Below are 55,489 nucleotides of genomic sequence, written 5' to 3'. Positions count from 1 at the left end.
CGGCTGGGGCCGAGCGGTCATTGATCCTGGTCAAATCGGAAGGTTTTGACGCGAGACGGACCGAACAAGTTTCGTTATGGCTGCGTCATGAGCCGAAGATCGAGGAAGAGCCGCAGCGATGAGGTGTGGCTGGCGGAGGCGCGCCGGGCGAGCCGAGGGCGGTTGCAAAGGAAGAAAGCGAAGGCGCCGTCCCTGGCTCCGCTGGTCATCGGCGGGGTGCTGATCGGCGCCGGCCTGGGCTGGTTCGGACCCGAGATGATGCAGCGCTTTCAGAACAGCCGGTGGGAGCAGGTCACGTCGCCGGCGGTGGGCGACAGCCTGTCGGCGCGGTTCGGATTTTGCCACACGGGCGGCGGAACCAATTGCGTCGTCGACGGCGACACGTTCTGGTTCCACGGGGAGAAGGTGCGGGTGATGGATATCGACGCGCCCGAAACCCATGATCCACGCTGTGCCGGGGAAGCGGCCTTGGGCGCGCGGGCGACGCAGCGGTTGCAGCAATTGATGAATGCCGGCCCCTTCTCGCTGGAGAGCGGGGATCGGGAGACGGACCGCTATGGGCGGGCGTTGCGGGTGGTGACGCGGGGCGGGGAGTCGCTTGGCGAGACGCTGGTGGCCGAAGGACTGGCGCGGGAATGGGATGGCGCGCGGCATCCCTGGTGCTGAAGGCCGGGGGGAGGACAAGCCTCCCCCATCGGATTCTCAGCGGCAGTTCAGGCTGCCCCGGTCGATTTCGCGACCGAGCAGCGCGCCTGCGCCTGCGCCGATGATGACGCCAGCGGTGTTCGAGCGTCCACGGTCGAGCTGACCGCCGAGCAGGCCGCCCAGCGCCGCGCCGACGATCAGGCCAGTGGTGCCGTCCGAGCGGCGGCAATAATAGCGATCGTCATAGCCGCGATAGATGCGGGTGCTGCGGGTCACGCGGATCGGCTCGTAGCCATCGCGATAATAGCGGTCCGGGCGATAATAGCGGCCATAGCGCGGGTCCGGACGGTTCCAGTCATAGCTGTAGACGACCCCGCTCGGGCGGCGCCAGCCTTCGTGACGGCCATTGTCATGCCGTCCGCCATGCTTCCAGTCATCGCGGCCATGGCCCTTGCCATGCCCGGCCCAGGGCGGCGGGTCGGCGGCGGCAGGGGCTGCGCTCAGCGTCACGGCGCCGAGCGACAAGGCGGCAAAAGCGGCTTTCAGGGTGAACTTCATCTCTGGCTCCCTTGGCTGATTAGTCGATGGGAGCACAACATCCGAAAGCGGATAAACGTTGCATGAACGGAACAAAACATTGTGTTCATGTGGCCGTCAGTTTTCGGGCCGGCAATCAGAAAGGCTGTCGATTGCGCCCTTCTGCCGATCGGTGACGGTGCCGGCGGTCGCGCTGCTATCGTCCTTGTCGGAAGTGCCCACGAACTGGATCGCCGTCAGGATTACAAGCACCGCCCAAAGCACCGCCATCCAGCGGCTGGTGAAGAGGGAGGAGAGACGGACGCCGAACATGAGCGGGAGGTTAGGCAATTGCGAATAATATTGCGAATAATAAAGAGTTACCTGGCTCGATCACATTTGAGCCGAATGCATCCCATCCTCCGGGACGCATCATCGCCTGACAGCGCACCTTTGTTACCGCAATCCGGGTAATCGCAAGCGATGTAACGGTCCCGATCCATTACATCGCTACGATGGCGCTCCTAGAGCAGAATCCGACCCGATTGCATCGGATCGGCTGCTCTAGACCTTTGTTTTGCCGCGTTTTCCGAGTCAGCAGATGATTGGCTTCGCCGAACTGCCGTTTCTATCTGCTTAGAAAACGCTCTAGCCTTGAATGCCTTACTCCGCCGCGATCCCCGCTGCCTTGAACATATCCGGGTCGCCAGCTTCATCGGCGTTGGCGGCGGTGCCGCTCTTGAGTTTGCTGCGGCGGTCGAACGCATCCCACACATCGTTCCACTGGCCGCGCGTGGCGCCCTTCGAATATTCCGTCGCGCGGGTTTCGAAGAAATTGGCATGCTCGACGCCGTTCAGCAGCGGGGTCAGCCAGGGGAGCGGATGCTCGTCGATCATGTAGATTGGCTTCAGACCCAATTGCCCCAGGCGCCAGTCAGCGATGTAGCGGACATATTTCTTGATGTCCTTGGGCGTCATGCCGGGGACCGGGCCCATTTCGAAGACGAGATCGACGAACGCATCCTCGATCCGCACCGTCTTCTGGCACATGTCCATGATGTCGTCCTTGACCGACGCGGTCAGGCAATCGCGTTCCTTCACGAAGGCGTGGAACAGACGGATGATGCCTTCGCAGTGCAGCGTCTCGTCGCGGACCGACCAGGTGACGATCTGGCCCATGCCCTTCATCTTGTTGAAGCGCGGGAAGTTCATCAGCATCGCGAAGCTGGCGAAGAGCTGCAAGCCCTCCGTAAAGCCGCCGAACATGGCGAGCGTCTTGGCGATGTCCTCGTCCGTGTCGACGCCGAACTGCTGGAGATAGTCGTGTTTGTCCTTCATCTCCTTATACTGCATGAAGGCGCTATATTCGCTCTCGGGCATGCCGATGGTGTCGAGCAGGTGCGAGTAAGCGGCGATATGGACCGTCTCCATGTTGCTGAAAGCAGTCAGCATCATCTTGATTTCGGTCGGCTTGAACACGCGGCCATATTTTTCGTGGTAGCAGTCCTGCACTTCCACGTCGGCCTGGGTGAAGAAGCGGAAGATCTGGGTCAGCAGATTGCGCTCATGGTCGCTCAATTTCTGCGCCCAGTCGCGGCAATCCTCGCCCAGCGGCACTTCCTCCGGCAGCCAGTGGAGCTGCTGCTGGCGCTTCCAGAATTCATAGGCCCAGGGATATTCGAAGGGCTTGTAGACCTTGCTGGCTTGAAGAAGTGGCATGGGTAATTCCTGATCTAACGCAGTGCCTCTACCTGTTGAAGAGGGCTATTTCTTTTTTGGTTTATCAGGTGCTTGCGTGAGCGCAGCACCTGCAATCGATTTAATTTCTTTGGGCGACAAACTCTTCGGGTCTTTCAAGCCCTTCGCGGCAATCGACGCCACTTTCGAAGAAGTCTTTTCATCTTTCGCCATGCAAAATACTCCACAAACTCGGCCGAAGTCTACCTTGAGCGAAATCACTGGCAGGCGAGGCACTCGTCATAGTCGGTGGTCTCGCCAATTTCGAATTTCGGGGCGTCGATGGTGTTGTCCGCTTCGACCCCTCCTGCAAAGCCGGCGCGCTGCACCGACTTGGAGCGCAGATAATAGAGCGACTTGATGCCCAGTTCCCATGCCCGGTAGTGGAGCATGAGCAGATCCCATTTTTCCACATCCGCCGGGATGAACAGGTTCAGCGACTGCGCCTGATCGATGAAGGGCGTGCGGTCGGCGGCCAGTTCGAGCAGCCAGCGCTGATCGATCTCGAAACTGGTCTTGAACGTGTCCTTCTCTTCCTGGCTGAGGAAGTCGAGATGCTGGACGCTGCCGCCCTTTTCGAGGATCGAGTTCCAGACGGCCGTGCTGTCCTTCGCCTTTTCGACCAGCAGCTTTTCGAGATAGGGGTTCTTGATCGCGAAGCTGCCCGACAGCGTCTTGTGGGTGTAGATGTTCGCCGGGATCGGCTCGATACAGGCGCTGGTGCCGCCGCAGATGATGGAGATCGACGCGGTGGGCGCGATCGCCATCTTGCAGGAGAAGCGCTCCATCACACCCATGTCGGCGGCGTCCGGGCACGGACCGCGCTCGACCGCGAGCTGCATCGAGGCTTCGGCGGCCTTTTCGCTGATATGCTTGAAGATGCGCAGGTTCCAGCTCTTGGCCATCGCGCCTTCAAACGGAAGTCCCCGGGCCTGGAGGAATGAGTGGAACCCCATCACCCCCAGGCCCACTGACCGTTCACGGCTCGCACTATATTTCGCCCGCGCCATTTCCGGCGGCGCGCGGTCGATATAGTCCTGCAGCACATTGTCGAGGAAGCGCATGACATCCTCGACAAACTGCTTGTCGTCCTTCCACTCATCCCAGGTTTCGAGATTGAGCGAAGAAAGGCAGCAGACTGCCGTGCGGTCATTGCCGATATGGTCGCGACCCGTCGGCAAAGTGATTTCGGAGCAAAGGTTCGACGTCGACACCTTGAGGCCCAGATCGCGGTGATGCTTGGGCATCATGCGGTTCACGGTGTCGTTGAAGACGATATAGGGCTCGCCGGTGGCGAGGCGGACCTCGACCAGCTTCTGGAACAGGGCGCGGGCGTTGACGCTGCCGCGTACCGACTGGTCCTTGGGACTGCGCAGATTGAATTCGGTGCCGTCGCGGACCGCTTCCATGAACTCGTCGGTCAGCAGCACGCCATGGTGCAGGTTCAACGCCTTGCGGTTGAAGTCGCCGGACGTCTTGCGGATTTCGAGGAACTCCTCGATCTCCGGGTGGGAGACGTCGAGATAGCAGGCGGCCGAACCGCGGCGCAGGCTGCCCTGGCTGATCGCGAGGGTGAGGCTGTCCATCACGCGGACGAAGGGGATGATGCCGCTGGTCTTGCCGTTGAGGCCGACCGGCTCGCCAATGCCGCGCACATTGCCCCAATAGGTGCCGATGCCGCCGCCGCGCGAGGCGAGCCAGACATTCTCGTTCCAGGTGTTGACGATGCCTTCCAGGCTGTCGTCCACCGAGTTCAGATAGCAGCTGATCGGCAGACCCCGACCCGTGCCGCCGTTCGACAGGACGGGCGTGGCGGGCATGAACCAGAGGCGCGAAATATAGTCATAGACGCGCTGGGCATGGTCTGCATCATCCGCATAGGCGGCGGCGACCCGGGCGAAGAGATCCTGATAGCTTTCGCCGGGCAGCAGATAGCGGTCCTGGAGCGTGTCCTTGCCGAAGTCGGTCAGCAGCGCGTCGCGGCTGGCGTCGGTCGTGACATGGAAACGGCGCTCCAGCACGCTGGACGAAGACATGGGGGACGAGCTGGAAACGGCATCGGCCTTGGGGGTCGGCGCTACCTTCTTCTTTTCCGCCACGGTTTCGACCACTTCGTCAATCACGGTTGCCACGTCGCTTGCACTCACCTGTTCGCTGTCTCGAAAATCCATACCAGCCCCCGAATGTTCCTGTTTCGTTCGATTCGGTCAAGCCGCTGTCGGCCGGGCCGAAGCAACTTAGCATTTTCGACCCGGTCAGGCACGGAAATGGGGCCAGCAAGCGCAATCGCAAGGGCAAAAATACCCTCCCTCCGGGAACCAGCCCGGCAGGCACGATCACAATCTGTTGGGTAACCCCCGTTAACCTGATACAAGGGATAGTGCCACAGCTTCATTTCCTTTCAAGGGGGTAAATGACAATTCGGGGACTCGGTTCGTCGCCGCCCCGACTCATTTCATCGACGGTTCGGCACGTCGCAACGCAGCGACGCATGGACTTTCCTTGGCTTGCCAAAAGGCAAGAGGGACAATTTCGATTGTAAAATAAATTTGGCTTGCCACGGAAATGCGCGAAAGCGGTGCTACGACCCATGGCGTTTCGTGACCGTGGCATGACAAGATATAGTGTGAAGGCGCTGCGAAAAGCCGATCCAGATCAATGAAGGGGGTGTTTTCCGCCCCAGGAGAGGAGCCGACATGATTCTCTATTACCACCCCCTCTCCTCCTATTGCTGGAAGGTGCTGATCGCCCTTTACGAGAGTGGCGCGGCGTTCGAACCGCGCATGCTGGAAGACCCGGCTGTCGCGGAAGCCTGGCTGGCGCTGTGGCCGCTGGGGAAATTCCCCGTGCTGCGCGATGAGTCGCGGGACCGGACGATCGCGGAGACCAGCATCATCGTCGAATATCTGGGGCAGCATCGTCCGGGGCCGTTCCGCCCGATTCCCGACGATGCCGACGCCGCGCTGGAGGTGCGGCTGATGGACCGGCTGTTCGACAATTATGTGATGACGCCGGTGCAGGCGATCGTCGGGGACAAGATTCGGCCCGAAGGGGTGGCGCGCGATGCCTATGCCGTGGGAGAGGCGCGGCGGATGCTGGGCAAGGCCTATGCGCTGTTGGAAGCGCGGATGGCGGGGCGGCGATGGGCGGCGGGGGACGACTTCACGCTGGCCGATTGCGCGGCGGCGCCGGCGCTATTCTATGCGGACAAGATCGAGCCGATGCGGGGCGGCTTTCCGGGGCTGGGCGCCTATCTGGAGCGGCTGGAGGCGCGGGAGAGCTTTGCGCGGGTGCTGCGGGAGAAGGAGCCGTGGTGGCATATGTTCCCGTTCGCGGATGAGGGGGCTTAGACCCGCCAGGCGCGCGGGGCATGGCGGGAAACGCCCTCCCCGGCGCTCGGCTTTGTGCCGCCACTGGACTCGCGCGCGATTCCCTACTAGCCGCTGCCCTGCATGGACCCGCCGTGCAGAGGCGGGCCTTAGAGTAGGGACCAGGGTAGATGACCGTCATCAAGACCGCCGATCTGATCGAGAGCGTTGCCGATGCGCTCCAGTTCATCAGCTATTATCATCCGATGGATTATATTCGCGCGCTGGGCAAAGCCTATGACGCCGAAGCCAATCCGGCGGCCAAGGACGCCATCGCCCAGATCCTGACCAACAGCCGCATGTGCGCCGAAGGGCACCGCCCGATCTGCCAGGACACCGGCATCGTCAACGTCTTCATCAAATGGGGCATGGACTGCCGCCTGGACGACAACAGCCGCTCGATGCAGGACGTGGTCGATGAAGGCGTGCGCAAGGCCTATCTCAACCCGGAAAACCGCCTGCGCGCCTCGATCCTGAAGGATCCCGCGTTCAGCCGCGTCAATACGAAGGACAACACGCCCTGCGTGCTGAATGTCGAACTGGTGCCGGGCAACAAGGTGATCGTGGACGTCGCGGCCAAGGGCGGCGGCTCCGAGAACAAGACCAAGTTCAAGATGATGAACCCGAGCGACTCCATCGTCGACTGGGTGCTGGAAATGATCCCGCAAATGGGCGCGGGCTGGTGCCCGCCCGGCATGCTGGGCATCGGCATTGGCGGCACCGCGGAAAAGGCCGTGGCGCTGGCCAAGGAATCGCTGATGGAGCCCATCGACATGGGTGAACTGAAAGCACGCGGGCCGCAGAACGAGATTGAGAAGCTGCGGATCGAGATTTTCGACAAGGTCAATGCGCTGGGCATCGGCGCGCAGGGTCTGGGCGGGCTTTCGACCATCCTGGATGTCAAAATCTATGACTATCCCTGCCATGCGGCGGGCAAGCCGGTGGCGATGATCCCGAACTGCGCCGCGACGCGTCACGCGCATTTCACGCTGGACGGTTCGGGTCCAGCCTATCTGGAGGCGCCGAAGATCAGCGAATGGCCGCAGGTCGATTGGAAGCCCAGCAAGGAAGCGATCCGCGTCGATCTCGACACGCTGACGCCCGAAGTGGTGCAGAGCTGGAAACATGGCGACCGACTGTTGCTGAACGGCAAGATGCTGACCGGGCGCGACGCGGCGCACAAGCGTATCCAGGACATGCTGGCCCGCGGCGAGGAGCTTCCGGTCGATTTCAAGGGCCGCGTGATCTACTATGTCGGCCCGGTCGATCCGGTGCGCGACGAAGTGGTTGGTCCGGCCGGTCCGACGACCGCGACCCGAATGGACAAGTTCATGGACATGATGCTGGAACAGGGCTTGGCCGCCTGCGTCGGCAAGGCCGAGCGCGGTCCGGCGGCGACGGATTCGATCGCCAAGCATAAGAGCGCCTACCTCATGGCGGTCGGCGGCGCGGCCTATCTGGTGGCCCGCGCCATCAAGGCGGCCAAGGTGGTCGGCTTCGAGGATCTGGGCATGGAAGCGATCTACGAGTTCGATGTGCAGGACATGCCCGTCACCGTCGCGGTCGATAGCGAAGGCCAGAATGTCCACCGCCTCGCCCCGCTGGTGTGGCAGGAAAAAATCCGGAAGGAACATCTGCTCGAAGGCGCGTAAGCGTCTCTTTCCTTCATTTGGACAAGGACGCGCCACCCAATCTTCGAGCGGCGCGTTTTTTTTGAGCCATGAGTATCGATCATGTCCTTTCCGATCTGGTTGCCCGCGACATTGCTGGCAGGCGGAGTGCAGGCCTGGCGGACCGCGGTGCAACGGCGAGTCAGCAAGGAACTGTCCGTCAATGCCGCCGGACTGGTGCGCTATCTCTATGGCCTACCCTTCGCGCTGATGCTGCTGGGCGGATACCGGCTGCTCTTTCCCGGCCCCCTGCCCTCGCCTGATCCGCTGTTCCTGCTGTTCTGCCTGGGTGGCGGGCTGGCGCAGATCATCGCCACCAACCTGCTCATCATGGCCTTTGCCCATCGCAATTTCGTCGTCGGCACCGCCTATTCCAAGACAGAGGCGGTGCAGGGCGCCATCCTGTCCTTCCTGCTGATGGGGGAGCGGCTGCATCCGCTCGCCTGGGCGGGGATCGGCTGCGGGGTGATGGGGGTCATGCTGTTGTCGACCGGCGGCAAGCGGACGGGCTTCCTCCGCGCCCTTTGGCAACCGGCGGCGCTTTGCGGGATAGCATCGGGCTTTTTCTTCGCGCTGGCCGCGATCGGCGTGCGCCGGGCGACGCAGCAGGTGGGCAGCAGCGATCCGATCCTCGCCGCGCTGATCGTGCTGGTGGTGACGGTCGTGCTGCAGACGGGGATGCAGGGCGGCTATCTGCTGCTGCGCGAGCCGGAACAGATGCGCAAGGTGCTGCATAGCTGGCGGGTTTCGGGACAGGTCGGGCTGCTGTCCGCGCTCGGTTCGGCCTGCTGGTTCACCGGCTTTGCGACGGCGCCAGTCGCGCTGGTGCGGATCGTGGGACAGGTCGAGGTCGCCTTCACTTTGGGCTTCGGCCATTTCTATCTGGGCGAGCGGATGGCGCGCAGCGAAGTCATGGGGCTGATGCTGGTGGCAGGCGGAGTCGTGCTGGCGCTGATGGGCTCGCTATAGCGCTTCATCGCATCGATAACGCTTCTTTTACTATCGTCCGATAGCTCCCTTTACCGTGAGAAATCAGGCAAGAACCGAGACTGTCGCGCAAGCCGTGATGAAGGTAGCCAAGCTGTCGGGCGACCTTGGCATCCGCACGCTCGACCTGCAGGCGGACATCAGCGAGCTGGCGGATCGCGTCACCCATCAGGCCCGCACGATCGAGGCGATCAGCGGCGCGGCGGCGCAGCTTTCGGGCGACGGGGAAAGCGTGGCGCTGGCCGGACAGGATGCGCGGGAAAAGGCGGTCGCGGCGCGGAGCATCATCGATGATTCCGGGCGGCAATTGTCCGCCGCCAACAGCAATTTCGTCGACCTGATCGAGCGGGTCAGCAGCGTGCATGAGCGGCTGGACGGCTTTCGTGAAGCACTGAAAACCGTGGCCCATGTCACCAGCGTGATCAGCGGCATCGCCAGCCAGACCAATTTGCTGGCGCTTAACGCCACCATAGAGGCGGCCCGCGCGGGCGATGCCGGGCGCGGCTTTGCCGTGGTCGCCGCCGAGGTCAAGAAGCTGGCGCAGGAAACCGCCGCCGCCACCCAGACCATCGACCAGTCGATCGGCGCGCTGACCGGCGAGGCGGGCAAGATGCTGGAGGGCATCGTCCATGGCGCGGAAACCGCCCGCACGGCGCTGAACGACACCAAGAATATCGAACTGCTGGTCGAACGGCTGAGCGCGTTGATGGAGGATCTGTCCAGCAACAGCGAGACCGTGGCGGAACGCATCGCCTCCATCGTCGGATCGGCGGGCGAGATACGCGGCGGGCTGGCGGCGCTGGCGAGCACCTCCACCGACAATGCCGGGGGCTTGCAAAGGCTGTCGGGCCGCATTTCCACCGCCAGCGACGACACGAACCAACTGCTGCAACTGGTGGCGGAAAGCGGCGTCGAGATACCCGATTCGCCCTATATCGATTTCTGCCTGGACGCTGCGCAAACGGTGAGCGATGCGCTGGAACATGCCATTGTCGAAGGCCGCCTGACGGAACGCGACCTGTTCAGCGAAATCTATGCGCCGATCCCCGGCACGCAACCGGCGCAATATAGCCATCCGGTGCAGCCTGCGCTGATTCCCCCGGCGCGGGTGCAGCAGGAACGGGCGCGTGGCTTTCCGGGGCTGTTCGGCATGACCTTCACCGACCGCAACAGCTTCGGCGCGGTCGCCATGCCGGAACGGTCGCATCCGCAGCGGCCGGGCGATGATAATTGGAACTTCGAATATTCGCGCCAGGGGCTGATCTTCGATTATCCCGACACGCGTGAGCAATGCAAGATTACCCAGCCCTTCTGCATCAAGGCCTATCGGCGGCTGAATGCCGCAGGCGAGGTCATCCTGCTGAAGCAGGTGATCGCCTCCATCCACGTGCGCGGACGGCATTGGGGGATTTTACAGATGGCCTATCAGGATCAGGGATAAGCGAGATTGCTGCTTGGCCTGATCGGGCTGGAAGTGGTCAATTGCAGATATTACAGGTTGTCATCCCAGCGAAAGCTGGGACCGCGTGAGGCTAGGCCGTACCCTATCGCCTGAGATCCCAGCTTTCGCTGGGATGACGGAAATGATGTCGGCTTCCCACCCAAATCCGACATCCATCGCATTTACGATAGAGAGCAATCCGCTCTCAACTCTTGCCGACGCTCCGAACCGCGCTATGTCCCTCCCCGTCATCATAGCGGGAGACGGCATGGGCCGCATCGTCGGGAAAATCGTGAAGGGCTTGGGCGCTGCGTTGCTGTTTCTGGCGGTCGCCCTGTGCCTGGCAGTGACCATCGTTCCGCCCTTTCTCGACCGCATCTATTATGAAGGGCCGGTCAGTCGCCATTATGACGGCGCGCATTTCTTCAATCCCGATGGGGAAATCCGGTTTCCCGCGCCGCCGGGCAGCAACCGACAAGGCTTCATCGCACGCTGGCTGATGGGGCGGGACGACCGCCCCTCATGGCCCGACATGGTGGCGGTCAAGCCCTCGCGCCCACCCGCCTTCGCCGCGCCCAAGGGGATGATGGCGACCTGGGTGGGGCATGCCACCGTGCTGGTGCAGGCGGCGGGCCTCAATATCCTGACCGATCCGATCTGGTCGGACCATGCCAGCCCCTTTCCCCCGCTGGGGCCGAAGCGGGTGGCGCGGCCGGGGGTGCGCTTCGACGATCTGCCGAAGATCGACCTCATCCTCGTCAGCCACAATCATTATGACCATATGGACATCCCCACGCTGAAAAGGCTGTGGGAGCGGGACCGGCCCAAGATCATCACGAGCCTGGGCAACGACGCGATCCTGAAGGCCAACGGCATCCCGTCGATGGCGCTCGACTGGGGGCAGTCGGTGAGCGGCGCGGCGCTGAACGGCCTGGGCAGCGACACGGTGATCCAGTGCGAGAATTACGAGCATTGCCCGGATTATCGCGTCCATGTGCTGCGCAACCATCATTGGAGCAGCCGCTGGAACACGGACCGCAGCCGGGCGCTCTGGTCGAGTTTCTTCATCAGCACGCGGGCGGGGAACATCTTCTTCGCAGGCGACACCGGCGCGGGAGACATGGCCTGGCCGGAAGAAGCGGCGCGGCTGGGGCCGATAAGGCTGGCGATGATCCCGATCGGGGCGTTCCGTTTCTATCCGGGGCAGATGCAGTCGGATTCGCATATCGGACCGGAACAGGCGGTGCGGGTGTTCGAAAAGCTCAAGGCCTCGACCGCGATTCCCATCCATTGGGGGACGTTCCGCCTGTCCTATGAGAAACGGGATACCCCGCCGAAGATGCTGGAACTCTATCTGCGTTGCGCCGGGATCGAACGGAAACGCTTCGCGCCGCTCAGGATCGGACAGTCGATCCTGGTGCCGGGCTATGCGCCGGTGCCGCGTGGGGCGAAAAGCTGTGACCGGCGGGCTATCGCAGCGCTGGAATGATGAAGACGCCGGGCGGTTTCGGCCAATTGCGGACGTTGCGCAGGCCCACTTCCCAATAGCTGTCAGGCTGGCCCCTTGGCCTTCATCATGGCACGGAAATTATCCATCCTCGTCGCGGCAAGATATTCGGCCTGCATCTCCTGCGTCAGCAGTTCGACCATCTGGCGGCCCTCGATCCACAATTCGATGACGCCGAAGCCGCCGCCCCGCTTGCGATATTTGGCGGGCCAGCCTTCGCGGGATGCGATCGCCATCACCTCCGCCTCGCTGAGCGGCGTGGCAATGGCGGCATGGGTGGCGGTGTAGCCGGTCTGCTCCGTCCGCTCGCCAAAGCTGTCGGCATCACCCTCCGCCTCGCGCAGCACCGTGCCCAGCGGATAGATTTCTATCGCCGTGCCGCGATCGTCTCCGGCCACGGCGATCCAGCTTCCCGGTGTGACCGGCGGAAAGGGAAAGGCCTCCCCGCGCCAGAATTCAGCGATGATCTGCGCCACATGGCGCGGGTCATGAGCGGCGATCGACAGATGGAACAGCATGATGCGACTCCTCTCCCCCACAGGATGGATACAGGGACGACCATGGCATAAAGAGGCCGCGCCGGATTGGAGATTTCGGACCGGGCCTGCCGCGAGGGCGGACCCGGCCGGAACCATCAGGCCTTGGTGCATTCCCCGGCGCGCTTGCCGGTGACGTCATGGGTGGTGCGCAGGACGGGGCTCCCGCCCTCCGTCTTGGTCATGGTGCTGCCCAGGGTCAGCGTGTCGGCGGTGAAATTGCCCTCCAGCACGATTTCGGAAGTGCCCTTGCCCGAGGTGCAGGCGAGCGTCGCGATCAACCGGCCCTTGCGGACCAGCTTGTCCTTGTAGGTGCAGTTCTTGCCTTCCGCCCCCGCGAGCGCATTGGCGTCGGGCACGCCCGCCGCATCGACGGCGATGCAGGCCTTGTCCTCGCTGACTTGCTTCAGTGCGGCCTGATATTCGGCCGGGGTGACGGTGGGGGTGTTGTAGCCGGTGGTCTTGCGGGTCAGCGTCCATTCGCCCGCCTTCATGACGATCGGCGCTTCGGCGGCTTCGGGCGCGGGTTCCGGCTTGCTGCCACAAGCGGCCAAGCCAAGAGCGAGCGGCAACGCCGCCAACGCAACTTTCTGCATATCCTCTCCCCTGTTCTCGCTGGTTCACGCATTTTGCGAGCCGTCGGCCATTCCTGCCGACTTCAAAATGCTTTGGCGGAACGGCGTGAGGCTCGCGCCAAGTCGCGCAAAGCGCAAGAGGAATTTGCTGGAGCCTGTTTCCCGCATTTTGCGAGCCGTCGGCCATGCTGGCCGACTTCAAAATGCTCTATCGCTTCTTATAAGTGGGGGCGTGGAAGTCGGGCGGCTTGGTGGCGACCCAGGCAAGAAAGCGGGCCAGTTCGGGATGGGCGCGCAAGGCGGCGGCATCGCCATAGGCGCGCGCGAGCTCCGCATTGCCGAGGTGCGCATGGATGGCGCGATGGCAAATCGGGTGGACGGGCACCATGTCCCGCCCGCCTTTGCTTTTGGGCACCGGATGATGCCATTCGACGCGGTGGCCCAGCGCGCGGCCGCAAAGCCAGCACGCCGGGCTTTCGCTCATTTCGCCGCGCAGGTCGTGCCGATCCACTTGCCGCTGGTCTTGGCCTTCATGCTCATGTTCATGCCGTTGGGCGCGCCGGTCATCTTCATGTCCATGTGCATTTCATAGCTTTCGGGCGCGTAATCGCCGGACATGACGGCGTTCATCGTGCCGCCCTGCGACTTGCAGCTTATCTCGCCCTTCACCGATCCGCCGCTGGCGTCGAAACCCTTGTACGTACAGTCCTTATTCTCCTGGCCGGAGAACATCTTGCCGCTGGGATTGGCCGCTTCTTCGGGCGAGACGCAATATTTGATTGAGGTGCGGCTCATCATCTTCTTCATCTGCTCTTTCATCTGAGCGCCGCCGCCGGGCATGTTCGGCATGTCGATATCTTCCAGCTCATAGGTGCCCTCCCACTGGCCGGGCTTGAGCTGGACCTTCTGGACCTCCTGGCGGACCTCTTCCTTGGTCTGCGGCTGGCCGGACGGCTTTTCGCCACAGGCCGCCAGCAAAGCCGTTGCTCCCATCAGGCCCAGAACCGTTTTGCGCATGGATAATCCTCCCTGTTGCACCCCGCTTGGGGCGGGACCATATCAAGGCGCGATGACAATTCAAATCCGCACCACGCTGGACGAGCCGGAGACCGGCGAAGGCTTCGTCCCCCACCGCCCCGCGCGTCCGGAAAAGAGCGAGGGTGGGCGGCCGTTCAAGCTGGTTTCCGATTATGAACCGTCGGGCGACCAGCCGACCGCCATTGCCGAACTGGTGGAAACCGCGCTGGCGGGCGAGAAGGATCAGGTGCTGCTGGGCGTCACCGGCTCCGGCAAGACCTTCACCATGGCGAAGGTGATCGAGGCGTTGCAGCGGCCCGCTCTGGTGCTGGCGCCGAACAAGATTCTCGCCGCGCAGCTTTATGGGGAGTTCAAGAGCTTCTTCCCCGAAAATGCGGTCGAATATTTCGTCAGCTATTATGATTATTACCAGCCCGAGGCCTATGTGGCGCGGTCGGACACCTATATCGAGAAGGAAAGCTCGGTAAACGAGGCGATCGACCGGATGCGCCATTCGGCCACCCGCGCCCTGATGGAGCGGGACGATGTGCTGATCGTGGCGTCGGTGTCCTGTCTTTACGGCATCGGCTCGGTGGAAACTTACTCCGCCATGACCTTTGCGATGAAGAAGGGCGGGATCGAGGACCAGCGGGAGATCATCCGCAAGCTGGTGGCGCTCCAGTATAAGCGCAATGACGCCGCCTTTGCCCGCGGCAATTTCCGGGTGAAGGGGGACAATCTGGAGATTTTCCCCAGCCACTATGAGGATACCGCCTGGCGCGTCAGCTTCTTCGGCAATGAGATCGAGGAGATTGTCGAGTTCGATCCGCTGACGGGCAAGAAGATCGCCAGCCTCGATTATGTGAAGGTCTTTCCCAATTCGCACCACGTCACACCGGGGCCGACGCTCAAGCAGGCGATGGAGGCGATCCGCTTCGAACTGGCCGAGCGGCTGAAGGAACTGACCGGCGAGGGCAAGCTGCTGGAAGCGCAGCGGCTCGAGCAGCGGACCAATTTCGATCTGGAGATGATCGCGGCGACCGGCTCCTGCGCGGGGATCGAGAATTATTCGCGCTTCCTCACCGGCCGCCTGCCGGGCGAGCCGCCGCCGACCTTGTTCGAATATCTGCCGGAAAATGCGTTGCTGTTCGTGGACGAGAGCCACCAGACCGTGCCGCAGATCGGCGCGATGGCGCGGGGCGACCATCGGCGCAAGATCACGCTGGCTGAATATGGCTTCCGCCTGCCGAGCTGCATCGACAACCGGCCTTTGCGCTTCAACGAATGGGACGCGATGCGGCCGCAGACGGTCAGCGTCTCCGCGACGCCGGGGCCGTGGGAAATGAACCAGACCGGGGGAACCTTCTCCGAACAGGTCATCCGCCCGACCGGGCTCATCGATCCGCCGGTCGAGATCAAGCCGGTGGAGGATCAGGTGGACGACCTGATCAACGAATGCCGCAAGGTCGCGGCGCAGGGATACCGCACGCTGGTCACGACGCTGACCAAGCGAATGGCGGAGGACCTGACCGAGTTCATGCATGAAGCGGGGATCAAGGTCCGCTACATGCACTCGGACGTCGAGACGCTAGAGCGCATCGAGTTGATCCGGGATTTGCGGCTGGGCGTCTATGACGTGCTGATCGGCATCAACCTGCTGCGCGAGGGGCTGGATATTCCCGAATGCGGGCTGGTGGCGATCCTGGATGCGGACAAGGAAGGCTTTCTGCGTTCCGAAACCTCGCTGATCCAGACCATCGGGCGGGCGGCGCGTAACGTCGAGGGACGGGTGATCCTCTATGCCGATCGGATCACCGGCAGCATGGAACGGGCGCTGGGCGAAACCTCGCGGCGGCGCGAGAAGCAGATGGAATATAATGCCGAACATGGCATCACGCCGACCACGATCAAGCGCAATATCAGCGACATCATCGCCCATGTCGCGTCGAAGGATCAGGTCACGGTCGAGACGGGTCTGGACGACCGGCCGCACTTGGTCGGCCACAACCTCCGCGCCTATATCGAGGATCTCGAAAAGAAGATGCGCGCAGCGGCGGCGGATCTGGAATTCGAGGAAGCCGGCCGTATCCGCGACGAAATCCGCAAGCTGGAGGCGGAGGAGCTGGGCTTGCCGCAAGAGCAGCGGGTGGCAGCGCCGAGGGGACGAGCTACCGAAGGAAAACCGGGGACACGGAAATTGCGCTACGGGAAGGTGCAGAAGAAGTTTGGGCGGTAAAGGCCATAGGAGCTTCCGCACGCAAGTAACATGACTGGGATGGGTGGTTTGCCGACTGTCCGTTTCGGAGCGGGCATATGTAGAAAGCCGAGGTAAATTCTGGCAATGTTTGGGCATGAATCACGATCGCCTTTGCGCCATAGGGCACAATCTCGCAGACTCGATGGCCAGCGGCTTGGGGTTCGTGATTGGCTACTATCCCATGGATGTGTTTGGCGAAGCGGCATCGTCGCCCGAAGCCCTGATTGAGATCGATTTTCTAAACGGTCGCGTCGTGCGTGGAGCGCCGTCTGGTGAACTTGAAGCCGCCATCGTTCTTTATGCAGAAGGCTTGCCGGAATTTTGTCAAAGCAACGGGGCAAAAATTACGGACTTCAAGGCCTTGTCGGCTACATTCAATACAACCGCACTTGGAAGGCGGGTTCTCCTTTCGGTGACAGACCAAAGCGGTCGTAGCTCCACAACCGAATACAGGGGTGTTCCGTTGAAGCGTCTCAAGGCTCTGGATAGCCTTGGGCGCATCCGAAAAGTCCCACGGCAACTAAGCGCGACGAACATATGAATGTCTGGTAACGGATCGCGCAGGATATCGATGGAATGTCGATGAATGGTCGTTTTCAGACCCTCCTTCCCATCATCCGGCCCCGCACGTGGAGGACCGGCTGAGGATCATGCGTGACCCAATGGCTACAGGATCCTCAAATAACATCCTATTTCTCCTACAGGCGCGATTGCACCTGTCCTATTCCGCGCCAACGGGTCTATCCTGCATCCCTCTTTGAAACGTCCGAAACATCGCATCGCTTCGCATACGCGCGCGCAGGCACGCGCGCGCGTACACTGTGAACTTCGGCGTGAAATGGTCGCTTGCCGACAGGCCGTTTCCCGCCTCCTTCGAAGCGCCCACCCCTTCAATGCGTGCGGCTGGTGACGTTCGCGGTGCCGTCGCTCTGAATTTCGATCAGATGGGCGGTGCCGTTATCACACTCCGCTTTCCAGCCCATGACTCCATGCCGCACTTCGGTTCGTTCCGACCGGGCGACTGTCGAGCAAGCCGCGCCGGACGCCCGCACGGCCCTCTCCAGTACGCCATTGCGTTGCGTTTCATCCAGCTTGGCGACCTCAGCCGCTGCGCCGGTTTCGGGGGCTGCGCGCTGGTCGACGGCAGTGATCTGGTCGCCGCTCTCGCCGCAAGCCGTCAGGGCAAATATCCCGGCCAGCACTATCCAATTGCGCATGTTCATCCTTTCGCTGGGGGAGCAAATGCATCCGTCGCCCGGATGAGCGCGTCCAATATGCCGGGTTCGTTGAACGCATGACCCGCGCCTTCGATCATCTCGAATGTCGCCTGCGGCCATGCCCGGTGCAGCGCCCAGGCGGTTTCGGCGGGGCAAGCCATGTCGTAGCGGCCCTGTACGATCACGCCAGGAATGCCCGCCAGTTTCGCCGCGTCGCGAATAAGCTGGCCTTCCTCCAGCCAGCCGCCATGGACGAAATAATGATTTTCGATTCTTGCGAAGGCGAGTGCGAAGTCATCGGCTTCATGGGTGGCGGAGAGCGCGTCATCCGGCAGCAGACGGATGGTTTCGCCTTCCCAGACGCTCCACGCCTTGGCTGCGGCGATCTGCTTGGCGCGGTCGTCGCCGGTCAGGATGCGACGATAGGCATGGAGCAGGTCGCCGCGCTCCGCCGCCGGGATGGGTGCGACGAAGCGTTCCCATTTGTCGGGATAGATGCGGCTGGCGCCCTGCTGATAATACCAGTCGATCTCCTGGCGACGGATGGTGAAGATGCCGCGCAACACCAGTTCGGTCACGCGTTCGGGGTGCGTCTGGGCATAGGCCAGCGCCAGCGTGGAACCCCAGCTTCCGCCGAAGACCAGCCATTGGTCGATGCCCATCATCTCCCGCAGGCGTTCGATGTCCGCGACGAGGTGCCAGCTGGTGTTCGCCTCCAGCGCCGCATGGGGCGTCGAACGACCACAACCGCGCTGGTCGAAGAGGAGGACGTCGTAGCTTCGCGGATCGAACAGGCGGCGATGGTCGGGCGAAATGCCGCCGCCAGGGCCGCCATGCAGGAAGACGGCAGGCTTGGCGCCGGGCGTTCCGGCGCGTTCCCAATAGATACAGTGGCCGTCCCCCACGTCGAGATGGCCGGAGGCGAAGGGTTCGATCGGCGGGTAGAGCGTGCGCATGGGTCAAGGTGTAGAAACTCTGGCGGGCAATGCAATCGACAGACGAGCGGTTCGCTTCGACAAGTGACGCTTGAGCGCGCGCGAACCCAGGTGCATCTTCCGCCACGATCCAGACAGGAGGAATTCCGATGCGTTCCACCCTTGCCCTTTTCTGCGCCAGCCTGGCCCTTGCCACGCCGCTCGCCACCCCATTTGCCGCCATGGCCAAGGCGCCCGATTATGCCGCCGCGATTGCCGACCCCAAACGCCCGGCGGATGCCAAGGCACTGGACGAAGGGCGCAAGCCGGCCGAAACGCTCGCCTTTCTGGGACTGAAGCCTGGCATGAAGGCGGCCGACATCGTCACCGGATCAGGCTATTGGGCGGAGATCATGGCCGATGTGGTGGGGCGCAAGGGCAAGGTGACGGGCTTTGAACCCAGCCAGTTCACAACCAAGCCCGAGAGCCAGCAGAAATGGCACGCTTTGCAGGCGCGGCGGCCCGAAGTGAAATGGGTCAGCTATCCGTTCGAGGGTTTTGGCGCCCCTTCGAACAGCTTCGACTTCTCCATCCTCAACCTCAATTATCACGACCTCTACTGGCAGTCAGAGAAGATGGGCATTCCCTTCACCGATCCGGCGGCCTTCGTGAAGGCGCTCTACGCCGCGACAAAGCCGGGCGGGATCGTCGGCGTGATCGACCATGCCGGGCCCGCCGGCGACACGCGGGCTATCGTCGACAAGCTGCACCGGATCGATCCGGCCGTGGTCAAGGCGGACTTCGCCAAGGCTGGGTTCGTGCTGGAGGCGGAAAGCCCGCTGCTCGCCAATCCGCAGGACGACCATAGCAAAAATGTGTTCGACCCCGCCATTCGCGGCAAGACCGACCGCTTCCTGTTCCGCTTCCGCAAACCGAGATAAGGGGCTTTTGACCGCAAGAGGCGGGATGACAGGGCGGTGCGGCGGCGTCAGTCTGGCGGGCATGGACCTGTCCGATCTCAACCGTCACGGCGCCGCGCGCCTGCCCGCCCTGCTCTCCCCCGATCAATGCGCGGAGATGATCGCGCTGTGGGAAAGACCGCACCTCTTCCGCAAGGAAGTGGTGATGGCGCGGCATGGCTATGGCAGCGGGCGCTATCGCTATTTCGACTATCCGCTGCCCGCGCCCGTCGCGGCGTTGCGGGACGCCATATATCCGGCGCTGGCGGATGTCGCCAATCGCTGGGCGGCGATGCTGGGGAGCGGCGACATCTATCCCACGCGCCATGCCGATTTTCTGAAGGCGGGCGCGCTCACCGGACAGGACAAGGCGACGCCGCTGCTGCTGCGCTATGAGGCGGGGGACTGGAACGCGCTGCATCAGGATGTCTATGGCCCGCATGTCTTTCCGCTGCAGACGGCGATCCTGTTGTCGGAGCCGGAACGCGACTTTACCGGCGGCGCTTTCGTTCTGACCGAGCAGCGACCCCGCATGCAGTCGCGGCCCGAGGTGGTTCCGCTGGCCCAGGGTGACGCGGTGGTCTTCCCGGTTCGGGAGCGGCCGGTGATCGGTGCGAGAGGCGTGCATCGAGTGCAGATGCGCCATGGCGTCAGCCGGTTGCTGTCCGGAGCGCGTTACACATTAGGGATCATTTTTCATGACGCGGCATGATGCCGGATTACATTTTGCGACAAATCTTTATGGGCATTGCCAGAATTTTGCGACAACTCCCCCCTAAAGGGGAGGCTTCAGGATCTTGAATTTCAGGGGTGACAAGTGCGCCGTTCCTTCGCCTATCTTATATTTCCGTTGATGATGAGTGCAGCGCCCGGTGCGCTGATGGCGCAGACTGAGGAGCCCAGAGGGCCAGCCGGGCAGATCGACGAGAGCGAGGAAATCATCGTCACCGGCCAGCCCGAGCGAGGCGCGGTAGTCGGCACCATCAAGCCGGAGCAGCAGCTTTCGCCCGCCGATGTGCGGGCACTGGGCGTCACCTCCATATCCGAGATGATCACCGAACTGGCGCCGCAGACCAATGGCAGCCCGGTGATCCTGCTCAACGGCAAGCGGATTTCGAGCTTCTCGGAGATTCAGGACATCCCCTCCGAAGCGGTGGCGCGGGTCGACATCCTGCCGGAGCAGGTCGCGCTGAACTATGGTTATGCGCCGACGCAGAAGGTCGTGAACATCGTGCTGCGCCAGCGTTTCCGCGCCGAGACGATGGACCTGCGCGCAGGTACGACCACGGAGGGCGGGCGCGACAATGGCTCGGTCGAAGGCGGGCTGCTGCGCATACGGGGCGACAATCGCTTCACCCTCGACATGCAGTACAAGACCGCCGCATCGCTGCTGGAAAGCGAGCGCGGCGTGGTGCCGACCGTGCAGGGCGAACAGGCCAACCAGCAATCGGGCCTCGACGCCTTCCTGGTGGGGGAAAACGGCATGACCGGCGGCGAGCTGGCGCATCATCGCACGCTCAGCCCGGCGACCGAGAGCTTTGCCACCAATGCCACCCTGGCCCGCGCGCTGGGGAAGGTGTCGATGACGATCAACGGACGGCTGGAGCTGTCGGACAATGACAGCCTGCAAGGATTCCAGGCGGCGGCGTTCGACCTGCCGGCCGGCAACCCCTTCTCGCCCTTCGCCACGCCGACGAGCTTCTATCGCTATCTGCGTCAGGCGGGCGAGCTGGGCCAACAGATCAAGGGCACGACCGGCCATGTCGGCGTAACGCTGAGCGGGCTGCTGGGCGGGGGCTGGCAATGGTCCTTCACCGGCAATGGCGATTATTCCAACACCCGCACGACGACCGATCGCGGTGTCGATACCAACGCGATCCAGAGCGCGATCAATGCGGGCGCCGATCCCTTCAGTGGCTTTTCGGCGGACCTTCTCTCAACGCGGGCGATCGACCGGGCGAAGGCTGAGTCCAAAGCAGTGACCGGCGACCTGCTGCTGTCCGGTTCGCTGTTCGACCTGCCCGCCGGGGCGGTCACGACATCGGTGCGCGTGGGCGCATCGGCCAATGGCTTCGACAGCCGGTCGATCCGGTCGGGCGTCGAGCGCAATAGCAGCTACAACCGGGAAATCGGCAGCGGGCAGATCAGCCTGGACATGCCGATCACCAGCCGGTCGAAGGGCGTGCTGGGCGCGGTGGGCGACATCGGGGTCAATGTGAACGCGGCGGCGCAGCATTATTCCGACTTCGGCACGCTTTCGACCTTGGGTTACGGCATGCGTTGGCGGCCGGTGCCCGCCGTGCAGTTGCTGATGTCCGCCAATCAGGACCGCGCTGCGCCTACGGGCACGCAGATCACCGATCCGGAAATCCGCACGCCCAATGTGTCAGTGTTCGATTATGCAACTGGACAGACGGTATTCATCACGCAGGTCAGCCGCGGTAACCCCAATCTCAAGGAAAGCGTACGCGACCAGTTCCGGCTGAGTGCGAATATCAAACCATTCGAAAAGCCCAATCTGACGCTGACGGCAACCTATACCAACAGCCGGACGACCAATCCGATTTCGGCCTTTCCGACGCCGTCACCAGCAATCGAGGAGGCCTTTCCTGACCAGTTCGTTCGCAACGGCGGTGTGTTGACGGAGATCAGAGCTTTTCCCATCAACTATCTGCGGTCGCAGAGCGAGCAGTTGCGCTGGGGCTTCGACCTCAGCATTCCGCTGAAATCGCACATCCAGAAGGTGATCGAGGCCTGGCGCGCAGCAGGCGCGAAGCCCGAGGAACGGCCCAAGGAATTGCAGGATCTCCGCAGCCTGTTCGGCAATCGCGGCCCCGGTGGTGGTCAAGCTGGTCAGCCGCCGCAGGGGCAGGAAGGCGGCGACCGGCCACGCGGCGAAGGAGATCAGAGCGGCCGCGGTGGCCAAGGGGGTGGCGGCCAGCGCGGTCCGGGCGGTGGCTTCGGTGGGCCGGGCGGCTTCGGCGGCGGCGGGCGCGGCGGCGGCGGCGGTCGGCTGAGCTTCAGCCTCTATCACACCTGGCATTTCACCGAGAGCATCCTGATCGCGCCCGGCGTGCCGGAGCTGGACCTGCTGAACGGCGACGCCACCGGATCGTCGGGCGGGCAGCCGCGGCATGAACTCAATGCGCGGGTCGGCTATACCAATAATGGCCTGGGCGCGCGATTGAGCGTCGATTGGGAAAGCGGCACCCATGTCGACGGCGCCCTGAGCGGAACGACGAGCGGGGCGTCACGGCTGGACTTCGGCAGTCTGGCGACGGTGGATCTGCGGCTGTTCGCCAATCTGGGGCAGATGCCTTCATTGGTGAAGGCGCACCCCTTTCTGCGGGGCGCGCGGGTGTCCATCGGCATCGACAATCTGTTCAACCAGCGGCGCAGCGTGACCGATGCGACCGGGATGACGCCGGTGCGCTATCAGCCCGGCTATCTCGATCCGATCGGGCGAGCAGTGACGATCAGCTTCCGCAAGCTGTTCTTCTGACGGATTTAAGACGCCGATCCCCGGTCCGTTATGATCGTCAGGACAGATCGGGAAGGGTTCGCCGCATGAAGCCGTCGCGCCGATCACCGCCGAAGCGCTGGACCGCGGAGTCGCTGCACTGGCGGCTTGAATCGCGCCGAGGATTTGGAGAGGGAAAGGCCGCCTCAGCCCCGCATGACTTCCAAGGCCTTGCCCACAGCCAAAATCCCTTCCGGCGCGGCGGCAAAGCCCATATGCGTGCAATCCACCTCGATCGCCCGGTCGCGCTCCCCGGCGCGCCCCTTGGCGCATTCAGGCAAAATCACGCCATCGCGCTGCGACCATAAAGCCACGGTCGGCACCGGCGGCTTGACCTCGCGATTGCAGGCAAAGGGCGGCTGATCCACCGGAAAGCCTGACACCAACTGATAGAGACGCCAGGCATGATTGGCGCGCGGGTCGCCGGAAAAGGGCGTGCCCATCGTCACCACCCCGCCAACCTTGGCGGTGGCGAATTTCGCATATTCCCGTGCAAACAGCCCGCCCAGGCTCCAGCCCACCAGCGTCACCCGGGCGCCCGTCTCCCGCCTGATGGCGTCCACCCGCCGGTCGATCTGCTCCAGACTGTCGGGTTTCGGTCCGAAATTGCGCCCCATGCCCCAGCCATGCGCCTCATAACCCGCCGCATTCAGCACGGCGCGCAACGGCTCCATCCGCTGTTCGCCCGCCATCAGTCCGGGGATCAGCAGAACCTGCCGCCCGTCGCCGCGGATCGCCCGCGCCAGGCTGGAGGCCTGCGCCCGCGTCCGCACCAGATCGAGAGGTACTGACGCATTGCCCAACAGATGCTGGAGCGATGGCCGTTCAGCCGCGCGCGGACCGCTGGCCAGGCGGCCTCTCCAGAAGGTGGCAATGACGTCGGCATAAGGCGGCACGAAAATGTCTTTCCTTTTTCCAAAAGGAAAAATGACATTCTCATGACAATAGCTCCCGAGTCCATGGGAATTCATCCACCAGGACAAACGGTCCGTCGTTTGTGACAGCGGCTTTGAGCGGGGTCAGGGCGCCAATGGAGACGTTTGCGCCACAGGCACGCCATCGGCCGCCCGCAACTGGCGCGGCTCCAGGATCGCGGCCGTCTCGATCAGGTCGAGCGCCCGCCGCGCCTCCAGATAGCGGCGCGCAAATTGCATCCAGCGGTCCGCCGCAGCCCGTCCCGGCATTTGTTCCACCTCCGCCAGCGCCGCGCCGACCCGCGACCCGTCCAGATAGCGGATCGCCCGGTCCAGCGCCGCCTGCGGCCGGGGAGAGGGGGTGGACGCCTTGTGAATGGTGATGATCTCGCGAGCCTCATGCTCCAGCGCTTCCCACCAGCTTGCATTGGCGGACGGCACCGTCACCTGATCGGCCACCGCCGTCAGCCCGGCGCGCAGATCGGCCAGGGTCACCGGCTCCCGCGCTGCGTTGATGATGGTCGCGACGGCGCGTGGCTGCGCCTGCCCGAAGCGCAGCCGCAACTGCCCTTCAATATAGCCGAGCGGCGTCCCGCTATCGAGCGCCCGCCGCGCCGCGAAGGCGACCAACAGGCCTTCCGCGCGCGCCGCATTGCCCGAAGCCGCCTGCGCCTCCACGGCGATGCGGTTGAGCCGCTCTTCCAGTTGGACCACCCGCGCATCCAGCATTTGCCCGGCATCGGCGGACAGCGGACGCATCGGCACGCCCGATCCCGCAGCGTTGAGCAGCGGATCGCTCAGCGCCGCCTGCCGCTGCGGCGCGTACCATCGCTGGATTTTCGGCAGGGCCAGAACGGTCAGCACCACCCCGACGGCAAAGGCGAGCAAGACCAGCAGCACCAGCATCCAGAGCCCACGCCGCCGTGCGGGGAGCGGCGTTGCCACGCCGTCCGCCGCGCCGCCCACCGTGCCGCCGCCCACCGTGCCGTCCGTGTCGCTCATCAAGGGTCTGTCTTCCATATGAGGCGAATCATTCGCATAATCGGACGGCAAGGGCCAGCATCCTCTCATCATCGGGCTTATCGGGCGCCTGGGCGCTGGCCCAGCCGTCGCCGCAGGCCGTCAGCGCGGCCGGGCTGATCGCGATCAGGTGCAGGGCGGCGCGCTGCTCCATCTCCACAAGCTGCGCCAGCACTTCCCCGGCGCGTGGGGAATGGACCAACAGGATGCTGTCCGCCTCCAGCCGCTCCGCCAGCCGGTCATCCTCGATCCGCAGCATTTCATAAACCGCGATACGCTCGATCCGCAGCGCCCCTTCATCGATCGGCGCGATCGTCCGCCCGGCCAGATGCAGCACATGGCCATGCCCGTCCGCCGCGATCCGCCGCGCAATGGCGGTGCCATCGCCATCCCCGGCGGCGACCTGCGCAAAGCCCGCTTCCCCCAGCGCCTTCGCCGTCGCTTTTCCAACCGCATAAGCGGGCAGGTTGCGATAATCGGCCAGCCGTTCCCCCGCCAGCCGGGCTGCATTGGCGCTGGTCAACAACAGGGCGTCGAAGCGGCTTGCGGCAGGAGCCTCCCAATCCAGCGCCCGCGGCACGAACAGGGGAACAATCCGTGCCTCCAGCCCCAATTCCGCCGCCCGCTCGGCCGTCTTGCCGGCGCCCGGCTCGGGCCGCAGGATGATGAGCGGCCTCACGGCTCGAACAGCGCGCGCAACGCCGGACTCGCCTGCTCCAGCAAGCGGCACCCCATAGCTTCGGCAGCAGCGGCATCGCGCCGATCAATCCGCAGCGAATCCCCGACTGTTTCCTGCCCATCAGGGCTGATGATCTCGGCGCGCAGGTGAATCCGCCCATCCTCCAGCCGCCCCAGCGCCGCAATCGGGGAATGGCATGTGCCCCCCAAACCGACCAGCACAGCCCGCTCCGCCATCACGCAGTCGAACGTGTCCGCATCGCTGATCGTCGCCAGCAATTCCAGCATGGCCGCATTGTCGCTCAATGTCTCGATCCCCACCGCCCCTTGCGACGGCGCAGGCAGCATGACGTCAATCGGGATCGTCACGCCCACATCGCTTTGGCCCAGCCGGTCCAGCCCCGCCGCCGCCAGCAAGGTCGCATGCGCTTCGCCCTTGGCCAGCTTGGCGAGCCGCGTCGCCACATTGCCGCGAAACAGCACGACCTCCGCATCGGGGCGAAGCCGCTTCACCTGTGCCGCCCGGCGCGGCGAACTGGTGCCGACCACCGGCTTTTCGGGAAGCGCCTCGAAACTCTCCGCGCCCACCAGCCGATCCCGTACATCGGCACGCGGCAGCATCGCCGCTATCCGAATCTCGGCCGGTCGCAGCGTCTCGACATCCTTCATCGAGTGCACGGCAAAATCGATCTCGCCCGCGATCAGCGCCCGATCCAGTTCCTTGGTCCACAGCGCCTTGCCGCCGATCTCCGCCAAGGCCCGGTCCTGAATACGGTCCCCGCTGGTCTGCACCACGACGATTTCGACCGCACCGTCATCCCAACCGTGGCGTGCGCACAGCGCCGCCCTCGTCATATGCGCCTGCGCGAGCGCAAGCGGGGAACCACGGGTGCCAAGGCGGAGGGGGCGGGAAGGCTTTTGCATGATCCCGCTTGCTCTAATGGTCGCGGACATTAGATGGAAGCGGCAATGACGATCATCCTTGGCCTGGAATCAAGCTGCGACGAAACCGCGGCGGCGCTGGTGACGGCGGAGGGCAGGATTCTCGCCCACCGCCTCGCCACGCAGGAGGAGGCGCATCGCCCCTATGGCGGCGTCGTCCCCGAAATCGCCGCCCGCGCCCATGTGGAAGCTCTCGCGCCGCTGATCGAAGCGGCGCTGAAGGACGCAGACCTCACCCTGAACGATGTCGACGTGATTGCCGCGACAGCCGGTCCCGGCCTGATCGGCGGCGTGATGGTCGGCCTCGTCACCGGCAAGGCGCTCGCCCATGCGGCGAACAAGCCGCTGATCGCGGTCAATCACCTCGAAGGTCACGCCCTTTCGCCGCGCCTCGCGGACCCGACCCTCCAATTCCCCTATCTGCTGCTGCTGGTGTCCGGCGGCCATTGCCAGCTCCTCCAGGTGCGCGGCCCCGGCGATTATGCCCGCCTCGCCACCACCATCGACGACGCCAGCGGCGAAGCCTTCGACAAGACGGCGAAACTGCTCGGCCTCGGCTATCCCGGCGGCCCGGCGGTCGAGAAAGCGGCCGCCCAGGGCAACCCCAAAGCCGTCCCGCTTCCACGCCCCCTCGTCGGCACGGCGGAACCGCATTTCTCCTTCGCGGGCCTGAAAAGCGCGGTCATGCGCGCCGCCCAATCCGGCCAATATTCGACGGAAGATATCGCCGCGAGCTTCCAGCAGGCGGTGATCGATTGCCTGATCGACCGCACCGAAAAGCAGCTTGCCGAGCGCCAGGGCATCACCGCTCTCGTCGTCGCGGGGGGCGTCGCCGCCAACCAGTCGATCCGCGCCGCGCTCGAAGCCCTTGCGGCCAAACATGATCTGCCCTTCGTCGCCCCGCCGCTCTGGCTCTGCACGGACAATGCCGCGATGATCGCCTGGGCGGGGGCGGAGCGCTATGCGGCAGGCCTGATCGACGATTTGACCGTCCCGGCCCGCCCGCGCTGGCCGCTCGACCCCAACGCCGAAAAAGCGCGCGGCGCCGGAGTCAAAGCATGAAGGGTGTGAAAGCATGAAGGCCGGTGTCATCGGAGCAGGCGCATGGGGCACCGCGCTCGCTCAAACCCTGGCGACGGATGGCCGGCATGTCCGCCTCTGGGCGCTGGAACCCGAAGTGGTGGAGGCGGTCAACAAGGACCGCCAGAACCCGCTTTATCTCCCGAACATCCCGCTCAGCGCCTCGATCGAAGCCACTGGCGACATCGCCGCCATGGCCGACCGGGACATGTTGCTGATCGTCAGCCCTGCCCAGCATCTGCGCGCTGTCGTGGCGCAAGCCCCCGCGGGCACCCCGCTCATCCTCTGCTCCAAGGGCATAGAAGCGGGCACCAGCCTGCTCATGTCCGAAGTCGCGCAACAAGCGCAGCCCACGTCCCCCGTCGCCGTCCTGTCCGGCCCGACTTTTGCCCATGAGGTGGCGAAGGGTCTTCCCACCGCGATCACGTTGGCCTGCGCCGACGCCGACCTCGCCGCGAAGATCGCTGCCCGCATCGCCCGCCCGGCCTTTCGCCCCTATCTCTCCGATGATGTGGTCGGCGCGGAGATCGGCGGCGCGGTAAAGAATGTTCTCGCCATCGCCTGCGGCGTCGCGGAGGGTGCAGGTCTGGGCCTCAACGCCCGCGCCTCCCTCATCAGCCGGGGTTTTGCCGAAATGACCCGCTTCGGCCTCGCGAGGGGCGCCCGCGCCGAGACCCTTGCGGGCCTCTCGGGCCTGGGCGATCTCGTCCTCACCTGCTCCTCGACCAACAGCCGCAACTTCTCGCTCGGCAAGGGTCTGGGCGAGGGCCAGTCCGCCAAGGACCTGCTCTCCAACCGCCGGACCGTAGCGGAAGGCGCGTTCACCGCCCCCGTCCTGCGCGAAGCAGCCCGCGCGGCAAAGGTCGAAATGCCAGTGGTCGAAGCCGTCTGCGCCCTGCTCGAAGACGCCGCGCCGCTCGCCCAAGTGATGGACGCGCTACTCGCCCGTCCGTTGCGCGCCGAATAAAAACTCGCGCTCTTTCTAGATATTGCTACAGTCCGGCTCCACAAAATGACGCCACAGCATTGACGCCACAGGGGGACCATAGTTCGTTGCCGGTTGAAGGGGCCTCTCCCGCGCAGCAGGATGATATTGCCGCGCTCGCCAAGGGCGGACGGACCAATGTGTTCGGTTTCCTGCTCCGCCTCGCCGCGCGCTTGCCCTTCCTGTTCATCGCGGGCCGCTGGTATGGCGCCGATGCGCTGGGCCGCTTCGCCTATGCCGTGCTCGTGGTGGAGTTCGTCGCCCAGCTCGCGACCCTTGGCCTGAAACGCGGCCTGGCGGGAGCGCTGGCGCAAACCGAACGCCCGCACGGCCATGTCGTCACCGACGCGATGCTGGTGACGCTGATCGCGTCCCTTATCGGCAGCGCGCTCCTCGTCGCCTTTCCGCAAGCGATGTTCCCGAACAGCGGCATCAACGGTCTTGATCGCCTGCTCGCCCTGATCGTGATCGCGGTGGCCGGGTCCGACGTGGCGCTTGCCGCCTGCGCCTATCGCTTCGACATCGGCGCCACCGTCCGCGCGCGTTCTATCATCGAGCCCTGGGCGATCAGCATCGGCGCCTTCGCCTTCGCCTTTTATTCGACCCGCGACGGCCTGATCCTGTCCTATGTCGTCTCGATGATCGCCGCGATGGTCGCCTCGATCATTCCGATGACCCGCCATTACGGCATTCCCTATGGGTGGCGCCCGGATTTCGGCCGGCTCTGGCGGTTGGCGCGCCGCAACCTGCCCCTCGCGGCCGCCGACGGCGTCGAATGGGGCTCCCGCCGTCTCGATATGGCGATCCTCGGCCTGTTCGTCAGTCCGGCGGTGGTCGGCATCTATTATGTCGCCCAGCAGGTCGCCTCTCTGCCGCAAAAGCTGAAAACCAGCTTCGACCCGATCCTGGGGCCTGTCATCACCCGCAATCTGGCGGAGGGCAATCTCACCGCCATCGCCAAGCAGGTCAGCCAGGTCGGCTTCTGGATCATCGCCGCGCAGGCGGGCATTGCGCTGGCGCTGGGCATCCCCGGCGAAGCGGTCATGGGTCTTGTCGGCCCCCATTTCGTCGGCGGCACCGGCGCGCTCGCCTTCCTGCTGCTGGCCGAAGTCGTCGCCGCCACCGCCGTCGTCAGCGAATCCGCGTTGGTCTATATCGCCCGCCATCGCAATCTGATGATCTCGCTGCTGATGATCGGTTTGCAGGCTGCGCTCAGCTTCGCGCTGATCTTCCTGGCCCGCCGCCTCGGCTTCCAGGATATGGCCGTCGCCGCCGCGCCCGCCCTTGCGCTCAGCATAGCGCTCGGCGTCAGCGCTCTTGTCAAGGCTTGGCTGCTCTCCCGCTTGCTCGGCGCCAAGATCAATGCCTGGCGCTGGCCGCTGCTCAGCGCTTCCGGCGTCGCCTGCATCGTCGGCGCCGCCTTCGTCGCGCTGCCACCCCAGTTCGAATGGGTGGAACTGGTCTTCGGCGTCTTCACGATCCTTGGGGTGTACGGCTTCGTCATCTGGCGCTGGGGCTTCGGCCCTGACGATCGGGCGCTGTTCAGGAAGCAGAAGGCGGCTGCCTAAGCCCGCCCCGTTAAACTACAACTTAAAAAGGCCGGACTTCCGCCCGGCCCTCCCAACTCACCCCAGCGCCTTCGCCCGGATCGCCTGCAGATCCTCTTCGGGCCGCGCGCCCCAGTGCGAGATCACCTCGGCCGCCGCCGCCGCGCCCAGTTTCAGGCACTTGTCGACCTCCAGCCCCTCCAGATGACCGGCAAGGAAGCCCGCCGCGAACAGATCGCCCGCCCCGGTCGTGTCGATCACCTCGGCCACCGGCGCCGCAAAGGCTTCGTAGCGCATGCCGTCGACCACCGCGATCGCGCCCTTTTCGCTGCGCGTCGACACCAGCACCGGCACCTTGGCCGCGATGGCAGCCACCGCCTTCTCGAAATCGTCGACCTGCGCCAGCGACTGAATTTCCCCCTCATTGGAAAAGAGGATGTCGATCAGCCCCTGGTCGATCAGGTCGAGGAAGTCGGCCCGATGCCGGTCGATCACGAAATTGTCGGACAGGGTGAAGGCGACCTTCCGCCCCGCGCCCCGCGCCGCGTCGATCGCTGCGCGCATCGCCGCCCGCGGCTGCTCCGGATCCCAGAGATAGCCTTCCAGGTAGAGGATCGAAGCCGAACGGATCAGGTCGAGATCCAGCGCCGCCTCAGGCAGAAACTGCGACGCCCCCAAAAAGGTGTTCATCGTCCGCTGCGCGTCCGGCGTCACCAGGATCAGGCAGCGCGCCGTCGGCGCATCGCCCTGCATCACCGGCGTGTCGTAGCGGATGCCGAGCGCCCGCACGTCATGCGCGAAGACCGCGCCCAACTGGTCCTCATTGACCTGCCCGATGAAGCCGCATTTCTTGCCCAGCGCCGCCAGCCCCGCCAGCGTGTTCGCCGCCGACCCGCCGCTGATCTCCTTGCCCGCGCCCATATCGGCATAAAGGCTCTCCGCGGTTTCCGCGTCGATAAGCTGCATGCCGCCCTTGGTCAGCGCATGTTCGGCCAGAAAGCCGTCATCGCTCCGGGCGAGCACATCGACAATGGCGTTGCCGATCGCGACAACATCAAGCGTGGGAGCAGCAGCGGTCACGCAAAATCCTTCGTGAATGAGGGGGGGAAAATCCCGCCGTCTCTACCTATCCTTGCGGCCCCGCGCAACGGACTGATTGACGGGCGGCAGAGAGCGCGGAATAGCTGCGTCATGGTCCTCGCCGCCGCCCTTCGCGCCTTCCCTTCGATCTTTCACGGCGCCGCGCTTCGGCTGCTGTTCAAGACGCTGCTGCTGACCCTGCTCGCCTTCGCGATCCTCGCCGTCGCGCTGTGGAGCGGCATCCACGCCGCCCGCCTGCATTTCGGCTGGGACAGGGGCATGGGATGGGGCGGGCTGGCCGAAGCGACGGCCACCGCCCTTGCGATGATCGCAGCCGCCTGGCTGTTGTTCCGCGCCACCGCCATGGCGATCATGAACCTCTTTGCCGACGACATCATCGTCGCGGTGGAGCGCGACAGCTACCCGCAAGCCGCCGCCCGCGCCCGCCCGGTCGGCTGGGGGCGCAGCCTCCATTCCGCGCTTCGCTCCCTCCTGCGCACCATTGGCTGGAACCTGCTCGCGCTGCCCGCCTATGCGCTGCTGCTGGTGACGGGCGTCGGCACCATCGGCCTGTTCCTGATCCTCAACGCCACCCTGCTCGGCCGCGACCTGGCCGACATGGTCGAGCCGCGCCACCCCGACCTGCCGCCTATCCCGCGCGGCAGCCGGTGGCTGATGGGCCTCGTCTCGGCGCTTCTGTTCCTTGTGCCGATCCTCAACCTGCTTGCACCGATCTGGAGCGCGGCTATGGCAGTCCACATGCTGCACGGTGCCCGAAGGAAAATGCCATGAAACGCCCCCATCTGGCCCCTCGTTTGACGCTTGTGGCAGCCCTTTCATCGACCCTCACCGCTTGCGGAGGCGTCGTGCCGCCCCCCGCGACCCAGATCGCCCGGCCACCCGCCGGTCCCCCGGCCAGCGCCTTCACCCGCCCCGGCCCGCTGATTGGAACCGACGCCCGGCATCTGATCCAGATGTTTGGCCAGCCCCGGCTCGACATCCGCGAAAGCACCATGCGCAAGCTGCAATTCGCCAATGGCCGCTGCGTGCTCGACGCCTATCTCTACGTCCCGCCGCAGGGGAAGGAACCGCTCGTCACCCATGTCGATGCCCGCACGCCGACGGGCACGGACATCGATCCGGTGAGTTGTTCGGCGGCGCTCCAGGCGAAATAATGAGCGCGGCATGAAGCATGAGGTGTTCCTGCGAAGGCAGGGGCACATTTCCATCTGAACAGGAAGCCCTAGCCCAACCGCTCCAGCGCCCAACGCGCAGCCTCCGCCACCACCGGGTCTTCATCCCCGGTCAGCGGCCGCAACCGCTCAATCAGCCGCTTGTCGCCGCTGTTCCCCGCCGCGATGGCGGCGTTGCGCACCATCCGGTTCCGTCCGATCCGCTTGATTGGTGAACCGGAAAAAATCTCGCGAAAGCCCGCATCGTCCAGCGCCAGCAGATCGCCCAGTTCCGGCGCCGCCAGCTCCGCCCGCCCGATAAAAGCCCGGTTTGCCGCGGCGGCATCCGCGAACTTGTTCCACGGACACACCGCCAGACAATCGTCGCAGCCGTAAATGCGGTTGCCGATCCCCGCCCGGAACTCCTCCGGAATCGGCCCCTTATGCTCGATGGTGAGGTAGGAAATGCACCGCCGCGCATCGACCACATAGGGCGCGGGAAAGGCTCCGGTCGGACACGCCGTCTGACAGGCGGAGCAACTGCCGCAATGGTCCTTCTCCGGCGCATCGGGCACCAGGGTGATCTCGCTATAGATCGCACCCAGAAACAGCCAACTGCCATGCGTCCGGCTGACGAGGTTGCTGTGTTTCCCCTGCCAGCCCAGCCCCGCCGCCTGCGCCAGCGGCTTTTCCATCACCGGCGCGGTATCGACAAAGACCTTGAGCGCGCTCGGCTGCTGCTCGACCAGCCAGCGGGCGAGCGCCTTCAGCCCCTTCTTGACCACGTCATGATAGTCCCGCCCCTGCGCATAGACCGAAATCCGTCCCCGGTCCCCGACATCGGCCAGGGCCAGCGGATCGCGTCCCGGCGCATAACTCATCCCCAGCATGATGACGCTGCGCACTTCGGGCCACAGCCCTTGCGGCGACCCGCGCTGCCCCGCGCGCTCCTCCATCCACAGCATCCCGCCATGATGCCCGGCGTCCAGCCATTGGCGCAATCTCTCGGCCGAACGCGGCGCGGCATCGGCGGGCGCGATGGCGCAGGCGGCAAAGCCCAACCGCAACGCTTCGGCCTTAAGCCGTTCTTCCAATGTTTCGTTTTGCGTTGGCATGCGATGCGACTATCAGAGGCCGATGATCGGGGCTCCTCAACCGACCTATGCCGTTGAAGGCCATGGTCTTGTCAAGACATTCGGCAATTTCCGGGCGGTGGACGGCATCGACATCGCGGTGCCCGCCGGTTCGATCTACGGCATTCTCGGCCCCAATGGCGCAGGCAAGACGACACTGCTCAGAACCCTGCTCGGCATCATCGACCCGGATGAAGGGTCGCGCAGCCTGTTGGGCGATCCCGTCCCGCTGCGTCAGGCGCGCAATGTCGGCTATCTGCCGGAGGAACGCGGCCTCTACCCCTCAATGAAGGCATTCGAGGCAGTCGCCTTCATGGGTGCTCTGCGCGGCCTGCCGCTCAAGACCGGGCGGGAGCGCGCCCGCGCCATGCTGGCCGATTACGGCATGGGCGCCTCGACCGAAAAGCCGATCCGTCAGTTGTCGAAGGGCATGGCCCAGACCGTCCAACTTTTCGGCACGATCATCCACGAACCGCGCCTTATCGTGCTGGACGAGCCCTTTTCCGGCCTCGACGCCTTCAACCAGGGCAAGTTGGAGGTGCTGATCCGCGATCAGGCCCGGCGCGGCGTGACGGTGCTCTTTTCCACCCATGTCATCGCCCATGCCGAACGGCTGTGCGAGCGTGTCGCCATCGTCGCGGGCGGCCGCGTCCGCTTCGAAGGCACGGTGGACGATGCCCGCAACCGTCTCCGCCCGCAAGTCCGCCTCCGCACCCGCGCCAGCGACGGCGGCTGGCGCCGCGCCTTGCCCGCCGAAACCCTGGCGGAAGACGGGACATGGCATTTCGCCCTGCCGAAGGACGGCATCGAACCATTGCTCCGCGCCCTGCTCGACAGCAATGCCGGGATAGAAAGCCTGTCGATCGAGCGTCCCGGCCTGCACGACGCTTTCGTCGCCATCGCCGGTGAAGCGGCGGCGCGGCAAATGCAGGACGATCAGGCGCGGGAGGAAGCGGCATGACCGAAATGATGCGCGCCGCCTTCGTTATTGCCCGGCGGGATTTCACCGCCGTCGTGCTGTCCCGCACCTTCATCTTCTTCCTGCTCGGCCCGCTTTTCCCGATCGTCATCGGTATGGCGTTCGGCGGCTTGGGCGACCGGATTTCCACCACCGATCTCCGCCCGGTCGTGGGCATCGCCATGTCGCCCGCCGATACGGCGCGGATGCAGCGCGCCCATGCCCGGCTGGCCGAACGCACGGGGCCGCAAGCGCTGCCGGTGCTGCGCCGCGTGCCGCTGACGCCCGCTCCACGCGTTCAACTGGCGAAGGCGAATGCCGATGTCATGGTGATCGTGTCCGGTTCCCCCGCCGAGCCGGTGATGACCGGCCAACCACAGGATATTCAGCGTCTGGAGGGCGATATCAGCCTGCTCGCCAGCGCCGCGCTGGCCGAACAGTCGCTGCATATGGTGCATGTCGAGTCGCGGCAGGTCGCGACCAGCGTCGGCGCGCAGACCCAGGGCAGGTTGGTGATCGGACGGATCGCCCAGATCGTGATCTTCTTCCTGACGATCCTGCTCGCAGGCATGATCCTGTCCAATCTGGTCGAGGAAAAGACGAACAAGATCATCGAGATTCTGGCCGCCGCCGTGCCGGTCGACGCGATCTTCCTGGGCAAGTTGATGGCGATGCTGGCGATGAGCTTCGTCGGTATCCTGTTCTGGGGCGGCACCGCCTTCTGCGTGTTCCTGGCACTAAAGACGCCCGGCGTCAGCCTGCCCGTTCCCGCGATCGGCTGGCCGGTCTTCCTGATGCTCGCCGTCATCTATTTCGCCATGGCCTATACGCTGCTGGGCTCGCTGTTCCTGGGGATCGGCGCGCAGGCGGCCACGGTACGCGAAGTGCAGACGCTCAACATGCCCGTGACCATGGGGCAGATGCTGATCTTCTTCTTCGCCACCTATGCGGTCGACAAGATGGGATCGCCGCCGGAGATCGCGGCCGTGATCCTGCCCTTCTCCTCGCCCTTCGCGATGATCGCGCGGGCGGCGCAGGTGGACGCGATCTGGCCCCATCTGCTCGCCATTGCCTGGCAGATGCTCTGGGTCGGCCTGATCATCCGCATCGGCGTCCTGCTGTTCCGCCGCCATGTGCTGAAATCGGGCGGGGGCTGGTGGAAACAGCTATTCAGAAGCGCGACAGGCTGAACCTGCTAGGCCGTAAACTCATGAATGGCGCGTTCGAGGTTTGAAGCAAAAAGGCCCAGCACAAGGAGAGAGGGCGCAGGAATATGTCGATATTTCAAGCCCTCTCGACGCCGGGATGGGCCTTTTTGGTCAAATCCGCAGGACGCCAAAATGGCTTCCATCTCGAACCGAAATGCGCTTGCAAAGGTGTCCAACCTTCGCGGCGCGCATTTCGGCCCGATATGTTCGCCATTTTGGCGCCTCGAGCGCGACATTCATGAGTTTACGGCCTAAGACACGGTTCATGGATCGGCGGCGATTTCTGGGAATGGGCGGTTGTGCCGCCACGATGCTGGTCCTCTGGCAGACGGGGCTGGGAAGGGCCGACGCCGCCTATCCCTTCGCGCTCAGCGATGCGGAATGGCGCAAACGGCTGAGCCCGCTCGCCTATCAGGTGCTACGCGAGCGTTCGACCGAATATCCCTTCACCAGCCCGCTCAACAAGGAGCATCGCTCGGGCACCTTCACCTGCGCCGGTTGTGGGCAGCGGCTGTTCAGTTCTAAGACCAAGTTCGATAGCGGCACCGGCTGGCCCAGCTTCTGGGCACCTCTGCCGCGCGCGGTCGGCACGTCACGCGATTTCGAACTTGGTTACCCCCGAACAGAGGTGCATTGCGCCCAATGCGGCGGGCATCTGGGCCATGTCTTCGACGACGGGCCCAAGCCCACCGGCAAGCGTTATTGCATGAACGGCGTCGCGCTGGCCTTCGTGCCGGGCTGAGCGATGACCTTGTAGATGCGGAGCGGCCCCTTGGTGGGGATCGGCCGCAACCAGCGCGGGGGCTTGTTGCGCGCCAAGGCCGCGGCCAGGCTGTGCGGGAAGTCCGCGCGATAATGCTTGATTTCGTTCATCTCGTTGCAGATCAGCAGATAATCGGCGCCCTTTCCGCCGTTCAGGCGCATGATGATCGCCAGAGCCTTTTCGGGCGGAGCGGTGAAACCGTCGATGACCGCGGTGATGCCGGCCGCATTGCGGTGATGAGCCGTGCCGATCACGCTATGCCCGGTCCGCACGAGGATGTCGGGGCCCAGATCGAGCGGTGCGAAGAGGACCGATCGCGGCAAGGCGCGCAGGGGCGCCAACATGGCCGAATTCCGGCAATTGACGGTTTCGGGCTGCTGCTTTGACGCTGCGTCGCTGGCGATCAATATCCAGGCGCCGCACAGGCCCGCCGGGGTGAACAATATGGCGACGCCCGCCGTCACCAATATTCTCGCCACCGCGTTCGTCCAGGTCTGGATATGGCGAAATAGCGCCAGCAGCAGCCAGGCGATGCCGGGCAGCGCCAGGACATGCGCCACCGACATGGCGCGCAGCACGAGGATCGCGACCGCCAATGCCCCGCTGAGCAGCAGCGCGATGACGATCCAGCGTTCCCGCGCCTCCCGCTCCTTGGCGGCCCTGGCTGCGACGATCGTGCTGATGAGGCCCATCACCGCCGGCAGAAGGATGATCCCGGCCATCATTGGGCCTTGCTCCCAGACCGGGCGGCCTTCCTTCACTTGCAGATACCATAAGCGATAGGCGACCGGGCCGAGCGCCTTGAAAGGGTCGCCGGCAATGCATGATCCTCCGCTCAGCAGGAACATGCCAGTCGCGGCGATCCCCCCGGCCCCGGTCGCCATGAAGCGGCGCTGGACCGTATTCGTGCCGAAAAGGCGCAAGGCCAGAGGCGTCGCCAGCGCGAAAGCCAGTAGCGGCCAGACATAGGCCGCCGATAGGCTGTCGCATTGCCGGATCAGCGGTGCTTGAGGACCGCGCAGCACCAGCAGCAGGGCCAGCGCGCTGCCGCCCAGCGTGACGGCAAAGGCGGCGATCCGCGCAACCTCCCGCCGGTCGAACCAGCTCCGCAGGGCGAAGATGCCGGCGAACAGCGCGGCATAGGGCAAGGCCTCGCTGGAAATCTGGAGCCAGATCGCCAGCGCCAGTCCCGCCGTGACGCCGCCTCTGAGGCGATGCCTGTCCAGCGTTCCGCACAAGGCGATGGCCGACATCCAGATCTGCCACCCATGATGGTCGATCCGGAACGGGGTGAACTGGACCAATATGGTCGGCGTCGTCAGGAGCAGGGCCACCGCAAGCAAGGCGATGATGCCGCTATCGGTGGCGCGTTTGGCCGCCAGGAACAGCGTGCCCGTCAGACCGCCCAGCAACAGCAAGGGCACCAGCACGCAGGCTGCGATTTCGGCCTGCACGGCGCCCAGCAGCGGGCGCAGCAAAAGGATCAGCGCCGCAATCGGCATGTCGACGATGCGCGACCAGTGCATCGGCCCACCCGTTGGCGGATTGACGCGGTGCTGGCTTACATCCCAGAAATCCTGTCCGTACAGCCAGTCGCGGACCTGCTGCAGCCGCATGGCGTCGTCGGGATCGCGGAATTCAGGCGTGGTCAGGCCGCTGCGAAACAGCCAGAGCATGACGGCACAGCATAGGAGCCATGCCAGCAAAGCCCCTGCGCCGATCTGCCAGCGGGCGATCAAGGGTCTTGCAGGAAGGGAGATGGAATCAGGCGCGGGCAAAGATGCCATATTTCCGGATCGCATAGACGGACAGGAAGCTGACCGGAACCGCCATCAGCTTGGCTATCGCGGGGGCGACGCCCAGGCTGCTCAAACCGCCTACCGACGCCATGGTGATCGCCATGCCGATCAGGGCGCTGGCGATGAAGGCGATGCGTTGGGCATGGGTGGCCGGTTGCTGCATTTCGAAGACGAAATGGACGCTGATCAGCCAATGCAGGACCAACCCGCCCGAATAGCCGCCAAGGGCGGCGATGGCGGGCGGCAGGCCCAAATGGTTCAGCATCATGAACAGCGCGAAGTCCCCCGACAGAGCGCAGATGCTGGCCATAAGATAGCGCGTGAAAGTGAAGCGGCCGATGATGGCGTTCAACGGTCCGGCCAGGCTGCGCACCAATTGGGGCATGGGGATCAGGCCGCCTTCAATCGATTGGGCACCAGCCGTTCGCTTGTCAGGGCTGCGCGCTCCCCGGCGGCGTCCTGCCCTTCCTCGCCTGCCTCATGATATTCGGCGTCTTCATTGACCGCCCAGATGTCGTAAAGCTGTTCGCCCGCCTCGATATTGCGGACGGTCAGCATCGCCGTCATCATCGCATGATCCTGGTTGTTGTAGCGATGCATGCCGTTGCGGCCGACCAGATGCAACGTGGGGTAAAGCCGCTGCAATTCGGTCCGCATCGCGAGCACATTATCGGCATAGCTGTCGTCATAGACCGGATAGGCCTTTTCCTGCCGCACCACCGCCCCGCCGACGACATCGCCGGGATTGCACAGGCCGAGGATCGCCATTTCCTTCTTCGCCAGCTCGACCAGATCGGCGTCGCTAGCCGACCAGAGGCCGTCGCCCTCGAAGCAGAAATATTCCAGGCCCACGCAGGCGAGGTCAGGATCGGGCACCATTTCGGGCGACCAGCTCCGGAAATTCTGGATGCGGCCGACCTTGACCTTGCTGTCGTGGATGTAGATCCAGTTGTCGGGGAAGATATCCTCGCCCTTCACCATCAGCGCGACGGTCAGGAAGTCGCGATATTTCAGTTCCATCGCATGGCCCAGCGTGGCGGGCAGCGGATGGATGCGACCGGCCAGCTCGCGCATCGGCGCTGAACTGATGACATGAGCGGCATTGATGACGACTTCGCCATCCGGCCCCTGCGTCACCATGCGCCAATGGCCGCTGGTCTGATCCTGCGACAATTGATCCAGGCTGTGGGCCATCAGCACCTGATTGCCGCCTGCCACCACGAAGTCGCGCGCCGCTTCCCACATCATGCCGGGGCCAAGGCGCGGATAGCGGAAGCTTTCCAGCAGGGTCTTGGTCGCCATGCCGTCATTGGGCTTCTTGTTGAGGCCAAGCGAACGCTTGAGGCCGTCCACGACCGCACCCCAGAGCGACAGCCCCTTGATGCGCTGCGCCGCCCAGTCCGCCGACATCTCGTCGCAAGGCATGCCCCAGACCTTCTCCGTATAGGTCTTGAAGAAGATCGAGAACAGCTTGTGGCCGAAGGCGTTGACTGTCCAGTCCTGAAAGGAGCGGATATTGCGATTGGGGAACAGCTTCGCCTTGGCAAAGCTCGCCATGCAGAGGGTCGAGCGCCAGATGCCCAGATTGCCGAGCGCTTCGAAGGCGCGCAGCGGGTAGCTGTAGAATTTGCCCTCATAATAGATGCGGCTCATCCGGGGGCGCTGGATGAAATCGTCGGGCAGAATCTCGTTCCAGAGGTCGACGACCTCCTTCGACTTGGAAAAGAAGCGATGGCCGCCAATGTCGAACCGGAAGCCGTTCATTTCGACGGTCCGGCTGATGCCGCCGACATAGATGGGGTCTTTTTCGATGACCCGGACCGAATAGCCCTTTTTGGTTAAGAGATAAGCGGCAGTAAGGCCGGCCGGGCCTGCGCCAATAATGGCGACATCCACATTGTGGTCGTTCTGCGGCATCTAAGGCCCCCCCGATGAAATCCTTGACCAAATTAGGTGAAGGAAATCTTCTAAGGAGTAGTTAATAGCCGGTAACAATGCAAGATAAGGCAACGCCGACGGATATATGTCCGTCGGCGTCGTCCCTTTTCCTAAAGGCGGATCAGCCCTGACGCTGGGCCTGGATCAACGTGTTGAGGTCCGTGCGGGCACCGTCCAGAGCTTCACCGAAGCAAGCCCGATAGTCCGGGGTGGCTGGCAGGATCGATCCGTTCATCCAGCCGCAGACCTTCTTGGCGGCCTTGGTGATCCGGGAATCGGCCATGCGCGCGCCATGGGCGCTGGCGAGGTTGAGATCGGCCATCGACACGGCGATGCTGCGGGTTTCCATCCCTGTGCGGCCGTCGACCACCACACCCATGTCATTGATGCCAGCGAAGGCGTTTGCAGCGGGCAGGGCAAAAGTTATCGCGGCGGTCAACGCCACCAACGTCTTTCTGGTCATCCTGTATCTCCTGTCGAACTTTTTTATAGAGTTCGCCCTACGCCTGACGTGGGAGAAGGGTCCCGAATCAGATAGGCTTCGTGCAGGCACATGAAAAGGGGCCACTTGGCGAAAAGTGGCGGAAAACCGTTATTTTTGCGGATGCGAAAGGATCGGCGCCCCTTTCGCATCCGCGTCATTTACCCTTAGTGGCGGAAGTGCCGCATGCCGGTGAAGACCATGGCGAGGCCGGCTTCGTCGGCAGCCGCGATCACTTCCTCGTCACGGATCGAGCCGCCCGGCTGGATCACCGCCGTCGCGCCCGCCTCGACCGCCGCCAGCAGGCCGTCGGCAAAGGGGAAGAAGGCGTCGGAGGCTACCGCAGACCCCAAGGTGCGTGGTTCGGCCCAGCCTGCCTTTTCGGCGGCGTCCTTGGCCTTCCATGCGGCGATGCGGGCGGATTCGAGGCGGTTCATTTGGCCCGCGCCGATGCCGGCGGTGCTGTTGCTCTTGGCGTAGACGATGGCGTTGGACTTCACATGCTTGGCGACGGTCCAGGCAAACAGGCAGTCGGTCAGTTCCTGCTCGGTCGGGGCGCGCTTGGTCACGACCTTGAGCTGATCGCGGGTGATGCGGCCATTGTCGCGGCCCTGCACCAGCATGCCGCCGGCGATGCTCTTGATCTGGAGGCCGGGTCGCGCCGGATCGGGCAGTTCGCCGGTCAGCAGCAGGCGAAGATTCTTCTTCCTGGCGAAGATCGACTTGGCTTCCTCGTCCGCGTCGGGGGCGGCGACGACTTCGGTGAAGATGCCGCTGATCGCTTCGGCGGTCGGGCCGTCGAGCGGGCGGTTGACGGCAATGATGCCGCCAAAGGCCGAGACGCTGTCGCAGGCGAGCGCGGCTTCATAGGCTTCGATCAGCGTGGCGCCGGTGGCGACGCCGCAGGGATTGGCGTGCTTGACGATGACCACGGTCGGCGGGCCGTCGCGGAATTCGCTGACCAGCTCCAGCGCGGCGTCGGCGTCGTTGTAGTTGTTGTAGCTGAGTTCCTTGCCCTGGATCTGCCTGGCTTGGGCGATACCGTTGGCGGAGGGACCGACGGGCAGGTACAGCGCCGCCGACTGGTGCGGGTTTTCGCCATAGCGCAGGGTCGAACCCAACTTGCTCGACACGGAGAGGCTTTCGGGGAACTGCACACCCTGGTCGGCAAAGGCGAACCAGCTTGCGATCATCGAGTCATAGGCGGCGGTGGCGGCATAGGCTTTGGCCGCCAGCATGCGGCGGAAGTCGTAACTGGTCGCGCCGCCCTTTTCCTCCATCTCCGCGATCAGGCGGGCATAGTCGGCCGGATCGGTGACGATCGCGACGCTTTCATGATTCTTCGCCGCCGAGCGGACCATGGAGGGGCCGCCAATGTCGATATTCTCGATGATCTCCTCACGCTCCGCGCCCTTCGCGACGGTGGCGGCGAAGGGGTAGAGGTTGACGACGACCAGGTCGATCGCGCCGATTCCATGCTCCCGCATGGAGGCGACATGATCGGGATTGTCGCGCACGGCGAGCAGGCCGCCATGCACTTTGGGATGCAGCGTCTTGACGCGGCCGTCCATCATTTCCGGAAAGCCGGTGAGGTCGGAAATGTCCTTCACGTCGAGTCCCGCCTCGCGCAGCGCCTTGGCGGTGCCGCCGGTCGACACCAGCTCGACGCCATGCTTGCTCAGCGCCTGGCCCAATTCGATGAGGCCGGACTTGTCCGACACGGAAAGAAGGGCGCGTTTGATGGTGACGTCTGACATGAAGGTGCTTCCTGCTGTTCGGTTGCCGTTCAGGCTTGCCGCAGCCCTCTAATCCCGCTTGGACCTTGCGGCAAGCTTGTAGGATTTGGCTGAGAGAGGCGGCATGATAGACCTACGGAAATGGGCGGCTTTTTGTTCGGTTTCCTATTTATGAAAAACCAGCGGGGATTTGACGCCGTGCGGGCTGTAGAACAGGAAATTGCTGGGGTGGTTTGACCAATAGGAGCCATTACCCCGTCACCCCTCACGGCCCTCAGGATGCCAGCGACCGGGGCGCCGCGCGCAGGCTCTCAAGGTTGATCGCCTGAGTGAACTCCACCCCCAGACGATCGTCCTTAGACCAGCGGGCGATGGCGTTGACGGTCTGGTTGTCACCCAGCTCGATCGCGAACAGCGTGCCTTCCGGCACGTCCCACAGCCCCTCCAACTGCGCGCCGGTGGCGGAGATGTTGCGGATGCGGCCGGTATAGACATGGCCGTCATGATGCACGGCGACCGTGCGCAACATGGTTTTGCGTTCCGGCCGGCTTGACTGGAACCCCTGGAGCGTGGCGGTGCCGCCATGGCGGTGCTGCTGAACCAGTACGTCCGCCGCCGGCAGCGGGCGGCCGTAGACATAGCCCTGGATGTGGCTGCACCCCAGGTTGCGGATCAGGGCGAGTTCGTCCTGCGTCTCCGCGCCTTCCGCCGTGGTGTCCATGCCCAGCGCTTCGGCCAGGCTGACGATCGCCTTGATGATCGCGCTGTTGGGGCTGCCCTTGATCGCCGCGCCGCGCACGAAGCTTTGGTCGATCTTGATCTTGTCGAACGGCGCTTTCTTCAAATAGCCGAGCGAGGAATAGCCGGTGCCGAAATCGTCCAGCGCCAGGCGCACGCCAAGGCCCTTCAGCCGCGAAAACATCGAATCCGTGCCGTCATCATCGTTCAGGAACACGCTTTCGGTGATCTCCAGTTCCAGCCGCTGGGGCGCCAGACCCGATGCCGCGAGCGCGTTCATCACGACCGAAGGCAGGCCCGGATTGGCGAACTGGATCGGCGAGACATTGACCGCCACCCGTACCCCATCCGTCCATTGCACCGCCTCGCGGCAGGCGGTGCGGAGCACCCATTCACCGATCGGGCCGATCAGGCCGCTTTCTTCAGCGATTGGCACGAACAGGGTCGGCGAAATCGCGCCGCGTGCCGGATGCTGCCAGCGCAACAGGGCTTCATAGCCGGTGATCTGCTCGGTCTTGGAGCAGACGACAGGCTGGTAGACGAGATGCAGGCTGTTTTCGACCAGCGCCTTGCGTAGATCTTCCTCCAACTGGCGGCGATCCTCCGCATCGGCATGCATTTCCGACGAATAAAAGCGGTAGACGCCGCGCCCGTCGCCCTTGGCGGCATAGAGCGCCAGATCGGCGTTGCGGATCAATTCCTCCGCGGTGACGCCGTCCTGCGGGCAGAAGGAAATGCCGATCGACACGCCGATGACGACCGCCGTGCTTCCGACCATATAGGGTTGGGACACGTCGGTGATGATCGCCCGCACCAGATGATCCAGCGTGATCTTGTCGGGCCGGCCAGGCAGCAGGATCTTGAATTCATCGCCACCCTGGCGGCCGACCAGCCCCTTGTCCCCGACCACGCGCTGGATGCGCTCGCTCACCTGGCGCAGCAGCGCGTCGCCCGCCGGATGACCGAGCGTGTCGTTGACGATCTTGAACCGGTCGAGGTCCAACATCATCAGCGTGCAGTCGCGCGGTTGCCCCTTCTTCCCCGCGACCGCCTGTTCCAGCGAGCGCATCATCTGCACCCGGTTGGCAAGCCCGGTCAGCGAATCATATTGGGCGAGCCGCGTCACCTCCGCCTGGCTGCGGCGCATTTCGGTAAGGTCGGTGCCACTGCCCCGGAAGCCCTGGAACTGGCCGAATTCGTTGAACACCGGCTGGCCGGAGATCGACCACCAGCGCTCATCCTTCACCATGGCGGCACGGACCGGGATTTCGGCAAAGCCGGTGCGCGCCGACAAATGGAAGCCCAATGTGCGCTCGCCATCGCCGTCCTGCCGGTCGCCGGGGCGGATGATCTCCGTGATCGGACGGCCGATCAGCGCCTCATTGCTCAGGTCGAGCGTGCGGACCAGCGTATCGGAAATATAGGCGATGCAGCCATGGCGATCGGTTTCCCAGAACCAGCCGCGGCCCGATTGTTCATATTCGTGCAGCAACCGATCGGATCGCTGGGCGCGCAAGTCGCGCTGATGGAAGGCGATGGCGCGATTCATGTCGGCATTCGCCTGACGCAGCGCGGCGATGAGCATCACCGCGATGCAACTGATCAACAGGCCGATCTGCGCGAAATCCCCCCGATGCAGGACGGAGGCGATCAGCAGGCCGCAAAAATAGCTGACCCCCAGCAAGCGCCGGTCACCGAAGATCGACACCGCCATCAGCGCGACCGCCATTTCCGCCGCCAGGTTGCGGGATAGCGCGCCCGCGATCAGCGATGGCCCCAGCATCAGGCTGAAGCTCAGGCCCGAGAGCAGCACCATGGGCAGCATCAGCCATTTCTGGTGATGCGGACGCAGGCGCTGGAAGCGCGCGCCGCGGGGGGCCACGATCGCGACGCCATCCACTAGCAGCATGGCGGACAGGGCGACGGCATGGCCGATATTGTCCGCTTCGTAAAAGGGAACATGCAGCAGGGCGGTGATGCACAGCTTGCCCAGCAGGACCAGCGGCCAGAGCCGGGCAATATGGACGAAGGTGCTGGAAATCCACGAAGCGTCGACCGACGCCCCGCTCTCGGCCAAGCCGAGGGCCGCGACGAGGTCCGTTCGCCGCGATTGCAGTTCCGCCAGATTCGTCCGCAAGGAAGTCATATTTCCTGCGTAACGGGAAGAGATTGAAAGAAACTTACCTGCCTGGCAAGGTCAGTAGTGGGTGGTAGCGGACGTGTCAGGATGACCCGCTGGGACATATGGCACAGCGTGCTCCTGCACAGGCAGGAGCCCAGTTCGGACGGTCCGATGTCCACTGAGGGCGGGACTGGGCTCCTGCCTGTGCAGGAGCACGCTGTGCTTAACGATAGCTAATGACCGCTCCCTGCCAAACCCTCAGACGCGCATCGGCATCAGCACGTAGAGCGCCGGGCTGCGGTCGTCCTCGCGGATCAGCGTCGGCGCGGCGGCGTCGGCCAAATGCAGCTCGACCAGATCGCTGTCGATCTGGCCCAATATGTCGAGCAGATAGCGAGCGTTGAAGCCGATGTCGAAACCCTCGCCCTGGAAGGCGCCAGGAACTTCTTCCGCCGCCGTGCCGTTTTCAGGGCTGGTGACGGAGAGCGTGATCTTGTCGCGGTCCAGCGTCATCTTGACCGCGCGGGTCTTTTCCGTGGCGATGGTGGCGACGCGGTCCACGCCTTCCTCGAAGCTGCGCGGGTCGATCTTGAGCAGCTTGTCGTTGGCGGTCGGGATGACGCGGCTGTAATCGGGGAAGGTGCCGTCGATCAGCTTGCTGGTCAGGATCGCGCTGCCAAGGCCAAAGCGGATCTTGCTGGCGGACAGCGAAATCTGGACCGAGCCTTCGACCTCGTCGAGCAGCTTGCGGAGTTCACCGATGCACTTGCGGGGTATGATGATGCCCGGCATGCCGTCGGCGCCATCGGGACGCGGCACGGTGACGCGGGCGAGGCGATGGCCGTCGGTGGCGGCGGCCTTCAGCACCGGCTGGCCGTCATCCGAAACATGGAAATAAATGCCGTTGAGGTAATAGCGCGTCTCTTCGGTCGAAATGGCGAAGCGCGTCTTGTCGATGATCTGCTTGAGCGTCTCGGCCGGCAGCTCGAAGCTGGTCGGCAGGTCGCCTTCCGCGATCACCGGGAAATCGTCGCGCGGCAGGGTCGACAGGTTGAAGCGGGCGCGGCCGGCCTGGATCAGCATCTTGCCCTCGGCCGCCTGGAGCGACACCTGCGACCCCTCGGGCAGCTTGCGGGCGATGTCGAACAGGGTGTGGGCGGAAATGGTGGTCGCGCCGGGCTGTTCCACCTGCGCCGAAACGCTTTCGACGATCTGGAGATCGAGGTCCGTCGCCATCAGCTTGATCGCGCCATCCGCCGATGCTTCGATCAGCACGTTGGACAGGATCGGAATCGTGTTGCGCCGCTCGACCACCGACTGGACGTGGCTGAGGCTCTTGAGCAGCGTTGCGCGTTCGATGGTGGCCTTCATGTCCCTGTTCTGTCCGTTTCTTTTCTGCGCAAAGCCCGAACTCGGTCGAATCCGGGCGACAATGATGGATGATCCTTCATAGCCGCTGTTGCGGCTTGGGCAAGCGTTCGGTGCGCCTTTCGTTTCGACCGGGGTTGCAAAAGGGAACAGCATGGGCTTTGCGGGGGATGTGAAACGCTTGGCTGCCCTCGCCCTTCCCCTGTTGATGCTTGGCGCGACGGCTGAGGCGCGCGATTCATTGGGCGTTTTCGAGGCCTGGGGCGCGTTCCGCGATACGGCCAGCCCGCGCTGCTATGCCATAGCCATGCCGGTGACGGCGAAGTCGGAGGGCTTTGCCGCGGTCGGGAGCTGGCCACGCCAGCGCGTGCGCGGTCAGGTGCATTTTCGCTTAAGCCGGATGCGGGCGGATGAAGCCGCGGTGATCCTGAATGTAGGCGACCGGCGCTTTGCGCTGGTGGCGGGGCAAGTCGACGCCTGGGCGCCCGATGCGCGGGCGGACGCGGCGGTCATCGCGGCGATGCGCTCCGCGACGAGCATGAGCGTGCAGACGCGGGATGCGCGGGGACGGGGTTTTGCCGACACCTATGCGCTGCGCGGGGCGGCTACGGCGATCGATGCGGCAGCGCTGGGGTGCGCGCGGTTGCGCTAGAAACGCGCCGCTTTAAAAATGCGCGAAAATCGGCTATGGGCGCGGCCATGCAGACAGCCGCCAACCCCTTGATGCCGATTCCCGGCCTTATCGATCCTGTGCCCGTACCTCGTGCGGTGACACCTCGCGAGGATGGGCGCGTCGACCTGACGGGGCTGTCGCGCCCCCAGATGAAGGGCGCGCTGGAAGAAGCCGGGCTCGATCAGAAGCAGGCGAAGCTGCGCTCCAAGCAGCTTTTCCACTGGCTCTATCATCGCGGTGAAACGGATTTCGACGCGATGACCGACCTCGCCAAGCCGATGCGCGGCTGGATGGCGGAGCGCTTCGTCGTCGGCCGTCCGCAGGTGGTCGAGGCGCAGGTATCGAGCGACGGCACGCGCAAATGGCTGCTGCGGTCGGACGATGGGCAGGATTATGAGATGGTGTTCATCCCGGACGCGGACCGGGGGACGCTCTGCGTTTCCAGCCAGGTGGGGTGTACGCTCAACTGCCGTTTCTGCCATACCGGCACGATGCGGCTGGTCCGGAACCTGACGCCGGGCGAGATCGTGGGTCAGGTCATGCTGGCCCGCGATGCGCTGGGCGAATGGCCCAAGGGGAGCATGGCCTCGGCCAATGACGATGAGGCGGACGACGCGTCGCAATATTCGCCGGACGGACGGATGCTGACCAACATCGTGATGATGGGCATGGGCGAGCCGCTCTATAATTTCGACCATGTGCGCGACGCGCTGAAGGTCGTGATGGATGGCGATGGGCTAGCGCTTTCGAAGCGGCGGATTACCCTCTCCACCTCCGGCGTGGTGCCGATGATGGCGCGGGCAGGCGAGGAGATCGGCGTGAACCTGGCCGTATCGCTCCATGCCGTGACCAAGGATGTGCGCGACGAGCTGGTGCCGCTCAACAAGAAATATGGCATCGAGCAGTTGTTGCAGGCCTGCGCCGACTATCCGAACGCGAACAATGCGCGGCGCATCACCTTCGAATATGTGATGATCAAGGACAAGAATGACAGCGATGACGATGCGCGTGAGCTGGTCCGGCTGCTCCGCCAGTATAAGCTGCCCGCCAAGGTCAATCTGATCCCGTTCAATCCCTGGCCGGGCACGGACTATGAATGCTCGACGCCCGAGCGGATTCGCGCTTTCAGCAGCATCGTGTTCGAAGGCGGAATCAGCGCGCCGGTGCGCACGCCGCGCGGGCGGGACATCATGGCCGCCTGCGGGCAGCTCAAATCCGCTTCGGAGAAGAAGAGCCGGGCCGAGCTGGATCGGCTCGCCGCGGAGAAGCAAGCCGCGCTGGGATAGAGCGGGGCTGATGATCCGCGCCTCTCATGGCGCGAGACGGAAACCCCGCCCGGAACGGCGGGGTTTTTCTTGTGAGTTTCGTCCGGGCGGCATGAGAAGGATGGAATTATGACGGACGAAGAGATTGAACGGATCGCGACGGGCTTTTGTGCGCGGACGCTGCCCAAGGAGGAGTGGACCCATATGGCCCATTTCTCGACGGCCTTATGGCTGATACTGCGGCGGCCGGATGTCATGCCTGAGCGCGACATGCCGGGGATGATCGCGGCCTATAATGAGAGCGTGGGCGGCGTGAACAACGACATGTCGGGCTATCATGAGACGATCACGCAGGCGTCGCTGAGCGCGGCGCGAGCGATCCTGGCGGGCTTGCTGGAAGGCGTGACGCCGGGCGAGGCCTTTGCGGCGCTGATGAACTCGCCCATGGCCGACAAGGACTGGCTGTTTGCCTATTGGTCGCGCGAGCGGCTGATGTCGGTGGAGGCGCGGCGGACGTGGGTGGAGCCGGACCTCAAGCCTCTGCCCTGGGCATAGAAAAAGGGCGGCCCCGGCTGGGACCGCCCTTCCCCTATTCTATCCGAGAGGGATTAGAAACGGAAGCCGATGCCGACGACGCCAGCGTCACGACCGCCGATGCCATCTTCATACTCGCTGCGCTGATATTCAGCCGAGATGTAGGTGTTGCCGGTCACCGCGAATTCCGCGCCGCCACCGTAACGCACGCCTTCGAACGAACCGCCAGCGTTGCTGTTCGATACTTCGATGCGGGTGTTGGCATAGCCGACCTTGCCGAACGCCAGAATGCGCGGGGTCACGACATAGCCCAGACGGATCGAAGCGGCGAGGTCACGGCTGATTTCCGTGCCGCCGGCGCCGACGGTGGTGTCATTGAGCGACACTTCCGGGCCGAAGGTGATGCGCGGAGCGACGGCCAGATCATAGCCGGTCGACACGCCGTAAGCGAAGCCGTCTTCGCCGCCCAGCTTGTCATAGCCCAGCGTCACGCCAGCGCGCGGACCGGTGAAGGGCGCAGCATCCTGAGCGAAAGCGGGAGCAGAAACAGCGGCAGCAGCAAGGGCTGCGAAAATCACAGTCTTCATAAAATCCTCATATTACAAGAAACGTACAGTCCATGAACAGGACATACGTTTTGTTCTTCTTACGGGATGGCGTTGCGCTTGATTATTTCATCGCCATTTGGAACACCGATTTTTATTCGGCTTATCCTCCCGTCCTGCACGCAGCGATGTGTGTCGCTGACGGCGCGCATATGTAACGTGATCGTCATTGTTGCAAGTTGGATATGAACTTTACAAATGTGTGATGCTTTTTCGCAACAGTCTGACTTTGCATGAAAATAGGGCGGCCCCGACGGAACCGCCCCTTTTCGTCCATAATGGACATTAGGTCAGAAACGGAAACCGACGCCGACCACGCCAGCGTCACGGCCACCGAAATTGTCTTCATATTCGGTGCGCTGATATTCAGCCGAAATATAGGTGCGCGGCGTCACCGAATATTCCAGGCCGCCGCCATAGCGCACGCCTTCCAGCGTCTGGTGATCGCCGGGGATTTCGAAGCGGCTGTTGGCATAGCCGACCTTGCCGAACGCCAACACCTGCGAGGTCACGACATAGCCGAGGCGCACCGAAGCGGCGAGATCGCGGCTGGCATCGACGCCGCCGAACTTGGCGGTGGACTCGCTCAGGGACACTTCCGGACCGAAAGTGATGCGCGGGGTGACGGCCAGGTCATAGCCGGTCGATACGCCATAGCTGAAACCGTCGCTGCCCTGGACCTTGTCATAGCCCAAGGTAACGCCCGCCCGAGGACCAGTAAAGGGTGCAGCATCCTGAGCAAAAGCGGGAACAGAAACAGTGACAGCAGCAATAGCTGCGAGAATCGCAGTCTTCATGATATTCCTCATTGGCTTATCCGATACCCTGAACCGGGCAGGGATTATCTATGGCTTCAATCAGTTTTTAAAAGGGACCGATCTGTAAAATATTTTCGATCCTATCCCTCTTCAAATATGATGGAATCCATCCATGCGAACTTCAAAATCCGGAAGCGTTACTTGGTCCCGGCAGCGGCACTTATGGACCCGGAATCTGGCTCCCACATGAACGGAATCATGAAAAAGAATTCATGCGCGCAGCATCGCCATCCTTTTTGACGCTGCTGGTGCAAAAGGGTAACAGTCGCCTATGGATAGCGCCTTATCCGATCCGAAACCGGTGCTGCGCCACAGCTTGCCGACGCGGCTGTGGCATTGGCTGAACACGGCGCTGCTCTATGTGCTGTTCACCAGCGGGCTGGGCATCTTCAACGCGCATCCCCGGCTCTATTGGGGGCAATATGGCGCAAATTTCGACCATCCCTGGCTGACGCTGGAGCGCTTCGGCGGCTGGATCACCCTGCCCGCTCATTATAATCTGGCGATGTCGCGGCACTGGCACCTGACCGCCGCGCCGATCTTCGCCTTTGCGCTGCTCTTCTACATGCTCTGGAGCCTGTTCGGGCGGCATCTGGCGCGCGACCTCGCCTTTCGGCGCGGGGAACTGGCGCCGCGCCATGTCTGGCAGGACATCAGGGATCATGCCCGGCTGCGCTTTCCCACCGGGGAAGCGGCGCTGCGCTACAATGTGTTGCAGAAGGCGAGCTATATCGGCGTGATCTTCGTCGCGCTGCCGCTCATCATCCTGACGGGGCTCACCATGTCGCCCGGCATGAACGCGGCCTGGCCCTGGCTGGTCGAGTTGTTCGGCGGAAGGCAGTCGGCCCGGTCGATCCACTTCATCGCCGCCTTCGCCCTGGCGGCCTTCTTACTGGTGCATATCCTCATGGTGGTGCTGGCAGGGCCGGTGAACGAGATTCGGTCGATGATCAGCGGGCGCTACCGGCTGCCGGAGGCGCGGCGATGAGCCTGATCCTCAACCGCCGGGCGTTGGTCCTGGGTGCCGCCGCGACGCTGGCAGGCTGCGACCGACTGGCAAAGAACGAGACGGTGCGGGAAGCGCTGTTTTCCGCCGAGAATTTCCACAAATGGGCGCAACGCAGCCTGATGGCCCGCGACGCACTGGCCCATGAATTTCGCCCGGACCAGATCTCCCCCTTCTTCCGGCCCAACGGCACCGCCAATCCCAATACGCCGGAATATAAGGCGCTATGGCGCAGCGGCTTTGCCGACTGGCGATTGCAGGTCGGCGGACTGGTCGCGCGGCCTTTGTCGCTGTCGCTGGCCCAGCTTCATGCCCTCCCCCATCGCGAGCAGATCACGCGGCATGACTGTGTCGAGGGGTGGAGCGCCATCGGCAAATGGCGCGGCGTGCCGTTGAAGCCGATCCTTGAGGCGGCACGGCTACGGGAAGGTGCGCGCTACATCGTCTTTCACTGCGCCGACGATATGGGCGGCGGGCGCGGCTATTATGAAAGCATCGATCTGATGGACGCCTTCCACCCGCAGACCATCCTCGCTTTCGCGCTCAACGACCAGCCCTTGCGGGTGGCGAACGGCGCCCCGCTCAGGCTGCGGGTGGAGCGGCAATTGGGCTACAAACAGGCGAAATATTTGATGCAGATTGAGGCGGTTGCGTCTCTGGACGGCATAGGCGGGGGCAAGGGCGGCTTCTGGGAAGACCATGCCGGCTATGATTGGTATGCCGGCATTTGACGCGGGCGGAACGACCTGACAGGGTAGCCCCATGAAATTGTTCGATCGCGTCATCAAGCGGCTGGTCACGCGGGGCCAGCTCAGCATCTACTATCATGACGGCAGAAAGATCACGGTCGGGACGCCCGAACCGGGCTTTCCATCGCTGGCGCTGAAATTCCACGATGCGCGGGTGCCCTTCGACATCATCAAGGATCCGCGGCTGGGCATGGCCGAAGCCTTTATCGACGGGCGCGTGTCGATCGAGGGCGGCGGGATCATGGAACTGATCTCGCTCATCCGCATGAACAATGCCTGGGAAACCGGCAAGTCGATCAGCGATCTCGGTTCGGTCAAGCGTGGTTTCAAGGCGATCCGGCGCAAGCTGTGGGCCGCCAACCACCGGGCGCGGTCCAAGGCCAATGTCGCCCATCATTACGACCTGTCGGGCGCGCTCTATGCCCTCTTCCTCGACCGCGACCGGCAATATAGCTGCGCCTATTTCCCCGATGCCGGCAATGAGACGGGCATCAGCCTGGAACAGGCGCAGGAGGACAAGAAGGCGCATATCGCCGCCAAGCTGCATTTGAAGCCGGGCATGAAGGTGCTGGATATAGGCTGCGGCTGGGGCGGCATGGCGCTTTATCTGCACCGCACCTGCGGCGTCGACGTGACCGGCATCACCTTGTCGGAAGAACAGCTCAAGGTCGCGCGGCAACGTGCTCAGGATGCGGGCGTGGCCGACCATGTGCGCTTCGAGCTGATCGACTATCGCGACATGGAAGGGCCGTTCGACCGGATCGTGTCGGTCGGCATGTTCGAACATGTCGGGACCAAGGATTACCGCACTTTCTATAATAAATGCCGCGAACTGCTGACGCCGGACGGGGTGATGCTGATCCACACCATCGGCCGGATCGACGGGCCGGGAATCACCGACGCCTTCACCCAGAAATATATCTTCCCCGGCGGCTATATCCCCGCCTTGTCGGAGATGATCCAGGGCAGCGAGGGCACGCGGCTGATGGTCACGGATGTGGAGGTTTTGCGCATCCACTACGGCCTTACCATCCGCGAATGGTACAAGCGGACGCTGGCGCACAAGGCCGACATCGTGGCGTTGTACGACGAGCGGTTCTTCCGCCTGTGGACCTTCTATCTGGCAGGCGCGGCCACCGTGTTCGAGCATGGCGGCATGGTGAATTATCAGGTCCAATATGTCCGCGACCGCCGCAGCCTGCCGATCACGCGCGACTATATGCTGGAGGCGGAAAGCGCTCTTAGAGGCCGCTGATTGACCATGAATATTGGCTGACGGCGCCGTTCCCGGACGGTTCAGTCAGGCCGGTGCATCTTTCCTTCATGACCCCGGCGACGGGTGTGCATGTTGAGGAGAGACGGACATGAATATCTTGTGGAAGGGCGCGGCAGCCCTGGGCTTGGCGATCACCGCCATGGGTATGAGCGCAGCCCCTGCACAGGCGCAATATTATGGCGGCTATGATTATGGCTATCGGGACGGTTATCGCGGCGATCGCTATGACGATCGGCGATGGGACGACCGGCGCTGGGATGGTCGGCGCGATTGGCGGGATGATGACCGCCGTCATTGGCGGGGCGACCGGCGTTACTGGCGCGGCCATTACCGGCAGCGTTGCTGGACGGAATGGCGCTATAATCACTATCGCGACCGGCGCGTGAAGGTGCGGGTCTGCAACTGAGATCGATAAAATCCTCCCCGTCTCGCGATGGGGAGGATTTATTGCGTCGGGGAGCGGCTTGCGTCATCTTGACGCCATGACCGATCCGATGCCCGTCATTCAGAGCCTGCTATCGGGCCTGCCCATTTTCCTGCTGCACCTGGCCTCCGCCACGCTGGCCTGGCTGGCGGCGCTGGCGCTCTATATGTGGATCACCCCGCATGACGAATTCGCGTTGATCCGTGCCGGCAATCAGGCGGCGGGGATTTCGCTCGGCGGAGCGGCACTCGGACTCGCCGTGCCGCTGGGCTTTTGCCTCGCCGGATCGGTCAATGTCTGGGATATCATGATCTGGGGCAGCGTGACGCTGATCCTGCAACTCATCGCCTTTCGGGTCGTCGATTTCCTGCTGGGCTCGCTATCGACCCGGATCGAGGCGGACGAGCGATCCGCCGCCATCTTCCTGGCCATGATGAAGGTCGCGATCGCCTGCCTCACCGCCGGCGCGGTCGCGAGCTGAGCCGTGGCAGGGCGGCGCCTAGGCTGTCTGCCCGGCATGCTCGGCATCATCCTCGCGCTGCTGTGGATCAGCGAGGTCACCAAGCCGACGCCTCTCCATGTCGAGGCGTTCGACCCCCGCTCGCCGCGCCGCCCCATGCCGCAGTGGAGCGACGAAAGCTTCGTGATCGAGGAACGGGCCGAAGCGCCCGCCGACAGCATGGGGACGACCTTTGCCGTCGATCGCGGCGGCGCCTGGCTGACGGCCGAGCATGTCACCCATGGCTGCACCCGCGTCGGCATAGAGCAGGGCGGCTTTGCCCGGCCCGTATCGCGGCTGGTCGAAAGCCGGGAAGCGGACGCAGCGCTGGTGCGCGGCGGCGTGGCGAGCGACCATGCCCTGCCGCTGTCGGACCGGATGCCGCCGCCGGGATCGGTCGGCTATCATATGGGCTTTCCGGGCGGACAGCCGACGCTGGTCATATCCGAGCTGATCGGCGCCGCCCGCGCCCGGCGCGGCACCGGGGAGGAGACGCAGCCCGTGCTCGCCTGGGCCGAACATGGACGCATTCCGATGGGCGACGGCACGCTGTCGGGCATCAGCGGCGGGCCGGTCTTTGCCGAGGACGGCCATGTCGTCGGCGTCAACAGCGCCGCCACCGACCGGCGTGGACGCATATTGACCACCGCGCCCGATGCGATGATGCGGCTGGTCGTCGCCAGCCGGGCGGTGGGCGACCGGCCCGTCGCCTATCCCTTTCTGGACCTGGCCGATGCGCAGGCGCGCTTCGAATCCTGGCTGGCGCAGGGGGTGATCCGGCGCATCTTCTGCGATGTCGACGATGGACCGGGACAGTTGACGGCGGGGCGGCCAAAGGGCTAGGTCGCGCGCCAGATTGACAGGATTTGGACCATCATGAGCGATACGCCCCCCGACCGCCTTTCCACCAACCCGAAAAGCCCCTTTTTCGACATCGACGTGCTCCAGCGCGGCATCGGCATCAAGTTCAAGGACCGTGTGCGCAACGATGTCGAGGAATATAGCATTTCCGAAGGCTGGATTCGCGTCGCGGCGGGCAAGACCCGCGACCGTCACGGCCAGCCGCTGACGATCAAACTGTCCGGGCCGGTGGAGGCGTGGTTCGAGAACCC

General features: G+C 64.0%; 55 protein-coding genes (1 of these 55 running past the window's edge). 29 read left to right on the top strand and 26 right to left on the bottom strand.

All coding sequences use genetic code 11. From position 1 onward, the window contains the following. Nucleotides 1–87 precede the first annotated feature (87 nt). A complete protein-coding gene (locus VVT58_RS15225) occupies nt 88–666 on the top strand; it encodes a thermonuclease family protein (protein ID WP_327752969.1) in 579 nt (192 codons plus the stop codon). A 36-nt stretch (nt 667–702) separates the two neighbouring features. On the opposite strand, the gene VVT58_RS15220 is transcribed toward VVT58_RS15225, so the two are convergent. The 5 genes from VVT58_RS15220 to VVT58_RS15200 form a co-directional block, all read right to left on the bottom strand. After that, nucleotides 703–1,203 carry a glycine zipper 2TM domain-containing protein gene (locus VVT58_RS15220; protein WP_066560109.1) on the bottom strand — a complete coding sequence of 167 codons (501 nt, stop codon included), beginning with the start codon at nt 1,201–1,203 and terminating at the stop codon, nt 703–705. 96 nt (nt 1,204–1,299) lie between these two features. Beyond that, nucleotides 1,300–1,494, bottom strand: a complete 195-nt coding sequence (locus tag VVT58_RS15215; protein ID WP_327752970.1) for a hypothetical protein — start codon at nt 1,492–1,494, stop codon at nt 1,300–1,302. A 330-nt stretch (nt 1,495–1,824) separates the two neighbouring features. Beyond that, nucleotides 1,825–2,880, bottom strand: coding sequence for a ribonucleotide-diphosphate reductase subunit beta (locus tag VVT58_RS15210; RefSeq protein ID WP_066560112.1), 1,056 nt, complete (start codon nt 2,878–2,880; stop codon nt 1,825–1,827). 45 nt (nt 2,881–2,925) lie between these two features. Continuing rightward, nucleotides 2,926–3,072, bottom strand: a complete 147-nt coding sequence (locus tag VVT58_RS15205; RefSeq protein ID WP_176392493.1) for a hypothetical protein — start codon at nt 3,070–3,072, stop codon at nt 2,926–2,928. Nucleotides 3,073–3,116: 44 nt separating this feature from the next. Then, entirely contained in the window at nt 3,117–5,069 is a 1,953-nt protein-coding gene (locus VVT58_RS15200; RefSeq protein WP_087576013.1) for a ribonucleoside-diphosphate reductase subunit alpha, read from the bottom strand. 525 nt (nt 5,070–5,594) lie between these two features. Between VVT58_RS15200 and VVT58_RS15195 the strand changes: the two genes are divergently transcribed. The 5 genes from VVT58_RS15195 to VVT58_RS15175 all read left to right on the top strand — a co-directional run bounded on the left by VVT58_RS15195 (nt 5,595) and on the right by VVT58_RS15175 (nt 11,853). After that, nucleotides 5,595–6,248: a glutathione S-transferase family protein gene (locus VVT58_RS15195; RefSeq protein ID WP_327752971.1), complete on the top strand. Its 654-nt coding sequence runs from the start codon at nt 5,595–5,597 to the stop codon at nt 6,246–6,248. A gap of 149 nt (nt 6,249–6,397) precedes the next feature. Beyond that, nucleotides 6,398–7,918 (top strand): fumarate hydratase, encoded by a 1,521-nt coding sequence (locus VVT58_RS15190; RefSeq protein WP_066560121.1) that lies wholly within the window; start codon nt 6,398–6,400, stop codon nt 7,916–7,918. Between the two features lie 78 nt (nt 7,919–7,996). Continuing rightward, the gene (locus VVT58_RS15185) at nt 7,997–8,905 is read left to right on the top strand and encodes a DMT family transporter (RefSeq protein WP_327753001.1); all 909 of its coding nucleotides are present in this window, start codon (nt 7,997–7,999) and stop codon (nt 8,903–8,905) included. 97 nt (nt 8,906–9,002) lie between these two features. Continuing rightward, entirely contained in the window at nt 9,003–10,364 is a 1,362-nt protein-coding gene (locus tag VVT58_RS15180; RefSeq protein WP_327752972.1) for a methyl-accepting chemotaxis protein, read from the top strand. 268 nt (nt 10,365–10,632) lie between these two features. Continuing rightward, nucleotides 10,633–11,853, top strand: coding sequence for an MBL fold metallo-hydrolase (locus VVT58_RS15175; RefSeq protein ID WP_327752973.1), 1,221 nt, complete (start codon nt 10,633–10,635; stop codon nt 11,851–11,853). Between the two features lie 62 nt (nt 11,854–11,915). Here VVT58_RS15175 and VVT58_RS15170 read toward each other — a convergent pair whose 3' ends face one another. The 4 genes from VVT58_RS15170 to VVT58_RS15155 form a co-directional block, all read right to left on the bottom strand. Next, a complete protein-coding gene (locus VVT58_RS15170) occupies nt 11,916–12,389 on the bottom strand; it encodes a hypothetical protein (RefSeq protein ID WP_066560147.1) in 474 nt (157 codons plus the stop codon). A 116-nt stretch (nt 12,390–12,505) separates the two neighbouring features. Then, on the bottom strand, nt 12,506–13,003 hold the full coding sequence (locus VVT58_RS15165; RefSeq protein ID WP_066560150.1) for a DUF3617 domain-containing protein: 498 nt from the start codon (nt 13,001–13,003) through the stop codon (nt 12,506–12,508). A 187-nt stretch (nt 13,004–13,190) separates the two neighbouring features. Beyond that, nucleotides 13,191–13,466 carry an HNH endonuclease gene (locus VVT58_RS15160; protein ID WP_327752974.1) on the bottom strand — a complete coding sequence of 92 codons (276 nt, stop codon included), beginning with the start codon at nt 13,464–13,466 and terminating at the stop codon, nt 13,191–13,193. Next, nucleotides 13,463–13,999, bottom strand: coding sequence for a DUF3617 domain-containing protein (locus VVT58_RS15155; protein ID WP_327752975.1), 537 nt, complete (start codon nt 13,997–13,999; stop codon nt 13,463–13,465). Before VVT58_RS15155 ends, VVT58_RS15160 begins: the two co-directional genes overlap by 4 nt. A gap of 52 nt (nt 14,000–14,051) precedes the next feature. On the opposite strand from VVT58_RS15155, the gene uvrB reads away from it, so the two are divergent. Then, complete coding sequence (gene uvrB / locus VVT58_RS15150; protein ID WP_327752976.1) at nt 14,052–16,235, top strand: excinuclease ABC subunit UvrB; 2,184 nt, start codon at nt 14,052–14,054, stop codon at nt 16,233–16,235. 115 nt (nt 16,236–16,350) lie between these two features. Continuing rightward, complete coding sequence (locus tag VVT58_RS15145; RefSeq protein ID WP_327752977.1) at nt 16,351–16,797, top strand: hypothetical protein; 447 nt, start codon at nt 16,351–16,353, stop codon at nt 16,795–16,797. A gap of 349 nt (nt 16,798–17,146) precedes the next feature. On the opposite strand, the gene VVT58_RS15140 is transcribed toward VVT58_RS15145, so the two are convergent. Continuing rightward, on the bottom strand, nt 17,147–17,473 hold the full coding sequence (locus VVT58_RS15140; RefSeq protein ID WP_066561985.1) for a hypothetical protein: 327 nt from the start codon (nt 17,471–17,473) through the stop codon (nt 17,147–17,149). 2 nt (nt 17,474–17,475) lie between these two features. Next, nucleotides 17,476–18,429 carry a prolyl aminopeptidase gene (pip, locus tag VVT58_RS15135; RefSeq protein ID WP_327752978.1) on the bottom strand — a complete coding sequence of 318 codons (954 nt, stop codon included), beginning with the start codon at nt 18,427–18,429 and terminating at the stop codon, nt 17,476–17,478. 128 nt (nt 18,430–18,557) lie between these two features. On the opposite strand from pip, the gene VVT58_RS15130 reads away from it, so the two are divergent. From VVT58_RS15130 to VVT58_RS15120, 3 genes are all read left to right on the top strand, one after another. Continuing rightward, nucleotides 18,558–19,328, top strand: a complete 771-nt coding sequence (locus VVT58_RS15130; RefSeq protein WP_327752979.1) for a methyltransferase — start codon at nt 18,558–18,560, stop codon at nt 19,326–19,328. A 25-nt stretch (nt 19,329–19,353) separates the two neighbouring features. After that, a complete protein-coding gene (locus VVT58_RS15125) occupies nt 19,354–20,058 on the top strand; it encodes a 2OG-Fe(II) oxygenase (RefSeq protein WP_327752980.1) in 705 nt (234 codons plus the stop codon). 105 nt (nt 20,059–20,163) lie between these two features. Continuing rightward, nucleotides 20,164–22,848 carry a TonB-dependent receptor gene (locus tag VVT58_RS15120; RefSeq protein WP_327752981.1) on the top strand — a complete coding sequence of 895 codons (2,685 nt, stop codon included), beginning with the start codon at nt 20,164–20,166 and terminating at the stop codon, nt 22,846–22,848. A 164-nt stretch (nt 22,849–23,012) separates the two neighbouring features. Here the strand turns inward: VVT58_RS15120 and VVT58_RS15115 are convergent, their stop codons facing one another. The 4 genes from VVT58_RS15115 to hemC form a co-directional block, all read right to left on the bottom strand. Beyond that, nucleotides 23,013–23,762: an alpha/beta fold hydrolase gene (locus VVT58_RS15115; RefSeq protein WP_327752983.1), complete on the bottom strand. Its 750-nt coding sequence runs from the start codon at nt 23,760–23,762 to the stop codon at nt 23,013–23,015. Between the two features lie 123 nt (nt 23,763–23,885). Beyond that, nucleotides 23,886–24,800, bottom strand: coding sequence for a hypothetical protein (locus tag VVT58_RS15110; RefSeq protein ID WP_066560182.1), 915 nt, complete (start codon nt 24,798–24,800; stop codon nt 23,886–23,888). 10 nt (nt 24,801–24,810) lie between these two features. Then, nucleotides 24,811–25,479: a uroporphyrinogen-III synthase gene (locus tag VVT58_RS15105; protein WP_327752984.1), complete on the bottom strand. Its 669-nt coding sequence runs from the start codon at nt 25,477–25,479 to the stop codon at nt 24,811–24,813. Then, complete coding sequence (gene hemC / locus VVT58_RS15100; RefSeq protein ID WP_327752985.1) at nt 25,476–26,402, bottom strand: hydroxymethylbilane synthase; 927 nt, start codon at nt 26,400–26,402, stop codon at nt 25,476–25,478. Before hemC ends, VVT58_RS15105 begins: the two co-directional genes overlap by 4 nt. Before the next feature lie 45 nt (nt 26,403–26,447). Between hemC and tsaD the strand changes: the two genes are divergently transcribed. The 3 genes from tsaD (at nt 26,448) to VVT58_RS15085 (ending at nt 30,053) form a co-directional block, all read left to right on the top strand. Beyond that, nucleotides 26,448–27,482, top strand: a complete 1,035-nt coding sequence (gene tsaD / locus VVT58_RS15095) for a tRNA (adenosine(37)-N6)-threonylcarbamoyltransferase complex transferase subunit TsaD (RefSeq protein WP_327752986.1) — start codon at nt 26,448–26,450, stop codon at nt 27,480–27,482. 13 nt (nt 27,483–27,495) lie between these two features. After that, the gene (locus tag VVT58_RS15090) at nt 27,496–28,467 is read left to right on the top strand and encodes an NAD(P)H-dependent glycerol-3-phosphate dehydrogenase (RefSeq protein WP_087575045.1); all 972 of its coding nucleotides are present in this window, start codon (nt 27,496–27,498) and stop codon (nt 28,465–28,467) included. Nucleotides 28,468–28,553: 86 nt separating this feature from the next. After that, the gene (locus VVT58_RS15085) at nt 28,554–30,053 is read left to right on the top strand and encodes a lipopolysaccharide biosynthesis protein (RefSeq protein WP_066560190.1); all 1,500 of its coding nucleotides are present in this window, start codon (nt 28,554–28,556) and stop codon (nt 30,051–30,053) included. 57 nt (nt 30,054–30,110) lie between these two features. On the opposite strand, the gene VVT58_RS15080 is transcribed toward VVT58_RS15085, so the two are convergent. Continuing rightward, complete coding sequence (locus VVT58_RS15080) at nt 30,111–31,112, bottom strand: adenosine kinase (protein ID WP_327752987.1); 1,002 nt, start codon at nt 31,110–31,112, stop codon at nt 30,111–30,113. Between the two features lie 111 nt (nt 31,113–31,223). Between VVT58_RS15080 and VVT58_RS15075 the strand changes: the two genes are divergently transcribed. Both VVT58_RS15075 and VVT58_RS15070 read left to right on the top strand, forming a co-directional pair. Beyond that, entirely contained in the window at nt 31,224–31,904 is a 681-nt protein-coding gene (locus VVT58_RS15075; protein ID WP_327752989.1) for an EI24 domain-containing protein, read from the top strand. Beyond that, nucleotides 31,901–32,287, top strand: a complete 387-nt coding sequence (locus VVT58_RS15070; RefSeq protein ID WP_066560197.1) for a hypothetical protein — start codon at nt 31,901–31,903, stop codon at nt 32,285–32,287. The genes VVT58_RS15075 and VVT58_RS15070 overlap by 4 nt, the downstream gene beginning before the upstream one ends. Nucleotides 32,288–32,355: 68 nt before the next feature. On the opposite strand, the gene queG is transcribed toward VVT58_RS15070, so the two are convergent. Continuing rightward, nucleotides 32,356–33,399 carry a tRNA epoxyqueuosine(34) reductase QueG gene (gene queG / locus VVT58_RS15065; protein ID WP_327752990.1) on the bottom strand — a complete coding sequence of 348 codons (1,044 nt, stop codon included), beginning with the start codon at nt 33,397–33,399 and terminating at the stop codon, nt 32,356–32,358. A gap of 22 nt (nt 33,400–33,421) precedes the next feature. Here queG and VVT58_RS15060 point away from each other — a divergent pair, with 22 nt between their 5' ends. The 3 genes from VVT58_RS15060 (at nt 33,422) to msrB (ending at nt 36,325) form a co-directional block, all read left to right on the top strand. Beyond that, complete coding sequence (locus VVT58_RS15060; protein ID WP_087574480.1) at nt 33,422–34,378, top strand: ABC transporter ATP-binding protein; 957 nt, start codon at nt 33,422–33,424, stop codon at nt 34,376–34,378. Beyond that, nucleotides 34,375–35,565 carry an ABC transporter permease gene (locus VVT58_RS15055; RefSeq protein WP_327752991.1) on the top strand — a complete coding sequence of 397 codons (1,191 nt, stop codon included), beginning with the start codon at nt 34,375–34,377 and terminating at the stop codon, nt 35,563–35,565. Before VVT58_RS15060 ends, VVT58_RS15055 begins: the two co-directional genes overlap by 4 nt. 283 nt (nt 35,566–35,848) lie before the next feature. Further along, nucleotides 35,849–36,325 (top strand): peptide-methionine (R)-S-oxide reductase MsrB, encoded by a 477-nt coding sequence (gene msrB / locus VVT58_RS15050; protein WP_087574481.1) that lies wholly within the window; start codon nt 35,849–35,851, stop codon nt 36,323–36,325. Here msrB and VVT58_RS15045 read toward each other — a convergent pair. The 7 genes from VVT58_RS15045 to dnaN form a co-directional block, all read right to left on the bottom strand. Next, nucleotides 36,283–38,133 carry a hypothetical protein gene (locus VVT58_RS15045; RefSeq protein WP_327752576.1) on the bottom strand — a complete coding sequence of 617 codons (1,851 nt, stop codon included), beginning with the start codon at nt 38,131–38,133 and terminating at the stop codon, nt 36,283–36,285. The two genes, msrB and VVT58_RS15045, sit on opposite strands and share 43 nt — an antisense overlap. After that, nucleotides 38,111–38,530 (bottom strand): GtrA family protein, encoded by a 420-nt coding sequence (locus VVT58_RS15040; RefSeq protein ID WP_066560210.1) that lies wholly within the window; start codon nt 38,528–38,530, stop codon nt 38,111–38,113. Before VVT58_RS15040 ends, VVT58_RS15045 begins: the two co-directional genes overlap by 23 nt. A gap of 5 nt (nt 38,531–38,535) precedes the next feature. Then, nucleotides 38,536–40,062, bottom strand: a complete 1,527-nt coding sequence (locus VVT58_RS15035) for an NAD(P)/FAD-dependent oxidoreductase (protein ID WP_327752575.1) — start codon at nt 40,060–40,062, stop codon at nt 38,536–38,538. A gap of 142 nt (nt 40,063–40,204) precedes the next feature. Next, nucleotides 40,205–40,546, bottom strand: a complete 342-nt coding sequence (locus VVT58_RS15030; RefSeq protein WP_327752574.1) for a UrcA family protein — start codon at nt 40,544–40,546, stop codon at nt 40,205–40,207. A gap of 185 nt (nt 40,547–40,731) precedes the next feature. Beyond that, nucleotides 40,732–42,321: a bifunctional phosphoribosylaminoimidazolecarboxamide formyltransferase/IMP cyclohydrolase gene (gene purH, locus VVT58_RS15025; protein ID WP_327752573.1), complete on the bottom strand. Its 1,590-nt coding sequence runs from the start codon at nt 42,319–42,321 to the stop codon at nt 40,732–40,734. Between the two features lie 253 nt (nt 42,322–42,574). Then, nucleotides 42,575–45,184 (bottom strand): EAL domain-containing protein, encoded by a 2,610-nt coding sequence (locus VVT58_RS15020; RefSeq protein WP_327752572.1) that lies wholly within the window; start codon nt 45,182–45,184, stop codon nt 42,575–42,577. Nucleotides 45,185–45,418: 234 nt separating this feature from the next. Further along, complete coding sequence (gene dnaN / locus VVT58_RS15015; protein ID WP_066561992.1) at nt 45,419–46,531, bottom strand: DNA polymerase III subunit beta; 1,113 nt, start codon at nt 46,529–46,531, stop codon at nt 45,419–45,421. 151 nt (nt 46,532–46,682) lie between these two features. Between dnaN and VVT58_RS15010 the strand changes: the two genes are divergently transcribed. The 3 genes from VVT58_RS15010 to VVT58_RS15000 all read left to right on the top strand — a co-directional run bounded on the left by VVT58_RS15010 (nt 46,683) and on the right by VVT58_RS15000 (nt 49,021). Next, complete coding sequence (locus VVT58_RS15010; protein WP_327752571.1) at nt 46,683–47,180, top strand: hypothetical protein; 498 nt, start codon at nt 46,683–46,685, stop codon at nt 47,178–47,180. Between the two features lie 47 nt (nt 47,181–47,227). Then, nucleotides 47,228–48,487: a 23S rRNA (adenine(2503)-C(2))-methyltransferase RlmN gene (rlmN, locus tag VVT58_RS15005; RefSeq protein ID WP_169575958.1), complete on the top strand. Its 1,260-nt coding sequence runs from the start codon at nt 47,228–47,230 to the stop codon at nt 48,485–48,487. A gap of 108 nt (nt 48,488–48,595) precedes the next feature. Then, entirely contained in the window at nt 48,596–49,021 is a 426-nt protein-coding gene (locus VVT58_RS15000; RefSeq protein ID WP_066560220.1) for a hypothetical protein, read from the top strand. Nucleotides 49,022–49,074: 53 nt separating this feature from the next. Here the strand turns inward: VVT58_RS15000 and VVT58_RS14995 are convergent, their stop codons facing one another. Together VVT58_RS14995 and VVT58_RS14990 are read right to left on the bottom strand one after the other, a co-directional pair. Beyond that, complete coding sequence (locus VVT58_RS14995; RefSeq protein ID WP_327752570.1) at nt 49,075–49,587, bottom strand: porin family protein; 513 nt, start codon at nt 49,585–49,587, stop codon at nt 49,075–49,077. 308 nt (nt 49,588–49,895) lie between these two features. After that, nucleotides 49,896–50,402 (bottom strand): porin family protein, encoded by a 507-nt coding sequence (locus VVT58_RS14990; protein WP_327752569.1) that lies wholly within the window; start codon nt 50,400–50,402, stop codon nt 49,896–49,898. A gap of 292 nt (nt 50,403–50,694) precedes the next feature. On the opposite strand from VVT58_RS14990, the gene VVT58_RS14985 reads away from it, so the two are divergent. The 7 genes from VVT58_RS14985 to VVT58_RS14955 form a co-directional block, all read left to right on the top strand. Further along, on the top strand, nt 50,695–51,411 hold the full coding sequence (locus VVT58_RS14985) for a cytochrome b/b6 domain-containing protein (RefSeq protein ID WP_327752568.1): 717 nt from the start codon (nt 50,695–50,697) through the stop codon (nt 51,409–51,411). Then, nucleotides 51,408–52,160 (top strand): molybdopterin-binding protein, encoded by a 753-nt coding sequence (locus VVT58_RS14980; protein ID WP_327752567.1) that lies wholly within the window; start codon nt 51,408–51,410, stop codon nt 52,158–52,160. Before VVT58_RS14985 ends, VVT58_RS14980 begins: the two co-directional genes overlap by 4 nt. A gap of 31 nt (nt 52,161–52,191) precedes the next feature. Then, on the top strand, nt 52,192–53,433 hold the full coding sequence (locus tag VVT58_RS14975) for a cyclopropane-fatty-acyl-phospholipid synthase family protein (protein ID WP_327752566.1): 1,242 nt from the start codon (nt 52,192–52,194) through the stop codon (nt 53,431–53,433). A 109-nt stretch (nt 53,434–53,542) separates the two neighbouring features. Continuing rightward, nucleotides 53,543–53,860, top strand: a complete 318-nt coding sequence (locus VVT58_RS14970) for a hypothetical protein (protein ID WP_327752565.1) — start codon at nt 53,543–53,545, stop codon at nt 53,858–53,860. A 76-nt stretch (nt 53,861–53,936) separates the two neighbouring features. Continuing rightward, nucleotides 53,937–54,359, top strand: a complete 423-nt coding sequence (locus VVT58_RS14965; protein ID WP_066560233.1) for a DUF350 domain-containing protein — start codon at nt 53,937–53,939, stop codon at nt 54,357–54,359. Between the two features lie 3 nt (nt 54,360–54,362). Then, nucleotides 54,363–55,220, top strand: coding sequence for a serine protease (locus VVT58_RS14960; RefSeq protein ID WP_066560236.1), 858 nt, complete (start codon nt 54,363–54,365; stop codon nt 55,218–55,220). 33 nt (nt 55,221–55,253) lie between these two features. Then, nucleotides 55,254–55,489, top strand: partial view of a DUF3297 family protein gene (locus VVT58_RS14955; protein ID WP_066560244.1) — the 5' portion only. The gene runs 40 nt beyond the window's last position; only the first 236 of its 276 coding nucleotides appear in the window; its start codon is at nt 55,254–55,256; the stop codon falls past the right edge of the window.

This window comes from Sphingobium sp. SJ10-10 (assembly GCF_036038995.2).
In the GTDB taxonomy this organism is placed as follows: domain Bacteria; phylum Pseudomonadota; class Alphaproteobacteria; order Sphingomonadales; family Sphingomonadaceae; genus Sphingobium.
The sequence above is the reverse complement of the archived record's forward strand: the minus strand, read 5'-3'. Positions and strand labels throughout refer to the sequence as shown.

Coding starts and splice junctions, on each gene's coding strand:
- VVT58_RS15035 (WP_327752575.1), bottom strand. CDS start 40,062: ATGCCGCAGAACGACCACAATGTGGATGTCGCCATTATTGGCGCAGGC.
- VVT58_RS14975 (WP_327752566.1), top strand. CDS start 52,192: ATGAAATTGTTCGATCGCGTCATCAAGCGGCTGGTCACGCGGGGCCAG.
- VVT58_RS15225 (WP_327752969.1), top strand. CDS start 88: ATGAGCCGAAGATCGAGGAAGAGCCGCAGCGATGAGGTGTGGCTGGCG.
- VVT58_RS15170 (WP_066560147.1), bottom strand. CDS start 12,389: ATGCTGTTCCATCTGTCGATCGCCGCTCATGACCCGCGCCATGTGGCG.
- VVT58_RS15180 (WP_327752972.1), top strand. CDS start 9,003: ATGAAGGTAGCCAAGCTGTCGGGCGACCTTGGCATCCGCACGCTCGAC.
- VVT58_RS15070 (WP_066560197.1), top strand. CDS start 31,901: ATGAAACGCCCCCATCTGGCCCCTCGTTTGACGCTTGTGGCAGCCCTT.
- uvrB (WP_327752976.1), top strand. CDS start 14,052: ATGACAATTCAAATCCGCACCACGCTGGACGAGCCGGAGACCGGCGAA.
- purH (WP_327752573.1), bottom strand. CDS start 42,321: ATGTCAGACGTCACCATCAAACGCGCCCTTCTTTCCGTGTCGGACAAG.
- VVT58_RS15190 (WP_066560121.1), top strand. CDS start 6,398: ATGACCGTCATCAAGACCGCCGATCTGATCGAGAGCGTTGCCGATGCG.
- tsaD (WP_327752986.1), top strand. CDS start 26,448: ATGACGATCATCCTTGGCCTGGAATCAAGCTGCGACGAAACCGCGGCG.
- VVT58_RS15075 (WP_327752989.1), top strand. CDS start 31,224: ATGGTCCTCGCCGCCGCCCTTCGCGCCTTCCCTTCGATCTTTCACGGC.
- VVT58_RS15110 (WP_066560182.1), bottom strand. CDS start 24,800: ATGGAAGACAGACCCTTGATGAGCGACACGGACGGCACGGTGGGCGGC.
- VVT58_RS15145 (WP_327752977.1), top strand. CDS start 16,351: ATGAATCACGATCGCCTTTGCGCCATAGGGCACAATCTCGCAGACTCG.
- VVT58_RS15125 (WP_327752980.1), top strand. CDS start 19,354: ATGACAGGGCGGTGCGGCGGCGTCAGTCTGGCGGGCATGGACCTGTCC.
- VVT58_RS15215 (WP_327752970.1), bottom strand. CDS start 1,494: ATGTTCGGCGTCCGTCTCTCCTCCCTCTTCACCAGCCGCTGGATGGCG.
- VVT58_RS15195 (WP_327752971.1), top strand. CDS start 5,595: ATGATTCTCTATTACCACCCCCTCTCCTCCTATTGCTGGAAGGTGCTG.
- VVT58_RS15160 (WP_327752974.1), bottom strand. CDS start 13,466: ATGAGCGAAAGCCCGGCGTGCTGGCTTTGCGGCCGCGCGCTGGGCCAC.
- VVT58_RS15205 (WP_176392493.1), bottom strand. CDS start 3,072: ATGGCGAAAGATGAAAAGACTTCTTCGAAAGTGGCGTCGATTGCCGCG.
- VVT58_RS15220 (WP_066560109.1), bottom strand. CDS start 1,203: ATGAAGTTCACCCTGAAAGCCGCTTTTGCCGCCTTGTCGCTCGGCGCC.
- dnaN (WP_066561992.1), bottom strand. CDS start 46,531: ATGAAGGCCACCATCGAACGCGCAACGCTGCTCAAGAGCCTCAGCCAC.
- VVT58_RS15060 (WP_087574480.1), top strand. CDS start 33,422: ATGATCGGGGCTCCTCAACCGACCTATGCCGTTGAAGGCCATGGTCTT.
- VVT58_RS14980 (WP_327752567.1), top strand. CDS start 51,408: ATGAGCCTGATCCTCAACCGCCGGGCGTTGGTCCTGGGTGCCGCCGCG.
- VVT58_RS14970 (WP_327752565.1), top strand. CDS start 53,543: ATGAATATCTTGTGGAAGGGCGCGGCAGCCCTGGGCTTGGCGATCACC.
- VVT58_RS15090 (WP_087575045.1), top strand. CDS start 27,496: ATGAAGGCCGGTGTCATCGGAGCAGGCGCATGGGGCACCGCGCTCGCT.
- queG (WP_327752990.1), bottom strand. CDS start 33,399: ATGCCAACGCAAAACGAAACATTGGAAGAACGGCTTAAGGCCGAAGCG.
- VVT58_RS15165 (WP_066560150.1), bottom strand. CDS start 13,003: ATGCAGAAAGTTGCGTTGGCGGCGTTGCCGCTCGCTCTTGGCTTGGCC.
- VVT58_RS15030 (WP_327752574.1), bottom strand. CDS start 40,546: ATGACCAGAAAGACGTTGGTGGCGTTGACCGCCGCGATAACTTTTGCC.
- VVT58_RS15055 (WP_327752991.1), top strand. CDS start 34,375: ATGACCGAAATGATGCGCGCCGCCTTCGTTATTGCCCGGCGGGATTTC.
- VVT58_RS15020 (WP_327752572.1), bottom strand. CDS start 45,184: ATGACTTCCTTGCGGACGAATCTGGCGGAACTGCAATCGCGGCGAACG.
- pip (WP_327752978.1), bottom strand. CDS start 18,429: ATGCGCACGCTCTACCCGCCGATCGAACCCTTCGCCTCCGGCCATCTC.
- VVT58_RS15200 (WP_087576013.1), bottom strand. CDS start 5,069: ATGGATTTTCGAGACAGCGAACAGGTGAGTGCAAGCGACGTGGCAACC.
- VVT58_RS15140 (WP_066561985.1), bottom strand. CDS start 17,473: ATGCGCAATTGGATAGTGCTGGCCGGGATATTTGCCCTGACGGCTTGC.
- rlmN (WP_169575958.1), top strand. CDS start 47,228: ATGCAGACAGCCGCCAACCCCTTGATGCCGATTCCCGGCCTTATCGAT.
- VVT58_RS15130 (WP_327752979.1), top strand. CDS start 18,558: ATGCGTTCCACCCTTGCCCTTTTCTGCGCCAGCCTGGCCCTTGCCACG.
- msrB (WP_087574481.1), top strand. CDS start 35,849: ATGGATCGGCGGCGATTTCTGGGAATGGGCGGTTGTGCCGCCACGATG.
- VVT58_RS14965 (WP_066560233.1), top strand. CDS start 53,937: ATGACCGATCCGATGCCCGTCATTCAGAGCCTGCTATCGGGCCTGCCC.
- VVT58_RS14995 (WP_327752570.1), bottom strand. CDS start 49,587: ATGAAGACTGTGATTTTCGCAGCCCTTGCTGCTGCCGCTGTTTCTGCT.
- VVT58_RS14990 (WP_327752569.1), bottom strand. CDS start 50,402: ATGAAGACTGCGATTCTCGCAGCTATTGCTGCTGTCACTGTTTCTGTT.
- VVT58_RS15155 (WP_327752975.1), bottom strand. CDS start 13,999: ATGCGCAAAACGGTTCTGGGCCTGATGGGAGCAACGGCTTTGCTGGCG.
- VVT58_RS15040 (WP_066560210.1), bottom strand. CDS start 38,530: ATGCCCCAATTGGTGCGCAGCCTGGCCGGACCGTTGAACGCCATCATC.
- VVT58_RS14985 (WP_327752568.1), top strand. CDS start 50,695: ATGGATAGCGCCTTATCCGATCCGAAACCGGTGCTGCGCCACAGCTTG.
- VVT58_RS15010 (WP_327752571.1), top strand. CDS start 46,683: ATGGGCTTTGCGGGGGATGTGAAACGCTTGGCTGCCCTCGCCCTTCCC.
- VVT58_RS15045 (WP_327752576.1), bottom strand. CDS start 38,133: ATGGCATCTTTGCCCGCGCCTGATTCCATCTCCCTTCCTGCAAGACCC.
- VVT58_RS15175 (WP_327752973.1), top strand. CDS start 10,633: ATGGGCCGCATCGTCGGGAAAATCGTGAAGGGCTTGGGCGCTGCGTTG.
- VVT58_RS15000 (WP_066560220.1), top strand. CDS start 48,596: ATGACGGACGAAGAGATTGAACGGATCGCGACGGGCTTTTGTGCGCGG.
- hemC (WP_327752985.1), bottom strand. CDS start 26,402: ATGCAAAAGCCTTCCCGCCCCCTCCGCCTTGGCACCCGTGGTTCCCCG.
- VVT58_RS15210 (WP_066560112.1), bottom strand. CDS start 2,880: ATGCCACTTCTTCAAGCCAGCAAGGTCTACAAGCCCTTCGAATATCCC.